This is a genomic window from Flavobacterium collinsii, from assembly GCF_902804485.1.
Taxonomy (GTDB): Bacteria; Bacteroidota; Bacteroidia; order Flavobacteriales; family Flavobacteriaceae; genus Flavobacterium; species Flavobacterium collinsii.
In genome coordinates this window covers 1-57,671 of sequence record NZ_CADCST010000096.1, presented here as the reverse complement: position 1 = coordinate 57,671, position 57,671 = coordinate 1, and the positions used below count along the sequence as shown (strand labels likewise).

49 protein-coding genes are annotated in these 57,671 nt (G+C 35.3%); 26 read left to right on the top strand and 23 right to left on the bottom strand.

Going from position 1 to position 57,671, the window contains the following annotated elements:
* The first annotated feature begins 75 nt into the window (after positions 1–75).
* The 6 genes from FLA105534_RS14570 to FLA105534_RS14545 all read left to right on the top strand — a co-directional run bounded on the left by FLA105534_RS14570 (position 76) and on the right by FLA105534_RS14545 (position 5,045).
* On the top strand, positions 76–528 hold the full coding sequence (locus tag FLA105534_RS14570; RefSeq protein WP_173966853.1) for a 2-dehydro-3-deoxyphosphooctonate aldolase: 453 nt from the start codon (positions 76–78) through the stop codon (positions 526–528).
* 29 nt (positions 529–557) lie between these two features.
* The gene (locus tag FLA105534_RS14565; protein WP_173966852.1) at positions 558–878 is read left to right on the top strand and encodes a hypothetical protein; all 321 of its coding nucleotides are present in this window, start codon (positions 558–560) and stop codon (positions 876–878) included.
* Positions 879–1,099: 221 nt separating this feature from the next.
* Complete coding sequence (gene kdsA / locus FLA105534_RS14560; protein WP_173966851.1) at positions 1,100–1,918, top strand: 3-deoxy-8-phosphooctulonate synthase; 819 nt, start codon at positions 1,100–1,102, stop codon at positions 1,916–1,918.
* 18 nt (positions 1,919–1,936) lie between these two features.
* Positions 1,937–2,839 carry a hypothetical protein gene (locus tag FLA105534_RS14555; RefSeq protein WP_173966850.1) on the top strand — a complete coding sequence of 301 codons (903 nt, stop codon included), beginning with the start codon at positions 1,937–1,939 and terminating at the stop codon, positions 2,837–2,839.
* A 230-nt stretch (positions 2,840–3,069) separates the two neighbouring features.
* A complete protein-coding gene (locus FLA105534_RS14550; protein ID WP_173966849.1) occupies positions 3,070–3,753 on the top strand; it encodes a YiiX family permuted papain-like enzyme in 684 nt (227 codons plus the stop codon).
* 197 nt (positions 3,754–3,950) lie between these two features.
* Positions 3,951–5,045 carry a PAS domain-containing sensor histidine kinase gene (locus tag FLA105534_RS14545; protein WP_173966848.1) on the top strand — a complete coding sequence of 365 codons (1,095 nt, stop codon included), beginning with the start codon at positions 3,951–3,953 and terminating at the stop codon, positions 5,043–5,045.
* A gap of 194 nt (positions 5,046–5,239) precedes the next feature.
* Here FLA105534_RS14545 and FLA105534_RS14540 read toward each other — a convergent pair whose 3' ends face one another.
* From FLA105534_RS14540 to dnaK, 13 genes are all read right to left on the bottom strand, one after another.
* Positions 5,240–6,628: a M20/M25/M40 family metallo-hydrolase gene (locus tag FLA105534_RS14540; protein ID WP_173966847.1), complete on the bottom strand. Its 1,389-nt coding sequence runs from the start codon at positions 6,626–6,628 to the stop codon at positions 5,240–5,242.
* A gap of 231 nt (positions 6,629–6,859) precedes the next feature.
* Entirely contained in the window at positions 6,860–8,782 is a 1,923-nt protein-coding gene (locus tag FLA105534_RS14535; RefSeq protein WP_173966846.1) for a family 43 glycosylhydrolase, read from the bottom strand.
* Positions 8,783–8,966: 184 nt separating this feature from the next.
* Complete coding sequence (locus FLA105534_RS14530) at positions 8,967–9,752, bottom strand: glycerophosphodiester phosphodiesterase family protein (RefSeq protein ID WP_173966845.1); 786 nt, start codon at positions 9,750–9,752, stop codon at positions 8,967–8,969.
* Between the two features lie 97 nt (positions 9,753–9,849).
* The gene (gene bglX, locus FLA105534_RS14525; protein ID WP_173966844.1) at positions 9,850–12,150 is read right to left on the bottom strand and encodes a beta-glucosidase BglX; all 2,301 of its coding nucleotides are present in this window, start codon (positions 12,148–12,150) and stop codon (positions 9,850–9,852) included.
* Between the two features lie 88 nt (positions 12,151–12,238).
* Positions 12,239–12,952 (bottom strand): carboxylesterase family protein, encoded by a 714-nt coding sequence (locus FLA105534_RS14520; RefSeq protein WP_173966843.1) that lies wholly within the window; start codon positions 12,950–12,952, stop codon positions 12,239–12,241.
* Positions 12,953–12,963: 11 nt separating this feature from the next.
* The gene (locus FLA105534_RS14515; RefSeq protein WP_173966842.1) at positions 12,964–14,331 is read right to left on the bottom strand and encodes a glucoamylase family protein; all 1,368 of its coding nucleotides are present in this window, start codon (positions 14,329–14,331) and stop codon (positions 12,964–12,966) included.
* A 73-nt stretch (positions 14,332–14,404) separates the two neighbouring features.
* A complete protein-coding gene (locus FLA105534_RS14510) occupies positions 14,405–15,889 on the bottom strand; it encodes a RagB/SusD family nutrient uptake outer membrane protein (RefSeq protein ID WP_173966841.1) in 1,485 nt (494 codons plus the stop codon).
* Positions 15,890–15,893: 4 nt separating this feature from the next.
* The gene (locus FLA105534_RS14505; RefSeq protein ID WP_173966840.1) at positions 15,894–18,923 is read right to left on the bottom strand and encodes a SusC/RagA family TonB-linked outer membrane protein; all 3,030 of its coding nucleotides are present in this window, start codon (positions 18,921–18,923) and stop codon (positions 15,894–15,896) included.
* Between the two features lie 244 nt (positions 18,924–19,167).
* Entirely contained in the window at positions 19,168–21,912 is a 2,745-nt protein-coding gene (locus tag FLA105534_RS14500) for a ligand-binding sensor domain-containing protein (protein ID WP_173966839.1), read from the bottom strand.
* 101 nt (positions 21,913–22,013) lie between these two features.
* Complete coding sequence (locus tag FLA105534_RS14495) at positions 22,014–23,198, bottom strand: acetate/propionate family kinase (protein WP_173966838.1); 1,185 nt, start codon at positions 23,196–23,198, stop codon at positions 22,014–22,016.
* 174 nt (positions 23,199–23,372) lie between these two features.
* Entirely contained in the window at positions 23,373–25,466 is a 2,094-nt protein-coding gene (gene pta, locus FLA105534_RS14490; RefSeq protein ID WP_173966837.1) for a phosphate acetyltransferase, read from the bottom strand.
* Between the two features lie 62 nt (positions 25,467–25,528).
* Entirely contained in the window at positions 25,529–26,602 is a 1,074-nt protein-coding gene (gene corA, locus FLA105534_RS14485; RefSeq protein ID WP_173966836.1) for a magnesium/cobalt transporter CorA, read from the bottom strand.
* Between the two features lie 233 nt (positions 26,603–26,835).
* Complete coding sequence (gene dnaK / locus FLA105534_RS14480; protein ID WP_173966835.1) at positions 26,836–28,719, bottom strand: molecular chaperone DnaK; 1,884 nt, start codon at positions 28,717–28,719, stop codon at positions 26,836–26,838.
* Between the two features lie 419 nt (positions 28,720–29,138).
* Between dnaK and FLA105534_RS14475 the strand changes: the two genes are divergently transcribed.
* The 5 genes from FLA105534_RS14475 to FLA105534_RS14455 all read left to right on the top strand — a co-directional run bounded on the left by FLA105534_RS14475 (position 29,139) and on the right by FLA105534_RS14455 (position 33,614).
* Positions 29,139–29,702, top strand: coding sequence for a hypothetical protein (locus FLA105534_RS14475; RefSeq protein ID WP_173966834.1), 564 nt, complete (start codon positions 29,139–29,141; stop codon positions 29,700–29,702).
* A gap of 32 nt (positions 29,703–29,734) precedes the next feature.
* Positions 29,735–30,997 carry a Na+/H+ antiporter gene (locus FLA105534_RS14470; protein ID WP_173966833.1) on the top strand — a complete coding sequence of 421 codons (1,263 nt, stop codon included), beginning with the start codon at positions 29,735–29,737 and terminating at the stop codon, positions 30,995–30,997.
* Between the two features lie 78 nt (positions 30,998–31,075).
* Complete coding sequence (locus FLA105534_RS14465) at positions 31,076–32,101, top strand: saccharopine dehydrogenase family protein (RefSeq protein ID WP_173966832.1); 1,026 nt, start codon at positions 31,076–31,078, stop codon at positions 32,099–32,101.
* Between the two features lie 148 nt (positions 32,102–32,249).
* Positions 32,250–32,687, top strand: coding sequence for an acyl-CoA thioesterase (locus FLA105534_RS14460; protein ID WP_173966831.1), 438 nt, complete (start codon positions 32,250–32,252; stop codon positions 32,685–32,687).
* 90 nt (positions 32,688–32,777) lie between these two features.
* On the top strand, positions 32,778–33,614 hold the full coding sequence (locus FLA105534_RS14455) for a mechanosensitive ion channel family protein (protein WP_173966830.1): 837 nt from the start codon (positions 32,778–32,780) through the stop codon (positions 33,612–33,614).
* Between the two features lie 41 nt (positions 33,615–33,655).
* Here FLA105534_RS14455 and FLA105534_RS14450 read toward each other — a convergent pair whose 3' ends face one another.
* Positions 33,656–34,348 carry a hypothetical protein gene (locus tag FLA105534_RS14450; RefSeq protein WP_173966829.1) on the bottom strand — a complete coding sequence of 231 codons (693 nt, stop codon included), beginning with the start codon at positions 34,346–34,348 and terminating at the stop codon, positions 33,656–33,658.
* Positions 34,349–34,697: 349 nt separating this feature from the next.
* On the opposite strand from FLA105534_RS14450, the gene FLA105534_RS14445 reads away from it, so the two are divergent.
* The 5 genes from FLA105534_RS14445 (at position 34,698) to FLA105534_RS14425 (ending at position 38,807) form a co-directional block, all read left to right on the top strand.
* Positions 34,698–35,087, top strand: a complete 390-nt coding sequence (locus FLA105534_RS14445) for a DUF1398 domain-containing protein (RefSeq protein WP_173966828.1) — start codon at positions 34,698–34,700, stop codon at positions 35,085–35,087.
* Positions 35,088–35,156: 69 nt separating this feature from the next.
* On the top strand, positions 35,157–35,960 hold the full coding sequence (locus FLA105534_RS14440; protein WP_173966827.1) for a hypothetical protein: 804 nt from the start codon (positions 35,157–35,159) through the stop codon (positions 35,958–35,960).
* 48 nt (positions 35,961–36,008) lie between these two features.
* Positions 36,009–36,866 (top strand): sulfurtransferase, encoded by an 858-nt coding sequence (locus tag FLA105534_RS14435; protein ID WP_173966826.1) that lies wholly within the window; start codon positions 36,009–36,011, stop codon positions 36,864–36,866.
* A 76-nt stretch (positions 36,867–36,942) separates the two neighbouring features.
* Complete coding sequence (locus FLA105534_RS14430) at positions 36,943–38,184, top strand: ATP-binding cassette domain-containing protein (protein ID WP_173966825.1); 1,242 nt, start codon at positions 36,943–36,945, stop codon at positions 38,182–38,184.
* A gap of 8 nt (positions 38,185–38,192) precedes the next feature.
* Positions 38,193–38,807, top strand: a complete 615-nt coding sequence (locus FLA105534_RS14425; RefSeq protein WP_173966824.1) for a hypothetical protein — start codon at positions 38,193–38,195, stop codon at positions 38,805–38,807.
* 68 nt (positions 38,808–38,875) lie between these two features.
* Here FLA105534_RS14425 and FLA105534_RS14420 read toward each other — a convergent pair whose 3' ends face one another.
* Both FLA105534_RS14420 and FLA105534_RS14415 read right to left on the bottom strand, forming a co-directional pair.
* Complete coding sequence (locus FLA105534_RS14420; RefSeq protein ID WP_173966823.1) at positions 38,876–39,919, bottom strand: RluA family pseudouridine synthase; 1,044 nt, start codon at positions 39,917–39,919, stop codon at positions 38,876–38,878.
* The gene (locus FLA105534_RS14415; RefSeq protein ID WP_173966822.1) at positions 39,909–40,532 is read right to left on the bottom strand and encodes a PASTA domain-containing protein; all 624 of its coding nucleotides are present in this window, start codon (positions 40,530–40,532) and stop codon (positions 39,909–39,911) included. The genes FLA105534_RS14420 and FLA105534_RS14415 overlap by 11 nt, the downstream gene beginning before the upstream one ends.
* Positions 40,533–40,970: 438 nt before the next feature.
* Between FLA105534_RS14415 and FLA105534_RS14410 the strand changes: the two genes are divergently transcribed.
* From FLA105534_RS14410 to FLA105534_RS14395, 4 genes are all read left to right on the top strand, one after another.
* A complete protein-coding gene (locus FLA105534_RS14410; protein WP_173966821.1) occupies positions 40,971–41,939 on the top strand; it encodes a D-alanine--D-alanine ligase in 969 nt (322 codons plus the stop codon).
* A 107-nt stretch (positions 41,940–42,046) separates the two neighbouring features.
* Positions 42,047–42,505 (top strand): pantetheine-phosphate adenylyltransferase, encoded by a 459-nt coding sequence (coaD, locus tag FLA105534_RS14405; RefSeq protein ID WP_173966820.1) that lies wholly within the window; start codon positions 42,047–42,049, stop codon positions 42,503–42,505.
* A gap of 13 nt (positions 42,506–42,518) precedes the next feature.
* On the top strand, positions 42,519–43,025 hold the full coding sequence (locus FLA105534_RS14400; RefSeq protein ID WP_173966819.1) for a hypothetical protein: 507 nt from the start codon (positions 42,519–42,521) through the stop codon (positions 43,023–43,025).
* 100 nt (positions 43,026–43,125) lie between these two features.
* On the top strand, positions 43,126–43,704 hold the full coding sequence (locus tag FLA105534_RS14395; RefSeq protein ID WP_173966818.1) for a PhnA domain-containing protein: 579 nt from the start codon (positions 43,126–43,128) through the stop codon (positions 43,702–43,704).
* A gap of 144 nt (positions 43,705–43,848) precedes the next feature.
* Here FLA105534_RS14395 and FLA105534_RS14390 read toward each other — a convergent pair whose 3' ends face one another.
* The 4 genes from FLA105534_RS14390 to FLA105534_RS14375 form a co-directional block, all read right to left on the bottom strand.
* Positions 43,849–44,295 (bottom strand): hypothetical protein, encoded by a 447-nt coding sequence (locus FLA105534_RS14390; RefSeq protein ID WP_173966817.1) that lies wholly within the window; start codon positions 44,293–44,295, stop codon positions 43,849–43,851.
* A 343-nt stretch (positions 44,296–44,638) separates the two neighbouring features.
* Positions 44,639–45,988, bottom strand: coding sequence for a DEAD/DEAH box helicase (locus FLA105534_RS14385; RefSeq protein ID WP_173966816.1), 1,350 nt, complete (start codon positions 45,986–45,988; stop codon positions 44,639–44,641).
* A 219-nt stretch (positions 45,989–46,207) separates the two neighbouring features.
* Positions 46,208–47,092, bottom strand: a complete 885-nt coding sequence (locus FLA105534_RS14380) for a dihydrodipicolinate synthase family protein (RefSeq protein ID WP_173966815.1) — start codon at positions 47,090–47,092, stop codon at positions 46,208–46,210.
* Positions 47,093–47,108: 16 nt separating this feature from the next.
* Positions 47,109–47,567: a cupin domain-containing protein gene (locus tag FLA105534_RS14375; protein WP_246253247.1), complete on the bottom strand. Its 459-nt coding sequence runs from the start codon at positions 47,565–47,567 to the stop codon at positions 47,109–47,111.
* 99 nt (positions 47,568–47,666) lie between these two features.
* Here FLA105534_RS14375 and pdxR point away from each other — a divergent pair, with 99 nt between their 5' ends.
* The 3 genes from pdxR (at position 47,667) to FLA105534_RS14360 (ending at position 52,323) form a co-directional block, all read left to right on the top strand.
* Positions 47,667–49,079, top strand: coding sequence for a MocR-like pyridoxine biosynthesis transcription factor PdxR (pdxR, locus tag FLA105534_RS14370; protein ID WP_173966813.1), 1,413 nt, complete (start codon positions 47,667–47,669; stop codon positions 49,077–49,079).
* Positions 49,080–49,325: 246 nt separating this feature from the next.
* The gene (locus FLA105534_RS14365; protein ID WP_173966812.1) at positions 49,326–51,053 is read left to right on the top strand and encodes a M14 family metallopeptidase; all 1,728 of its coding nucleotides are present in this window, start codon (positions 49,326–49,328) and stop codon (positions 51,051–51,053) included.
* Between the two features lie 70 nt (positions 51,054–51,123).
* Positions 51,124–52,323, top strand: a complete 1,200-nt coding sequence (locus FLA105534_RS14360; protein ID WP_173966811.1) for a DUF4062 domain-containing protein — start codon at positions 51,124–51,126, stop codon at positions 52,321–52,323.
* Positions 52,324–52,558: 235 nt separating this feature from the next.
* Here the strand turns inward: FLA105534_RS14360 and FLA105534_RS14355 are convergent, their stop codons facing one another.
* Positions 52,559–52,963 carry a helix-turn-helix domain-containing protein gene (locus tag FLA105534_RS14355; RefSeq protein ID WP_173966810.1) on the bottom strand — a complete coding sequence of 135 codons (405 nt, stop codon included), beginning with the start codon at positions 52,961–52,963 and terminating at the stop codon, positions 52,559–52,561.
* 1,414 nt (positions 52,964–54,377) lie between these two features.
* Between FLA105534_RS14355 and FLA105534_RS14350 the strand changes: the two genes are divergently transcribed.
* Complete coding sequence (locus FLA105534_RS14350; protein WP_173966809.1) at positions 54,378–54,872, top strand: hypothetical protein; 495 nt, start codon at positions 54,378–54,380, stop codon at positions 54,870–54,872.
* 101 nt (positions 54,873–54,973) lie between these two features.
* On the opposite strand, the gene FLA105534_RS14345 is transcribed toward FLA105534_RS14350, so the two are convergent.
* Entirely contained in the window at positions 54,974–55,204 is a 231-nt protein-coding gene (locus FLA105534_RS14345; RefSeq protein WP_173966808.1) for a DUF4287 domain-containing protein, read from the bottom strand.
* A gap of 410 nt (positions 55,205–55,614) precedes the next feature.
* On the bottom strand, positions 55,615–56,220 hold the full coding sequence (locus FLA105534_RS14340; RefSeq protein ID WP_173966807.1) for an NUDIX hydrolase: 606 nt from the start codon (positions 56,218–56,220) through the stop codon (positions 55,615–55,617).
* Between the two features lie 7 nt (positions 56,221–56,227).
* Here FLA105534_RS14340 and pyrE point away from each other — a divergent pair, with 7 nt between their 5' ends.
* Both pyrE and FLA105534_RS14330 read left to right on the top strand, forming a co-directional pair.
* The gene (gene pyrE, locus FLA105534_RS14335; protein WP_173966806.1) at positions 56,228–56,878 is read left to right on the top strand and encodes an orotate phosphoribosyltransferase; all 651 of its coding nucleotides are present in this window, start codon (positions 56,228–56,230) and stop codon (positions 56,876–56,878) included.
* Positions 56,879–57,034: 156 nt separating this feature from the next.
* Positions 57,035–57,427, top strand: a complete 393-nt coding sequence (locus FLA105534_RS14330; protein ID WP_173966805.1) for an SRPBCC family protein — start codon at positions 57,035–57,037, stop codon at positions 57,425–57,427.
* Positions 57,428–57,671: the final 244 nt, after the last annotated feature.

The window sequence follows — 57,671 nt, the reverse complement described above, 5'->3', positions numbered from 1 at the left end:
TTTTTGTAAATCTTTTAATCGGTATTAACTGTAGTAAAAAACGCTTTATCTTTGTAGGACCAACCTCAATAAACCATGAAAAAAATAGCCCTTTTTATCCTTTTACTCCTTATCACAGCTTCCTGTATAAGCACAAAATCGACTTTAAAAAATGTAGATGACAATGCTCCGGATCTTGTTTTAAAGAAAGACAATACTTTTGTTATAACACTTTTCAGCAGCGATAAAAAATACGGTTATGATCCTGATTATCCTATAAATATTTTTTTTCAGAACACCCGCAATGAGGCCTTAAACGAAACTCGTTTTCTGAATGCTCTGGCAGGACCAAATGGTGAAAAAATCACCTATACCCGTTTAGAAACCTGTTGTCCTTTTCCAACCAAAAGAAGTGACATGGGGGCTGGATTCTTAAATGTCTATGAATTGAAATGGGATGGGCAAAAGAAACCTATAAAACTTTATTTAAATGTTTATGAAAAAGGTATTTTAATGGTTCCGATGGGATTGCGTTTGAAGAGTAATTAAAATAATAAAATTACACGCAGAATCACAAAATGTTAGAAAATATACCTCTCATTTTAATTATCCTTCCCTTACTTTTTCAAATTATAGCTGGCAGAAAAGCAATTGGTGAAACTATATCTTTAAAATTCGGTACTGTGTGTTTAATTAGCCTCATTGCACAAATAATAGTACCGGTTCTCTCGTTTTATATTGCCACATACAATGCTAATAAATATACCGAACAAAATCCAAACTCACTTAAATGCGGAATGGAGTTTGTTGGTCTTTTTATGCTTGCCTTTCTTTTTTCTTTTATTCTAATAGTGACTATAATTATACAGTACCGCATCAAACGATCTTACGAAAAATAATTTGCATACAAGCATGACAAATGTCATGTATTAGTCTTTGGCATTATCTTAATATTGCTCTGCATTAAAAAGGTATGATTCCAAATGAGCTCACTATTTAAATCAGTAATTCTGCTGAAGACTAAGTGCTGAAAGCAGGATTGGCTTCTTAAAAAAAACTTAAATCTTCATCTGCTATTCATAAATCATAACTACCTTTGCACTGTCAAAAAAAACATACTATGAACATACAACATATTCCACAAATTAAGCATACAGAAAGCGGTAACTTCTTTTTATTGGCAGGGCCTTGCGCTATCGAAGGAGAAGAAATGGCGCTTAGAATTGCAGAAAAATTAGTTGGCATTACCGACAATCTTCAAATTCCTTTTGTATTTAAAGGATCTTTTAAAAAAGCCAACCGTTCCAGAATTGATAGTTTTTCGGGAATTGGTGACGAAAAAGCATTAAAAATATTACGAAAAGTTTCTGAAACTTTCCACGTTCCAACTGTAACAGACATTCATACCAATGAAGATGCTGCTATGGCGGCACAATACGTTGACGTTTTACAAATTCCTGCATTCCTGGTTCGTCAGACTGACCTGGTTGTAGCTGCGGCAAATACCGGAAAAACGGTAAACCTGAAAAAAGGGCAATTTATGAGTCCGGAAAGCATGAAACATGCGGTACAAAAAGTACTAGACTGTAACAATGAAAACGTTATGGTTACAGATCGCGGTACTATGTTTGGTTACCAGGACATGATTGTTGACTACAGAGGAATCCCTACTATGCAGCAATACGCTACTACAGTTTTGGATGTGACACACTCGTTACAACAACCTAACCAAACTGCGGGAGTTACAGGAGGAAGGCCTGATATGATCGAAACTGTTGCCAAGGCAGGTATTGCTGTTGGTGTTGACGGTATTTTTATCGAAACTCATTTTGATCCTGCTAATGCAAAAAGTGATGGCGCTAATATGCTTCATTTAGACTATTTCGAAGGTTTAATGACCAAATTGGTAGCCATTAGAAAAACAGTTAATTCATTCTAATTACTTAATACCATTTCATTGAAAACAAATATTATAATTTTCTTTTTGTTGTGTTTCTCTGCGAGCACTTTTGCACAGGAAGAAATCGCAGTACAAAGATATACCGCCCACAATAAAGGAAAATTTTTCGTTTCCTGGGGAGGAAACAGAGACAGTTACACTAAATCTGATGTGAATTTCAGAGGGAAAGATTACAACTTTACAGTTGATAACATGAAAGCTCATGATAAACCAAAAGGATGGCATATTGATTATGTAAATCCGGTTAACATGACCATTCCTCAAACTAACTTTAGAATGGGATATTTCTTTAGCGACCATTACAGTGTTTCTGTTGGTTGGGATCACATGAAATATGTAATGAGCCAAAATCAAACCGCTAATGTTAATGGTTATATTAATTTACCTCTTGATCAGGCCGGATCTATTTACAACGGAGATTATAACAACAGACCGGTAGATATGTCTCAGGGTGGTGCTCAGGAAGGTGGTTTCGGAAAAGGTGAAGTTGGAAGTGGAACTGCTTTTTTAATGTACGAACATACAGACGGTTTGAACTATATTAATACTGAAGTTTCCAGACATGATGATATTTCTAAATTGTTTGGTATCACTAACACTGATAAAATTCAGGTAAATTTGACTGAAGGTTTAGGTGTAGGACTTTTATATCCTAAAACCAATACAACCCTTTTAGGAAAAGAACGTCATGATGATTTTCATATTTCAGGTTATGGCCTTTCTGCAAAAGCGGGAATTAACCTTACTTTCTTTAAGTATTTTTACATACAGGGTGAGCTAAAAGGTGGTTACATTAACATGCAGGATATTAGAACTACACAAAGCAGTGAAGACAAAGCATCACAGAACTTTTTATTTTTACAGCGAATTATTGCTGTTGGAGGAATTTTTAGAATCTAATATTTCTTAAAATTATATTTAAAAATAGTTATCATTTTGGTAGCTATTTTTTTTTGACCTTTATTTGTCGTGACAACTTGTGGAGGGAGTTTACGGTAATTGGTTTCAAATTTCAAGTTTCAGGTTTCAAGTTTCAAGTTCCAGGTTTCAAGTTTCAAGTTCCAGGTTTCACATCTTACAGATCACATCTTACAGATCACATCTAACATATAACATTTCACATTAACAAAATGAAAAAATCAAAATATCTCTTTCTAGGAATTACGTTCTTACTTAGCTTTGGGTGTGCTTTGTTTGTCGCGCTGCAGGTTTTTCCCAACAATCCTTTTTCACACGTTAAAACAAAAGAAAAAACGACATTACAGGATAAAATTAAGGATGGCGACCTTATATTCCAAACCTCTCAGTCTCCTCAATGTGAAGCGGTACGAATTGCAACAAACTCTAAATTCTCTCATTGTGGCATTATTTACGATATCGACGGAAAATGGTTTGTTTTTGAAGCCGTTCAGCCTGTAAAACTTACTCCTTTTGACGAATGGATTCAGCATGGAAAAGACGCTAAGTACCTTGTAAAACGATTGAAAAATGCAGATCAGGTTTTGACTCCTGTGGCCCTTCAAAAAATGAAAGAGTACAGCCAGCAATTTGACGGAAAAGAATACGATGCCTATTTCGAGTGGACTGATGCGCGAATTTATTGCTCTGAACTGATCTGGAAAATTTATAAAAATGGGACAAGTCTTGAATTGTCAAAATTGAAACAGTTAAAAGATTTTAATCTAACCGATCCAAGAGTACAAAAAATACTAAAGGAAAGATACGGAAATAATGTTCCTCTCGACGAAAAAGTAGTTGCTCCCTCCGATTTGGTCGATTCTGACCTCTTAAAAACGGTAATTGATACCTATTAAAATCCTTTTTTTGTTCACTTTGAAAAAGAAAACAGAACCATTTCGTTTCCAAAAACTTACACTTTTACAGACCTAATAACTTTTCAACGAATTAAAATGTTTTTAAACGAATATTCATTAAAATCGTTAAAAACAAATCATAAATGTAAATTTTTAGTGTTATTTTAGTAAAACAAAATTCTAATTAGGTTTAAACTATGATTAATAGAGCACCTAAATTTTCCAGAAACAATCTGCACTTTTTTTCGCAGTTCGAAGATTTTTTTGACTCTTCACCAGATTTATTGTGTATTGCCGGTTTTGACGGTTATTTTAAAAGAATAAATCCAGCTGTGTCTAAGCTACTGGGGTATACTGAAGAAGAATTATTATCACACCCTATAAACGATTTTGTTTTTGAAGCCGATAAAATGAGTACCGCAAATGCACGTAAAGACCTTACTCAGGATATTGGTTTGTATAATTTTGAAAATCGTTATGTAACCAAAAATGGTAATATTGTATGGCTCTTATGGAGTTCCTTTCCAATTGCCAAAGACAGATTAGTGTATGCCGTTGCTAAAAATATCACCTTTAACAAAGAGCTCGAACAGGAAAGAAATCTTCATTTGGCTGAACTCACCAAACTATGTAAAGAGCTCAAACAACTTACTTACACAACAGCTCACGATTTAAGATCTCCTGTAAATAATCTGTTGGCTGTTTTTGATCTTCTAGACACCTCTGCCATAACAGATTCTGAAACCCTCGAATTAATCTCTATTATTGAAACTTCTACACAAAGCTTAAAGAAAACCCTAATTGATCATGTCGCGCTTCTGGATAAAAAAAATGAGGAAGACGAGCAGTTAGAAATTTTGAATTTTGAAGTTGTTTTAAAAGAAGTTTTATCCTCAATCAATTCGCTCATTCAAAATTCAAAAACAAAGCTTATAATTGATTTTTCGGAGGCAGAGACGGTTCTCTTCAATAAAACGTCCCTAAAAAGTATATTTCTGAATCTGATTACTAATTCAATTAAATACTCCAAACCCGGTTTTTTACCGGTTATCCATTTTAATTCTTGCTGCGTTAACGGAACTACTCAATTGATTATTTCTGATAACGGAATTGGCTTTGATATGGAAAAAGTAAAAGACAAAATTTTTGGATTGCACCAAAAATTCAGTTCAAATAAGGACAGTAATGGAATTGGTCTCTATTTGGTTTACAATCACATAACAAATCTAGGTGGTCATATTTGTCTGGAAAGTAAACCCAATGAGGGAGCTAAATTTACGATTACGTTCTGAGAAATTCTTTTAAAATTCCAAACTTTAAACTCCAAATTCCAAATATTAGCAACCCGACTGGAACTTGGTTTTTGAAGTTTGGAATTTTTTTTCAAATCCCAAAGAAAAAAAATCCAATAAAAAACATCCCAAATTCCAATAGAGCTAATCTAATTGGAATTTGGAATTTAAAGTTTGGAATTTATTCTACAAGTCTAGTTCACCGCTGGAAGAACAATTCCGCCCTGATCCATTAAATACATCAAAGTTGTCATTGTTGCAGCCCCAAGCTCTAATTCTCTTTTGTTAATTGCATCAAATTTATCATTTGCAGCATGGTGATAATCAAAATAACGTTGTGAGTCCGGTTTTAAACCTGCTTTCACAATTGCTTTAGATGTTAAATGATTGATGTCTGACCCTGCGTGTCCAATCGTGAAACTATGTACCAAATACGGCTCAAAAAGATCTTTAAAACCTGCTATTTTCTTGAAATTTGCATCATCAGCTTCAATCGAAAATCCTCTTGGGCTAAATCCTCCTGAATCACTTTCTAAAGCAAAAATATGGTTCTCGTTCTTTTGTTTCGAAACTTCTTCATACTTAGCTCCTCCTTTTCCACCATTTTCCTCATTCATGAACAGCACTACGCGAATTGTGTTTTTAGGTTTGTAGTTTAGGTTTTTTAAAATTCGAACCACTTCCATACTTTGTACTACTCCTGCTCCGTCGTCATGCGAACCATCCGCTAAATCCCAGGAATCCAAATGCCCGCCAACAACCATAATATTGCCCGGGTTTTCTGTTCCGGTCATTTCTCCAATTACGTTATAGGATAAAACGTCCGGTAATGTCTCACAAGATTGTTTGAAATAAAACTTTAGAGATGGGTTTGCTTTCAAAGATTTGCTCAACAACTCCGCTCCGTTGGTACTAATTGCAGCGGTCGGAATATACTGGTCTTTAGGTAAATCACCATAACTTTGAGCTCCTGTATGAGGAAAATCGTCCAAACGTAAATTCATAGAGCGTACGATTGTTCCAACTGCTCCTAACTTTGCTGCTTCTTTTGCACCGGCATATCTTTGATCTACACAGGCTCCATAAGATTTAAAAGTTTCGATATTTTCAGGATCCATTGGTCTGTTGTAAAACACAATCTTACCTTTTACTTTATCGCCTAATTCCGCCAATTCTTTAATTCCTTTTACCTCGATTATCTCAGCTGTAAGCCCCGTTTTAGCGGTAGCAACTGATCCTCCTAAAGCACAAATTGGCACAACAGTTTTCGTTTTATTGTCTAAAATATAGGCCGTTTCTTTTTCACCACGAACCCAATGCGGAACCATTACTTCCTGCAGGTAAACTTTATCAAGACCAAGAGTCTCTAGTTGTCTTTTGGTATACTGCACTGCTTTTTCGGCACTTGCAGACCCTGACAAACGGCTTCCGATATCATTGGACAAATATTCTAACCAAGTGTAACACTTAGACTCGGTCAGCGCTTTTTTATAAAATAATTTAATGTTTTTTTCCTCATTTGACTGCGCAAAAGACGTCAATCCGTTTAAAACTAAAGCAGTTAAAATAATCGTTTTTTTCATAGGTGGTATAGCATTTTTGGTTGTTAGACAAAGGAACAAAATTCTTTAGAACTGCCCCGTATTTTTATGTAACGATTTCGAAAAAAAAACACACAGAAACATAGACTCCCGATATAAAAAAAACTACAAAAGAAATAGGTGTATTTCAGTGAAGTGGAACGTCTTTTTTACAGAGATGGAACCTATGTCTATGTGTTAAAATAAATTACACTCAAGAGGTTAAAATGAGAATTATTTTACTTCTACTACTTCATTTTTTACACCAATTCCGTTTTCATTAAAAGCTTCAATTGTAAAATAATAAGTCGTTCCTTTATCCAGCCCCCTAAAATCATACGAACTTTCGTCATAGACCATAATGCTGTTATACAATTTGTCCGGTGCAATTCCATAATAAATATTGTAACCGGTAGCGTTCTCGTGCTTTTTCCAGGAGATCATAGCGTTTCTGGAATCAGCCGGATTTCGGTCTACCTTAAAATCAATAACCGATTGTGGCTTTTCTGCCAATCCGTTTCCAAAAACCCTGAAATCAGAAATAGCAAATAATCCGGAAGCATTATGAACGTTAACCATTTTAATGTAACGGGCCTTAATTGCTTTGGTCAGTTCTACATAATCATGCGGAACATCTTTTGCGTTTTTAGATTTATCAACTACCAATTTCCAGTTTATAGCATCATCAGACATAAAAATTTTATACTGATAATAAATGTCCATCGCTTTGTTGAATTGTGTTGCTTTATGATCTGCATAATTGATTTGTAGAGCGTTAATTTGCATTTGTTTGCCTAAGTCCAGCTGTAACCACTCTCCCGGATTCGCTGTTTTTGCAGACCAGTAAGTTTGAATATTTTCATCAGTTAAATTCACGGATCCATAACAAAACTTCTCGTATACTTTTTTTCCGCCATTGTCCATTCTGTGGGTTTCAACTTCCATACATTCTTCTGAAGAAGAAACGGTCACCGGCTTTTTATACGAAAGCAACATCCAGCCTGAGGAAGCTCCTTTTTCCTGATTGCGTTTTTTGGTTGGAAGAACGATCGGAAAATCTCCATAAGAGGTGATCGAATACATGACATCATCTTTATCAAATCCAGCAGGAAACATGTCTATACGACGCTCAAAACGATCTTTAATGGAGATTTTACAGGTTCCTGTATTCCAATAATTACCGTAATTGTCTGCAAAAGTATTTCCGTGTCCTGCTCCAATCACAAAGCCTCCCGGTTTATACGACATTGGGTTGTGCTTTTGATAAGTAAAAGGTCCCAGAGGACTGTTTCCAACATGAACGCCATTGGCATAACCTTTAAATTCAGTAGCAGGAGCTCCATACTGCATGTAATATTTACCATTGTGTTTGGTCATCCAGGCTCCTTCTATAAAATTCCCCCAAGGTGCCGGTTCCATATCGTTATTAGGTCCAAAACGCTCCCAACCATGATTGGCAGGATCTAAACCCACTACTTCTTTTATCTCGCCATAGGCACGCTGAATGTCTTCTACTTCGGTGGCTTTATAGAGTTTTTCATAAGCTGCCTGATCACCTTTTGGAAGCCAGGTGTTGTAATCTACCTCTACGCCCACTAGAGGTAATTTTCCACTTGAACCGTAGTACATGTAAACTTTTTTATCATCATCCTGAAAAATAGCAGGATCCCAGGTTGGCAGCATGGCTTTGTCTACATGTCGCAACCACTGACCCGATTTTGGATCGGCAGTTTTCCAAATGGGATGATCTCTTTTCCAGGTCGATCCAACATAAAATAAGGTATCGTTAACTACCCATGCAGCTGGAGCACATTGGTCATCATCGGCAGGACGGCGCTGAAAACTACCGTACACAAACTTCCAATCTGACATGTCTTTACTCCAAAAATACCCCGCCTGATTGGTGGCAAACAAATAGTACTCTCCTTTGAATGTGATAATTACAGGATCGGCACTCGAACGTCGGGATTCCGGAATACCATTGTGATTTTCGGTGGTATAGTTGTATCCAATATTAATCGGATTGCAGTAGGTTGAGGCTTTTTTATTAGGGTCAAACCATTCCGTCTTGCCCGGGATTTTAGTATTTTGTGCCAATGTTCCGTTGCTTAAACCAACAAACATCAGCAGAACTGCTACTAAATATTTTTTTTTCATATGATGATTTTTATATAAAAGATTTTCTCTGTTACAGAAAATACAGTTTCAAAAGCTAGCGTGTGGATACAAGTATAAAAAGTAACACGAATTACACTAATTGTCACTAATTCGTTTATAAAATTAATTTCACAAACAAGGCTAACCTATTAAAATTTGTGTCCAGACAGTAGGTTTCATTAGTCTATTTTTTCTTTTCGATTCGTTGCTTTAACAATTCAGGTTCATTGGTAGTGATGTAATCAAAATTATTTCCAATAATCCAATCCATTACCTCAGCGTCATTAACTGTCCAGACGTTTAACGTGATCTTACTCTCTTTGGCTTCTTTGATCCATTCAGGATGTTTTTGAAAAACAGAATAATGGTAATCAATCCCCGAAATGTTATCTAATTGTACTTCTTTAGGTGTTTTATTTCCTTCCAGATATTGCAGCGTGGTAACCGGATCTACTTGTCGGATTTGTTTGAGAATTTCATAATCAAAACTGATGTAGGAGGTTGTTTTCTGTGCCTTAAGTTTTTTGATTATTTCTACCGTCATCAACGCCGTCTTTTTTCCCCTTTCTTTACTTATTTCGGAAGGTTTTATTTCACAAACCAAAAGTGTGCGTTTATTATTTCTCCTTCCTTCGACAATATACTCGTACAAGGTTGGAAGTTTCTCCCCATTTGAAAGTTTAAACTTTATCAAATCAGTATAATTTGTTTCCTCAATCAGCAATTTATTATAATGTGCATCGTGATTGATTACAAGCGAATCGTCAGCAGTTCTCCAGACGTCAAATTCCGAACCAGCAAGTTTTAAGTCGATTGCATGTCGCAGAGCTGCTATAGAATTTTCAGGAAGATTGTTTTTTTTCCATGCCCCGCGATGTGCCACTATTGCATTTTCCTTTACACAACAGGACTGAAATATAATTATTACTGTCAAAAAAAATGATATACGAAGTGCTCTAGTAGTACTCATTGATTTTAAATTTATTAAATGTCTAAACAATTCCTTTTTTACAAAAAAGCCCTTCGCAAACCAAACACGAAGGGCTAATCACTAATCAATAAACCAACTAATTAGTTAACTCAAAACTAACTTTCTTATCGGCATCTGAATTTCCACCTACGAAAACATCAAACTGCCCAGGTTCTGCTACAAATTGTAAGTCAGAATTATAAAATTTTAAATCTTCAACTGTGATCTCGAAAGTCACAGTTTGCTTCTCCCCTTTTTTAAGGCTTATTTTCTGGAAATTTTTTAGCTCTCTAACCGGTCTTGTTACAGATCCAACCAGATCTCTGATGTACAACTGTACTGTTTCTTTTCCATCATAGTTTCCGGTGTTGGCAACATCTACTGTCACTTTTAATTTTCCGTTTGAATTCATTTTATCAGATGAAATTTTCAGGTTTGAATAATCAAAAGTGGTATAACTTAAACCAAAACCAAACGGGAATAACGGTTCGTTTCTTTCGTCAATATAGTTTGATCTGAATTTTTCGAATTTACCTTCTTTGTTAACAAGAGGTCTTCCTGTATTTTTATGTGCATAATAAATTGGCAACTGACCAACACTTCTTGGGAAAGTTGACGTTAATTTTCCTGAAGGGTTTACATCTCCAAACAAAACGTCGGCAATAGCATAACCTGCTTCGGTACCAGCAAACCATACATTTAAAATAGCAGGAACAGTTTCATTTTCGTCTTTTATGATTAACGGACGACCGTCAAATAATACTAAAACAACCGGTTTACCTGTTTTTAATAAGGCATTTAATAAATCTTTTTGCGCTTGCGGAATCTCTAAGTTTGTACGGCTGCTTGATTCTCCGCTCATTTCAGCAGATTCTCCTAGCGCTGCAACAATTACATCTGACTGATTCGCTACTTTTAAAGCTTCTGCCAGCAATTCTTCTTTTGAACGGCTGTCACGGTGTAAGGTTTTACCAAACATTGTTGCTTTGGTTTCAAACTCTTCATCATAATCTAAGTTGCTTCCTTTAGCATATAATACTTTTGTTGAAGCTCCCGCTACTTCTTTGATTCCAGCCAAAAGTGAGATTGCATTTTCCATTTTTGTAGCCACACTCCAGGTTCCCGGCATGTTTTCTTTTGCATCTGCCAAGGGTCCGATTAAAGCAATTGTACCTGATTTTTTAAGCGGTAACAATTGATTTTTGTTTTTCAACAAAACCAATGATTGTGCTGCTGTCGAACGCGCTTCTTTTCTGCTGCTTGCTGTAAAGATTTCAGTTTTTGCTCTGTTAGCATCACAATATTTATAAGGATCACTAAATAAACCTAAATCGTATTTTGCTTCTAAAATAAGTTTCACGGCATTATCGATGGTCTCGATGGTTACTTTTTTCTCGTCTAATGATTTTTTTAAAGTCCCTAAGAAACCTTCACCTACCATATCCATTTCGACACCAGCATTTAACGACAGAGCCGAAACTGCTTGTAAATCTCCCATTCCGTGTTCGATCATTTCAGGGATTCCTGTAAAATCAGTTACTACGAAACCTTTAAAGCCCCATTGTTTTCTTAAAACATCTGTCATTAGCCATTTATTTCCTGTTGCAGGAATTCCATCAATCTCATTGAAAGAAGCCATCACAGAACCTACTCCTGCATCAACAGCAGCTTTGTAGGGAGGAAAATAGTCATTGAACATTCGGATATGACTCATGTCAACTGTATTGTAGTCACGACCTGCTTCCGGTGCTCCATATAAAGCAAAGTGTTTTACACAGGCCATAATCGAATTATTTTTTGATAGATCGTGTTGCTGATAGCCATTTACCATTGCTTTTGCGATCTGGCTTCCTAAATACGGATCTTCTCCCGAACCTTCAGAAACTCTTCCCCAACGCGGGTCACGAGAAACGTCAACCATTGGAGAGAATGTCCAGTTGATTCCGTCGGCACTAGCTTCCTGAGCCGCAATCTGAGCACTTCTTTCGATCAGGTTCATGTCCCAGGTACAAGATAATCCTAATGGAATTGGGAAGGTAGTTTCGTAACCATGAATCACGTCCATTCCGAAAATCAATGGAATTTTCAAACGGCTTTTTTCAACCGCAATTCTTTGTACTTCTCTAATTTTTTGAACCGATTTAATATTGAATAAACCTCCAACTTTACCTTCAGCAATTTTTTTCGCCACATCAGAACTGTTTGCCTGTCCTGTTGTTATATCCCCAGAAGTTGGTAAATTAAGCTGTCCTAATTTTTCGTCCAGTGTCATCTTTGACAATAACTCGGCTACAAACTCTGATTTTGGTTTAATTTTTACTGTATTTTTAGCATTCTTTTTCTGGGCATATCCGAGAACAGCACATCCTAAAAATAGTAAGACTAATTTGTTTTTCATGTGTATTAAATATTTGTTTCTGAAACATGAAACCGCCTTTATCCCTTTCATTTATTGTTTGGAATCAAAGCGTTTTCATTTAATCTTTTTATTTGTTTGTATTCGTTTTGAACTGTTTAAACATCCAGTTGTAAATTTCCGGACTGTCATAAACTCTTGACCAGCTATCATGACCCGCATCATCAAAAATGGTTAGCTGAACGTCTTTGGCATTGCATTTTTTCAATTCTTTGTAAACAGCCACCGCATGATCGACTTTTACAACATCATCTAGCAATCCGTGGTAAATTCGGGTTGGAACAGCGGCAATTTTACAGGCACTTTCTAACTCAATTAGATCCACAAAACCTGAAATTGGCACTAATGCTGCAAACTTATCCGGATATGAAAGTGCTAAATTCCATGCTGCCCATCCTCCTGAACTCAGTCCTGTAACATAAATGCGATCAGGGTCTATTTTGTTTTCTTTCTGAATTTTTAAAATCAATTCATAAATTGACTCAATACTCCACTTTTCATCTTCTTTGCATTGGGGAGCCAATATATAAGCATCTAGAGAATGTGTTTTCAGATATTTTAACGGCCCGTGAATTTTTACCTTTCCAATATCTGTCCCTTTTTCTCCATCACCAGAGATAAAAACGATCAGAGGTTTTTTCTCTTTTGTATTGACCGGTTTATGTAAGACATAACCCAATTCATAATTCGTTACTACTACCGTTTTTATCTTTCCAACTGTTTCACTTTGTGAAAAACCAACTATAGAAAACAACAGTATTAATAATGCCAATTTATATTTCATTGGAACTTCTTTTAGAATCCGTATTTTCCAGATTTAAAACCAAGCTTTATTAAACCTTGTTTTACTTCGGGAGCATTCATGAATAATTTCCACAACAAACCTGTACGGTAGTTTTCGATCATTACTACTTCAGGTCCCTGATCGATGGCTAAATAGCGCTTTGCTACCCATGTATTCTGCAAGCTTACTGCATCATAAAACCCTGCATTCCCAAAGGTTTCTTTTTTATGATTTTCGTATAAGTTCCTAATTACAGCCATTGATTCTTTTGGCGTGTACACGACCGAACTAATTGCAGCTGTTGGTGAGATTACTCCTTTATCATTGCTTGGCATATGTGCATCGTAACCTATAGATCCATCAGGATTTCTGGAATAAGATGCAGTTAATCCCCAATAATCTGGTCCATATCCTTTAAACTTTCCTGGGTTTTCGATGCAATACTGGTAATCAATTTTTACCTGATTGACATTCAGGTCCCAGTAGTTCGCGTATTTGTCTGTTAATTGGTTTGGATCAAGTCCTACATACGAGTAATGCGCCCAAAACAATGGCCCACCAAATTCTTCAGCACCGTTGTGTTTTAGAATTAAAGGAATGTTATATTTTGTTTTTGAAGAAACAATTCTGCCATTTCGCGCCCAGCCTTCGTGATACGCTTTTGCCTCTATTGCATGTGTTGGTGAAGAGGCTGCCATCACGTAGGTAATCAAACATTCGTTATAGCCTTCAAGTGGAAAATTCATTTGCCAATCGTAAGTTGGCGACCAGTGCCAGTACAACACATTTTTATTGTTGGTATACCATTGCCAGTCTACTCCTTTCCAAAGCGCGTCATATTTTTGAGCTACTGCTTTCTCTTTCTCAGATCCGTCTTTTAGATATTCGCGAACGGTAATCATTCCTGCAACCAAAAATGATGTTTCGACTAAATCTCCACCATTATCCTTGGTTCCAAAAGGTTTTACTTTTCCTGTATTTCCGTCTATCCAGTGTGACCATGCTCCGTGAAAACGATCTGCTTTGCCTAAAAAATCAGCAATTTTGTTCAGTCTTTCAACTCCTTTTTCTTTGGTTACATATCCTTGTGACATTCCGGATACTATAGCCATCAATCCAAAACCGGAACCTCCTGTAGTTACAATATGTGCATCGTTTTCAGGATAATTTCCATCCGGATGGTAACGCTCTCTTGCTAATCCTGAGTTAGGCTCAGCATAATCCCAAAAATATTTAAATGTTTCTTTTTGAACTGTCGCTAAAAGCTGATCATCTGTTAATTTTACTACAGATGATGACACTTCTTCTGTTTGTTTCTTTTCTTGTGCATTACAGCCCAAAAAAGTAAAAGCCAATAGTAAAACTGAAATTCTAATCATTATTTTTTTTTTTTGAGATTGTAGTAAGTAATCACTTCCTCCCAGAAACTGGAAGGAAGTGATAATAAGAATATTAATTATAGCCAGGATTTTGAGAAGACATTCCTTCAGCTACCAAAAGGAATGATGACGGAATTGGAAACAATTCGTTTTTACCTACTGTAAATACTTTTCCATTAGGGAAAGCTGCGCTCTTATCAGCTGCAAAAGCATCTTTGGCCTGACCAGTTCTAACTAAGTCAAAGAATCTATCAAATTCAAAAGCTAATTCAACTCTTCTTTCTTTCCAAATGGCAGTTCTAACCGCCGCCTGTGAAGTTGCCGGAGTATCACCTAAACCTGCTCTGTGTCTGATTATGTTTAACAACGGAATTGCTTCTGAAGTCTGACCTAATTCATTCAGAGCCTCGGCTTTCATTAATAATACTTCAGCATATCTTAGATATTTAATATTAGCATCTGTCTCCCATGCACTTGTATAGGCAGAAGAATAGGCTTTAAAATTATACCTTGGATTCGGATCGTCTTCACTTATCACAGGAATCACTCTTCCATCATATAAAGTTGTACCTCTAAAAATAATTGTTGCGTTTTTTCTAACATCTCCGACTTCATAAGCATTTACTAAACTTTGAGAAGGCTGATTGAAACCCCATCCCCATGCATCACGAACACCTTGAGTATTAGAATATCCCTGAATTCCACGGGCAGGTACAGAACCAACACCATTAATTTCAAAAATAGATTCTCCGTCATTTTCTCCTTCTAATCTGAACATTTTAGCATAATCAGGAGAGATAGCATAACCTGTAACCAAATTACAATTGTCTATTACTTTCTGCCATTTCTTTTGATACAAGTTTACTTTTGCTAATAAAGCGTATGCCGCTCCTTTTGAAGCTTTTGCTTTTTCATCTGCTGCATATTGCGATTTATTTGGTAACACTGCCGCAGCTTCAGTCAAATCTTTTTCAATAAAAGCATAAACATCAGCAGTACTTTTACGAGTTAACTGCATTGCTTTATCTTCTGCAGATAATGGAATACTAGCTATACGATCTACAATTGGTACGCCCCCATAACATTTCACTAAAGTAAAGTACATGAAAGCTCTTAAAAATTTTGCTTCCCCCATTAATCTCTCTCTTAATGCAGGATCAGCTTTATCCAATTTAGCAAGAATTGCTAATGCTTGGTTGCATCTGTTGATTCCATCATAATTAGCATTAAACGTACTTTCAGCAGATGGATTTGATGCATTGTAAGTTAAGGCATCTAAGACATCTTTATCTGTACCTGTATCACTTGGAGTTGAGCCTTTATCTGCATCATCAGATGTAATACTTGCTAATCCAACCCATCCGAATGAACTCATGTCCCAATCTAAAAATTTACTGTAGATTGAAACAACAAACGATTTTGCACCACTGTCATTGTTAAATAACTCAGTATCATCTGTAGAAATAGTCTCAGTTTGTTTAACATCCAGGTAATCATCAGCACATCCTGTAAAAGTAAATGCCGATAACACGAAGATTGATATATATATCTTTTTCATAATATTAAAATTTTAAATTAGCACCAATTACAAATGATCTTAATGTTGGGTAAGCATCCAACTCAACTCCCTGAAGTTTGTAAGGGTCTCCATCTGCATTTAACTCAGGAGAGAAACCTGAAAATTTCTGTGTAATAAACGGGTTGATTGCATTAAGATAAATTCTGCAAGAACTAATAAATTGATCACCTCTAAGAGGTAGTTTGTATCCTACAGTGATGTTATTGATTCTAAAGAAATCTGCAGATTCCATATAATAAGTTGAAGCAACAGGAACAGTATTAAATGGTCTTGGATTTGACGATGTTGTATTTGTTGGTGTCCAATAATCATTTGTCATAGAAGCTTCGATGTTTTCACCTCCAAAACGCTGTGCTTTTTTACCATTGTATACTTTTGCTCCACCAGTTCCATATCCATCAACAGAGAAATCAATGTTTTTGTACACCAATCCTAAAGAAATACCGTAATTCGCTTTTGGTAAAATTGAACCTACATATTTTTTATCAGCTGTTGCAGATAATGCATCCTGAGTCACTTTAGCGCCTGCAGCATTATAATAAAGCATGTTTCCGTTTGCCGGATCTACACCTGCATACTCATAAAGATAAAAACTACCTAATGGTTGGCCAACTGAGTTGTTGTATAACAATTTAGTATCTTGACCATTACCTAAATTACCTCCAACAACCTGAGATAATGAAACATCTTTTAAGCTTGTAAGCTCATTTTTGTTGTGTGAGAAGTTACCTCCAACCCAATAACTTAAATCCTCAGTGATTTTATCATCCCAACGTAAAGAAATTTCATAACCTTTATTTGAAACTTCACCTACGTGAGATGGAGAAGCCGTCGTAATTCCAGAAGTTGGATAAGGTTTCACATATAAAATTACGTTATCTGTATTCTTGTTGTAAACATCAAATGATCCTTTTAATCTGCTGTCTAAAAATTCGAAATCTACACCAGCTGAAGACTCTTCTGTAATTTCCCATGTTAAAGTAGGGTCAATTTGGGAAGTAATACTTGTTCCTTCATATAAAATTGAACCACCTAAATAACTGTTTAATCCGGAATTATAACTTTGACTGTTTAATGGTACATTTTGGTTACCCAATTTACCCCAGCTACCTCTAAATTTGATTAAATTAACTCCTTTAACATCTGATAAGAAACTTTCTTTAGTCATAATCCATCCAAGACCTACAGATGGGAAAGTTCCCCAACGGTAATCTTTTGCAAAGTTTGAAGATCCGTCACGTCTAATAGTTCCGGTTACTAAGTACCTGTCCATTAATTTATATTGGAAACGTCCAAAATAAGAAGCTAATTTACTTTCGTTGAATACAATATCCTGCAAATTTGTAACAGTACCGGAGTAGTCTACACCTTTTGCGTCTTTTGCATTATAAAGAGACCAATAGTTAGAATCAGGACTTACATTTTTTCTAGTAATAACTAATTTTTCTCTTGGACCTTTCACTGAAGTTTCAATACCAGCTGTTAACTCCACGTCATGAATTTTAGCGAATACTTTATTATAAGTCAAATAGTTAGATAAGTTCCAGTTAAAATATTGCTCTCTACCTCTAGTCAATAAATTGATAGGATCGGTACTTGAATAATCTCCATCTTTACGAGTTGGATTAGCTGCTAACCAAGCGTTTTTACTATCCTCGAAATTATAATTTTTCCAGGTATAGTATTCACCATTAAATTGCGAAGTAAACTTTAAACCTTCTAAGATTTCATAATCCAATTTCAAACCACCCTGAAGTGTAATACTTCTTTGTTGTTCATTGTAAAAATCTAATTGTGAAACAGGATTACCAACATTGTTAAATGAAGTACCTTTTGGGCTTGCAACTCCACTTGCATCTGCAAAAGGCGCACCATACTGACCATTTGCAAAACGAACAGGAACAATTGGTGATTGCTTGTATGCATTGGTAAATGCGCTTAATGGTTTCGGTGTAGAATTAGCCGATGTAAAGCTAAAATTCTGATTTAAGGTAACTTTTTTAGAAAGTTTAAATTCGTTATTATTTCTAAAACTTGTACGGCTATAATCTAAGCCGTTAAGAATGGCTTTTTCCTGATAATTACCTGCACTAAAAAAATATTTTACATTTTCTGAAGCTCCGGAAATAGAAATATTGTTTTGAGTATAAGTACCTGTTCTCGTAATTTCATCAAACCAATTTGTATTAACAGGTTGGTTTGTAGAAAATCTGTTTGTTCCTAAAGAAGCATTAGAATAGCTTGCATATTGATTAGCATCTGCCATTTTTACTTTCTTAAGTGGTGTTCTAACACCTCCAAAACTTTCTACTTCTACAGAGATTTTATCTCCCTTACCTTTCTTAGTAGTAATAATGATAACCCCGTTTGCAGCTCTGGTACCATAGATAGCAAGAGATGAAGCGTCTTTAAGAATTTCATACGATGTAATATCATTTGTATTGATATTATTGATGTTCTCTGTTGGCATACCATCAACAATATATAAAGGATTTCTTCCTCCTAGCGCAGTACCTAAACCTCTAATAACCACAGAAGGAGTACTTCCAGGAGCATCTGAAGAAGTTACCTGAACCCCAGCTGCTTTACCCTGAATAGCCTGAGAAGCATTTAATACCTTTGTTCTTGTAACATCTTCTGCCTTTAATGAAGTAATAGCCGAAGTATTGTCAATTTTCTTTCTGGTACCATAACCAATTACAACTACTTCTTTTAAAGAAGTATCACCTGCTTCTTTTAAGGTGATAGTCATTGGTGTGGATGTCGCTGTTATAGAAACAGAATCGAAACCAAGCATAGAGATTTTTAAGGTCTCTCCAACTTTAGCATTAATGATAAAATTACCATCGAAGTCCGCGTCAGCAGAGGCTCTGGATTCAGAAGCACTAATAATTGCCCCAGGAACTCCCATTCCACTACTGTCTACTACTTTTCCTTTAATTGCTTGTGCCTGCCCCATCATATATGTAGGGAGCAACAAGAGCGCTAAAAAGCTAAAAATAAAATTTTTCATACAGTTCGTAATCGTTTAAGTTAGTAGTGCCAAATTAAACAATTACAACGTTGTAGTACATCAAATACCACTACAACACAGCTACATCATTATGTTAAAAAAAGGACACAAGTAAATGGTTATCAATAAATTAAATGTTAATTTTATTTTATTAACATAACGTTATGATGTAGTAATGATGTATTAGAATTATATAATAAAAGAAGTAGAAAAATATAAGATATTTAAAAAACTAATCCCAATCTTACAGACTTAATAAAAATTTTGAGAGGTTTTCATCCTGTGTGAGCCCCAACTTCTTTCTTAGACGATATCTATGCAGTTCCACACCCCTAAAAGAAATGTTCATCATAGGTGCAATTTCCTTTGAAGAAAGATTCATTTTAAGATAAATACACAGTTTTATATCTTTTGGAGTCAAGTTTGGATACTTCTTAGAAAGGTTAATAATAAACTCATTGTGAATCTGGTTCAGATTTGTTTCAAAAATTTCCCATTCGTGTTTATTTACCTCATTGATCTTAATTGCCTTTTTGATCTCACTCTTAAGTTTATTAAAGTCTTTTTCTGAGTTCAGAATGTTCTGAATGTTATCGATCATTTCACTTTGCTTGGCAATCGACAATGATTTTCCTGCAACTTCAGAAGATTTTGTTTGCAGTTCCAATTCCAGAATGTGTTTTTCGTATTCCTGTAGATTCAGTTCATTCTCTGCTTTTAATTCCATTTCCAGAATTTCACGCTGATGTTTTAACTCTTCGGCCTGTAATTTCAGTTTTTGCATGTAACGCAGTTTATTCCATTTGTAATAAAAAAACAAAATACCTGCTGCTACCAGCAGGTACAGCAAAATCATCCAGAATGAAAAATACCATGGCTCTGCCACTTTGAAATCAAAATCTGCTACTTTTTCGTAGCTTGCCCCATCGTGCTTGTAAACCACAATAGCATGATTACCACTGCTTAAATTGTTCAGTACAATTAAACCGTCAGAAATTGGTAAAAAATCACTGCCTTTATTGATTTTGTAGAATAAGTTAGGCTTACTCGCACCGTAAATTCCTGAAATTACATTTATTTTTATCTCGGTGTTGTATTTGATTTTAGAATCGTTTGCTACAAGATTTCCATCATTAAAAGCTTCTATCTTGACATTAGAATTTTGCTTGTTTTCATAAGTAAGCTGAAGCGAAATAAATCCATCATCAAGATTAAGCAAATAATGATTTTGAGTTTTAAATATCCTCAAATTATCATTGATCAGTGTGCCTTTATAATATTTCTCCTGAATGATGTTCCAGATAAATTTATTTCCTTTTGCATAAATGTGATACAAAATACCATCCTGAAGCACAACAAAGTGATCTTCATCAATCGAAACGACATCGCTTATCTTCTTAAAATTAGAATTGAACAGTTCGTTTTCTTCCAAACTGGCGCTAATTGAATTGTAGGTGTACCACACACTATTGATGAGAAAAAGAATTTCATTTCTAAACTCAAAGATCTTTACGCCAAAATCATTCTTAATTTTACTCTGCTGCGTAATATTCTCGACTTTTTTGGTCTTATAATCATCATCATACAATACGCGATACAATCCACGATAATTGTCGGCTGCCCAGATTTCATTCTTTTGATTTTGAGCAACATATTTTATAGGCTTTGAAAGGTCGTTGATAACTTTATTCTGGGTAGGTTTCAAAATATCATCATAAACTACAACACCACTGTACGTAGACTGAAAATAAGTATTATTGATGCTGCTTTTCGTTAAATTCCATCCGCCACTTCTGGCATTAATTCGGGTTAATGATCCATTTTCATAACAAAAAGTTCCGTCATTATGACCAATGATGTATTTTGTACCAATTTTAGTAATATTCCAGGCTTGACCTTGTGTATTGGGCAACATCTTAAACTTACCGGAAACAAATTCAAAGACACCATGATTCGAAGCAATCAAATATCCCTTATCGATAGCTGCAACAGAATAAACTGAACCCAAAAGTCCCGAATTATCGTAAAAGAATGAAATTGGAGAGTTAATTTCAACATGTGTGATACCATTATCCAAACCAAGCCATAAATCGTTCTCTTTGTCAAAACCAATGCTCAAAACCGAGTTGTTCATTAAGACATTGTTCCTGTTGATATTTTTATAGGTATCGCTCTGAAAGTCATAAATAAATACACCTCTGTTTCCGGTTCCTACCACCAGTTTATTTCCTTTAATGAACTTAGCTACATTAATTGTTGCCGATTTTAAAACTTCATTTAATGGATTATTCCAGGGTCTTAAACCTCCTTTTTCTACGATAAAAATTCCTTTTTTCTGCGTAAAAATAAATGTTTCATTTTTGTACTTTTCGATGGCGTGAACTACCGTCTTTTTTAAAACGTTCCAGCCTTTCGGATTAGCAATCCTCGAACCATCCATACGGAAAAGCCCTTTCTCAACCGAGGCCACATACACATTATTATCGACTACAAAACAATAGGATATTAAAAAAGGAAATTTGATTTTCTGAATGTGTTTTCCATTATAAATAAAAACATCATTAAAAGACTGGAAATAAACAGAACCTTTAAACTTAAAGATTTTCCAAATCTCTTCATTATCTTTTTCATCAAACAATCGCAGTTTCCTGGTGATCGATACATAATGCATCTTTCCGTCTTTTCGGTACCAATACCCAAATTCTTTATAAGAACCTGAATAGATCTTATCTCCTTCGATCATGATCGAGCGGATGATTGTTTTATTGGGCAGGGTATACTTTTCCCAGATTACACCATCGTAACGCAATAAATAATGGTTATTGGCAAAATACATTGCAGCATCATTTCCCTGAACAACATTCCAGATTTGATTGTCGCCCTGATAATCTGATTTGTTGTAATTTTCTACGAAAGGAAGTAATTCTTGTGCCTGGATTTGAAAAGCAATGAAAAAGAAAAATATAGCTTTAAGAAGTATCGATTTCAAAATAGTATGATTTATAGTCAAAGATACAGACAAATATTTAATCTGAAAGCATAAAAAAAGCTTCCCAAATGAGAAGCTTCCTTATATTACATAGGTCAGTTTTAACTCTGAAGTAACTGATAAACCTGATTAGCAATTTCATATTCTTCATCAGTTGGTACCACCAAAACTTTTGCTCTTGAATTTGGGGTATTGATCTCTCTAATTTCTTTAGAGCGAATCTGATTCTTTTCATCATCCAGTTCAATTCCGAAATAATCCATATCGGTACAAACCAGTTTACGTATATAAGAGGAGTTCTCACCGATTCCAGCGGTAAATACAATCGCATCCAACCCGTTTAAAGCTGCTGCATACGAACCAATCGTTTTTTTGATTCGGTAGGCATTCATTTGCAATGCGAGTATACAATCCTTATTTCCTTTTTCGGCTTCTGCTTCAATATCGCGCAAATCACTGTAACCCGTAAGCCCAAGCATACCGCTTTGTTTCAGTAAAATCGAATTTACCTCATCGGCCGTATACCCAAGATTTTTAACCATATAAAAAATAACCGACTGATCAATATCTCCGGCACGGGTTCCCATTATAAGACCGTTTGAAGGAGAGAATCCCATCGTATGATCGATGCTCTTTCCGTCTTTAATGGCGGTCATACTGCACCCATTTCCAAGGTGAATGGTGATTATTTTCGCTTTTTTTTCTAATTGACCAATCGCTTTTTCAGAAACATATTTGTGACTGGTTCCGTGAAAACCATAAACGCGTACTTTATGTTCTGTTAAAAGGTAATTTGGGATGGCATATTTATAAGCCAACTCAGGCATTGTTTGATGAAAAGCGGTATCAAAAACCGCAATTTGCTCTGCTGAACTAAAAATCTCCTCAGCAACATTAATTCCTTCTAAATTAGCAGGATTATGCAGTGGCGCCAATTCAAAAAGTTCTTTGATTTTTAATTTCACCTTTTCGTCAATCTTTACAGTATCACTAAAAGCACTTCCTCCATGTACCACGCGATGACCTACTGCTCCAATTTCGGAAGTCGATTTAATCACTCCTTTTTCGGCATCTAAAAGCATATTGGCTACTTTTTGCAAGCCTACTTTATGATTGGCGATCGGAAACGTTTCTTCGATTGTATTGGTTCCTGTTTTAAAGATCACATTTGAAGTTTCTAATCCAATTCTGTCAATCATACCGGTACAAATTACTTCGTTGGTAGGCATGACCATTAATTGATATTTGATTGATGAACTTCCTGAGTTTATTATTAGTATTTTCATTTTTTTTTTAAGTTGCTAAGAGGCTAAGGCTCTATTTTTTTGTTTCAAGTTTAAAGTTTCAAGTTTAAGATTATATAACTTAACGATTGAAACTATTATTTTTTTTACGCTGATAAAACGTTTTTTTTGAGTACCTCATACTGTAAGACGTATAATTAATAATTAACAAATTAATTAAAGTCCTTGTGCCTGAATGGCCGTAATTACAACCGTATTGATGATGTCATCAACGGTACAACCACGGCTTAAATCGTTTACCGGTTTGTTCAAGCCTTGCAACATTGGACCGATAGCCAGAGCCCCGGTTTCACGCTGCACTGCCTTATAGGTATTATTTCCTGTATTTAAATCAGGAAAAATTAGAACACTCGCCTGCCCCGCTACTTCTGAATCCGGCATTTTGCTTTTTCCAACAGCGCGATCTACTGCGGCATCATACTGAATTGGTCCTTCAATTTTTAGATCGGGACGTTTTTGCTTTACAATTTCGGTTGCAGCTCTTACTTTATCAACCTCATCTCCTTTTCCGGATGCTCCTGATGAATAAGAAAGCATTGCGATTTTAGGCTCAATTCCGAAAGCTGAACTTGATTCTGCCGACGAAATCGCAATTTCCGCTAATTGTTCCGCTGTTGGATTTGGATTGATGGCACAGTCTCCAAAAACCGAAACTCTGTCTTCTAAACACATAAAAAACACAGATGAAACTACCGATGAATTAGGTTTGGTTTTAATGAATTGCAAAGCCGGCAAAATGGTGTGTTGCGTAGTATGTGCAGCACCCGAAACCATTCCATCAGCATGTCCTTTATATACCATCATAGTCCCGAAATACGAAACGTCTTCCATTAAATCTCTTGCCATAGTAATACTTACATTCTTGGCTTTTCGGAGTTCATAATAGGTGTTCGCATAGTCCTCGTAAAGTTCCGACTCTATTGGATTAATGACAGTAATTTTTGAAAAATCCAGTGTAATTCCCAGTTCATTAACTTTACTTTCAATCTGTTTTTTATCTCCGATGATGGTAATATCAACCACATCCATAGCGAGTAACCTTGAGGCTGCAATGATGATTCTCTCATCATTTCCTTCGGGCAAAACGATGTGTTTTCGATACTGTCTGGCTCTTTTTACCATGTTGTACTGAAACATCTTAGGTGTCATTCCTTCTGCTTCAAAAGTGATCAATCTTTCAGACAGATCGTCCATGGCAACATACTTTTCGAACGTACTGATCGAGGTTTCTATTTTATTAGTATTATTTGCGTAAATCTCTGATCTGATAGACCCAATCTTGTTGGTGATACCGTAAGTTCCTCCATCAACGGCAATAATTGGTACGATGGCCGAAAGTCCTTCAATAAGTTTGAGAATACTTTCTTCCGGAACAATATTTCCTGTTAGGATAATTCCAGATATTGTTGGATAATTGGCCGATTCATTGGCTTGCAAGGCTCCTAAAATAATATCTGAACGGTCTCCTGGCGTAATCACCAATGCATTATCATGTAAATGAACCAGATAGTTGTGCAATTGCATTGCTCCAACGCTAAAATGTCCAATTTCATTGTTTAAGTAAGCACCTCCAAACAATACTTTGGCATCAAGCTGATTGACTATTTCCTGCATCGTTGGATTGTTCAAACTTGAAATCAGCGGGATGGTGTTGATGAGTACATTTGCCGGTAAACTTTTTTGCAATCCCTGCGTCACCAATTCGATGTTTTCGGGCTGTACTTTATTAGCAATGACAGATAATACCTCAACTTCTTTTACTTTAAAGGAATCATAAACCAAATACAGACTGTCTACTAATTCTTCCAGAGTTTTACCTACTCCCGATCCGATAATAATGGTAGGAATCCCAAGGTTTTTGGCGATTAAAACATTCAAATCCAGTTCGATTGAAGTTCCTTCTCCGGTAAAACTTGTTCCTTCTACCAAAACAAAATCAAAACGCTCTTCAAGTTTTTTATATTTTTCAATAATGAGATCCAGAACCTCTCCTATTTTTCCTTTATTTTTCTTCTTGATTAATTTGCTTTTGGTGATCGCAAAGGCATCTTCAAATTTAATATCAAGATTAAAATGAGACAGCACTGTCTCGATGTGATTGTCTAACTCCCCATCAACAAAATCCTCAACTATGGGCCTAAAATAACCCACTTTAGCCGTTTTACCAATCAAGATACTCATCAAACCAAGTGTTACAATTGATTTTCCACTATTCTGATCGCTTGTGGCTATATATATTGCTTTACTCATAATTTATGTTTTAAACTAAACAAATGTCGTATATAATCGTATTTTAAACAGAGAAATAAACGTTAAAACCAGCGTCTTTTTTTGAAATAAATAATCAAACCTATCACCAATGCAAACATGGCTCCCATCACAATAAAATAACCGTTTCTCTCTTTCAATTCGGGCATATATTCAAAATTCATTCCATATACCCCAACTATAAAGGTAAGTGGAATAAATATGGCCGAAATAATGGTCAGGGTTTTCATAATCTCGTTCATTTTTCGGCTCTGTTCCGAAAAATAAAAATTGGAAGCACTTTCTAAAGAACTCATATCAGACTCAATCTGCTCCAGAAGTTCTAAACTTTTTTGATGCAGTCGAATAAAAAAATTAAATGTTTCTTTTCGTATTAGACCATTATTTTCATCATCATCTTTAATGGTTTTCAAATAATAAAGTGAATCCCGAAGGGGAACAATAGAGCGTTTTAAAAAATTAAAGTTATCACGATGATTTTCAATTCTTTCCAAAATAATTGGATCTGCTCCTTTTTTGGTTAAATCGATAAGCTCTTCAATATTATCTTCTTCATCTTCGATTGTAATGTAAAAGTTTTCCATTACAGCATCAAGCAATAAATAAAGCAGATAATCTACCTTCTTGGATCTTACGATTCCGGCATGAGTACGCAACCGTTCGCGTATATGTGTAAAGAAGTCACTTCTTTTTTCCTGAAAAGAAATCAAAATTCCGTCTTTTAAAATAAAACTGAGCTGTTCTACCTTAAGACCGTCTGAATACTCTGAAGGCAACAACGATTTTATATTGAAAAACAAAACATCTTTTTGTTCCTCTAGTTTCGTTCTTTTGGTGGTATTTAAAATATCAGCCAGCAAAAAATCGTCTACTTTAAAATGATCTCCTATTGTTTTTATAAGACTGATGTCATTTAATCCGTGAATATTCAGCCAATTATTTTTAGTATAATCAAAGCAGGAATTTATGGCCAAAACCGTAAACTTCTCATATTCGACAATATCAGCATCATTATAAACAAAAAGCTGCATTTCTGTTTCATGATCTTTATGTGTGCCTGTATACTCCAGACTGGTATGCTGCAACTTTCTGCCTTTCTTGTATTTTATCTTTCTCATTCAAAAATGATTTACATAGTAATATTACAAAAAAGTTTCCGAACAAGAAATGACAATTGTCATTTTGTAGCTGTCATCGCTGTAGAGACGCACTGTGACGCTTTTCTCTTATAAAGTTTTTTTTAAAACTATCTCATAAAAAAACAGATAATCACGAAACACATTACCTCAACATAAACCAAAAAAAAACCGAGTCATTTCTGACCCGGTTTTCATTATTGTTTAAAGAAGAATTATTTTACTTCTTCGAATTCAACGTCTTCAACATTGTCTCCTTGCGATTGCTCTTGTTGTGGAGCTGCTTGTTGACCTTGTTCACCTTGAGCATACATAGCTTCTGTAGCTGTTTTCCAAGCTGCATTGATGTTGTCAAGAGCTGTTTGAATAGCTGGAATGTCTTGAGATTGGTGAGCCATTCTCAATTCAGTTAAAGCGTACTCTACAGCAACTTTGTGGTCGTCAGCTAATTTGCTTCCTAACTCTTTCAATTGACTTTCTGTTTGGAAAATCATGCTGTCAGCTTCGTTTAATTTCTCAGCTCTTTCTTTAGCTATTTTGTCAGCGTCAGCGTTAGCTTCAGCATCTTTTTTCATTTTTTCGATTTCTTCAGCTGTTAATCCAGAAGAAGCTTCGATACGGATATCGTGAGATTTTCCAGTTCCTTTATCAGTTGCAGAAACTTTGATGATACCATTTGCATCAATATCAAAAGTAACCTCGATTTGAGGAACTCCTCTTGGTGCTGGTGGAATACCATCTAAGTGGAAACGACCGATAGTTTTGTTATCAGCAGCCATAGCTCTTTCTCCTTGTAATACGTGAATTTCAACAGATGGTTGAGAATCAGCAGCAGTAGAGAATACTTGGGATTTTTTAGTTGGAATAGTTGTGTTAGACTCGATTAATTTAGTCAATACACCACCCATAGTTTCGATACCTAAAGATAAAGGTGTAACGTCAAGTAACAATACATCTTTTACATCTCCAGATAAAACTCCACCTTGAATAGCTGCTCCAATAGCAACAACCTCATCAGGATTAACTCCTTTAGATGCTTTTTTACCAAAGAATTTCTCCACTTCGTCAGCGATTCTTGGCATACGAGTAGAACCTCCAACAAGGATTACTTCGTCGATATCAGATGTAGATAAACCTGCATCTTTTAACGCTTTAGCAACTGGCTCCATAGAACGTTTAACTAATGAATCAGTTAATTGCTCAAATTTAGCTCTAGATAATTTTTTAACTAAGTGTTTTGGTCCTGAAGCCGTAGCTGTAACGTATGGCAAGTTGATTTCAGTTTCTGAAGAAGAAGACAATTCAATTTTTGCTTTCTCTGCAGCTTCTTTCAAACGTTGCAATGACATTGGATCCAAACGTAAATCAATACCTTCTTCAGCTAAAAATTCATTAGCCAACCAGTCAATGATTTCGTGGTCAAAATCATCACCACCTAAGTGAGTATCACCATTTGTAGACAATACTTCAAATACACCGTCTCCTAATTCAAGAACAGAGATATCAAAAGTACCTCCACCTAAATCGTAAACAGCAATTTTTTGATCAGTTCCTTTTTTATCTAATCCGTAAGCAAGTGCAGCAGCAGTTGGCTCATTGATGATACGCATAACTTTAAGACCTGCAATTTCACCAGCTTCTTTAGTAGCTTGACGTTGTGCATCGTTAAAGTAAGCAGGAACAGTAATAACTGCTTCAGTTACAGTTTGACCTAAATAGTCTTCAGCAGTTTTTTTCATTTTTTGAAGAGTCATTGCAGACAATTCCTGAGCAGTATATAAACGACCATCAATATCCACACGTGGAGTATTGTTGTCACCTTTTACTACTTTGTAAGAAACTCTTTTTGCTTCGCTTGTAGTCTCAGCAAAAGTGTGTCCCATAAAACGTTTAATAGAAGCAATCGTTTTTGTAGGATTCGTTACTGCTTGTCTTTTTGCAGGATCACCTACTTTAATTTCTCCACCTTCAACAAAAGCGATAATAGAAGGAGTAGTTCTTTTTCCTTCTGCATTAGGGATAACAACTGCTTCGTTACCTTCCATTACAGAAACACAAGAGTTCGTCGTACCTAAGTCAATTCCGATTATTTTACCCATTTTTTATATATTTAATTTTTGATATACTAATTTAATAACTCAGGTGGCATAAGTCAATCTTTATGCCAATATAAAAAACCAAATAAAATTGTCAGTTTTACTGTCGACACATTTAAAACTATCTGACAACATGACATTTTTAAAACCTGACATACGTGGCATATCAGTGCTTTACATGTCATTATTAGGAGCTATTTCCTGCTATCCATTACAATCTTTTATGGCGAACCCCGCCACAAAAGGATTTCCATTTCTATCAGGGCTAGTGCAATCGATTTCATAAAAAGGTTTTTATATAAAAGTTCTTCTAATAACTTCCCCTGAAAATTTATACATTAGCATTTAGCTAAAAAAACTTACTATAATTTAACCTAAAATAAAAACACCAAATCTTAAATAGGCATTTCACAATTAAACAAATGATAGAAAAACTAAGACAAAATATTAATGATTATCAAATGAGAAAAATCACAAGGGAAGAATTAATTAAAAAACTTCCTTTTTCTAAAGAATCTCAATATCATGAGGGGCGAAAAATAGCAGAAAATATAATAGCTTCCAAAAATAGTAATGATGTTAATTTTTGTATTTGGTTACTTTGGATTTTGGAAGAAAATGATGAACACATCGACTTATTTCACAAATTACTATTAGAGCCTTGGCATACAGAATATAATGATATTATTCACGATCTGCAAAGAAGAGAACATCCATCCAGCGTTCCTGTGATTAAGATTGCAATACAACAAAAGTATGATTCCCTGGAAGCTTATAGCACTGGAACAGGACAATTTATCAATCAGTGCGGGCATGCTTTAAAAAGTATTGGAACTAAAGAAGCTATTGATACCATAAAAGATTTAGCCGAAAATTCAGAAGATCCTATTATTAAAGTAGAAATGATTTATCGCCTTAGTAAAATTTTTCCAACAAATGGCCTTCCAGAAAATGAAGATCTCCCAAGATGGTATGACTTCGACTAATAAAAATCAACTATAATATCATTTAGTAAAAAATGGAAAACTATACCATCGTCCTCTTTATTCTCACCATTGTAATAGGACTTTCTGCATTTGCCGATAAAGCAAAACTCCCCTATCCTATATTGTTGGTTATCGTTGGAGTTGCTATTGGTTTCATTCCGTCCATGAGTGAGATCGAAATTAATCCTGAGATTATATTTCTGATTTTTCTCCCCCCTTTATTGTATGATGCTTCATTTAACATTTCTCCGAAGCATTTCAGAACAAATCTAAGCACTATAAGCACTTTAGCAATACCATTGGTTTTTCTCACTACCTTTTGGATCGCCGTAGTCTCACATTATATGATTCCCGGCATGACCTGGCCACTGTCTTTTGTACTAGGAGCAATACTTTCGGCTACTGATGCTGTTGCCGCAGTAAACATAACGAAAGGCCTTGGAATACCCGAAAAAACTATCACCATACTCGAGGGAGAAAGCCTTATCAATGATGCCTCTGCACTGGTTGCTTATCGATTTGCAGTGGCGACCGCTATGGGCTCTGCATTTATCATCTGGAAAGCAACTCTTCAATTTGTAATCTTATTAGGAGGAGGTTTTTTAGTGGGTTTTGTTATGGGCAAAATTCTAGCTTTCATTTTGACCAAAGTCCGTAAAAACACAAATGTCACCGTAAGTTTTATGCTCTTGATGCCTTTTGTTACTTATTTAGTTGCGGAACATTTGCATGTTTCTGGAGTTATAGCAGTGGTATTTTTAGGTCTGGCTATTGCCCGTTTTAGCAAGAAAATATTCCCGGAGAGTCTCAGAAACAATTCTAAAAGTCTCTGGGATGTCATTATTTTTATCTTAAACGGATTAATTTTCATCCTAATCGGACTTAATTTTCGATACATCCTAAAAGATATCGACGACAATATGATTTTACCTTACATAGGTTATGCCGCTATCATAACTATAGTTGCATTATTAACCCGAATGGTAAGGGTCTTTTTTCAAAAAATTAATCTGCAGAAAGCCTTTCAGAAAAATGACCGAAAAAGACGAAAAATTAGCGAACATGCCTTGTTAGATTCCAAAAACAGTTTTATAATCAGCTGGTCCGGAATGCGCGGTATTGTTTCTCTGGCCATAGCCTTAGGATTACCCAAATTTCTGGAAGATGGAACTCCTTTTCCAGAGCGAAATACAATACTATTCATTTCTGTTGCTGTGGTACTTTTAACCATAGTCGGGCAAGGACTTACACTTCCGTGGATCGTTAAAAAATTAGGTGTTCAGGAAGAAAAATAAACCGCATCAGAAATTTTAATTATATTCGTTTAAACTAATTATCAGCTTCTTAAAAGAATATAATTAAAATTTCAACTTATGAAAAATACCATTGCCATCTATGGCGCTTACGGGCATACTGGAAAATTTATTGTTGCTGAACTTTACAAACTAGGCTACCCACTTATCCTTTCCGGAAGAGACTACGAAAAACTGACTCTTTTACATCAGTATTACCCGGAAACCATTCTAAAAGCAGCAGATATCCACGATTCAGAATCATTAGACACCGCATTTTCCAAAGCAAAAATAGTCATCAACTGTGCCGGCCCGTTCTTAGACACTGCCGATCCCATTATTCAATCGGCTTTGCGATTGGGCATTCATTATATTGATTTAACAGCCGAACAAAAATCGGTCTTGGACATATTCGAACAATTTTCCGATTCGGCAAAACTGGCCGAAATTCTGGTTATTCCTGCCGCTGCTTTTTATGGAGGTCTAGGAGATTTATTAAGTACCGCAATTACTCAGGATTGGGATCATATTGATGAAATAAACCTCTACATCGGTCTGGATTCCTGGCATCCAACAAAAGGAACTAGACTAACAGGAGACCGAAATCATTACACCAGACTGACCTTAAAAAACGATCAACTACAAGACCTTCAGCCCGCCACACCTTTTAAATGGAACTTTAAGAATCCTATTGGAATTAAAGAAGTTGTCGCATTACCCCTTTCAGAAATCATCACCATTTCGCGTCATTTAAAAGTCAGTACGATTAATACCTATCTAAGTCAAAATTCACTGGACGATCTTCGAAATACTGCCACACCAGAACCAAAACCGACCGATCACAAAAACAGGTCGTCACAACATTTTTGTCTGGAAGTTACAGCAACAAAAGAAAACATCAAAAGAACAATTATCGCTCAGGGTCAGGACATTTATGCCGTTACAGCGCCGCTTGTTGTAGAAACAGTTAACAGAATACTGTCCGGAAAAGCAAAAAAAACAGGAGTCACCACCATTGGAGAAGTATTTGATACCGCAGATTTTCTTAAATCTTTAAAAGAAGATGACATTACAATCTCTACGATTGAAGAATCGAAATTAAATTAAAACACTTCGGTTTTTAATAGCAATAGTTCTTCTTTACCACAAATCGTTTGGTTTTTTATTCGTAATTTCGATTTTCTAAAAAAGATTGATTTTCTAAAGAAATTAACGTTCTTCTATCAATCTCATTCAATTAAAATACAATTACAAAATGGCTTCATTTATTAAAGAAATCTCTTTTCGCTGGTCAGATCTTGACCCTAATTTTCACGTTCGTCACAGTGCTTATTACGATTTTGGCGCACAGCATCGTATTGAAATCCTTGAAGAGCTGGGTTTAACTTTAAGAGTAATGCAAACACAGGGGTTTGGACCTGTTTTGTTTAGAGAAGAATGTATTTTCAGAAAAGAGTTAAAACTTTCTGATAAGATCTTCATTCATACCAAAACTTCAAAAATGAAAGCTGATGCCTCACGCTGGTCAATCATTCATGAATTTAGAAGAGAAGACGATACCCTTTGTGCCGTTATTACAGTGGATGGAGCCTGGATGGATACGAAACTTCGTAAATTAGCCTCTCCAACTCCCGAAATCGCTATTGAAGCTTTGAGTATTTTCCCAAAAAGTGATGACTTTATTGGACTTTAAAACGAAATCCTATTGGTTATAAATTACAAAAATCCAAAAAGTAAATTTTAACAAAAATCGTTTTTTGGATTTTTTTCAAACTTAAGAGCTATGACTGATTACTTAAAAGACTTTAGAATAGGTGTTTTTATTGCCATTATAGCAATTACCACTATAATCCTTAGTGCCATTACCGACAAAGTACTTCGTTATGTACTGTATCGAAAACAGGCCGATAAAGATTATGATGCTACAGGATTTAAGTTTTTAAAACACCTGATTATTACTGTAATTTATATCTTAGGATTTGCCTTTGCTTTAATACAAATCCCCGAATTTAAAATAATCGGTCATTCTGTTCTGGCCGGAGCCGGAGTAATCTCTATTGTTGCGGGTTTGGCTTCTCAACAAGCTTTAAGCAATATAGTGAGCGGAATCTTTCTGGTCATTTTCAAACCTTTTCGCATCAACGATAAAATCACTATCAACAATTTTGTGGGCACAGTCGAAGATATCAATCTGAGACAAGTCGTCTTAAAAGATGCTGAAAACAACCGAATTATCATTCCAAATTCAGTTATTAGCGCTCAGATTATTGTCAACACCAACATGCACGACACCAAATGTTGTAAGATCATCGAAGTCGGTATTGGTTATCAATCTGATATCGAAAAAGCCTTAGAAATCATGCAGGAAGAAATTGCTAAACATCCACTTTTTATAGATACCCGAACTGCCGAAAACAAAAAACAAAAAGTACCTTTGGTTGTCGCCCGAGTAGTAGCACTGGCAGATTCAAGCGTAACTCTAAAGGCATGGGCCTGGGCAAAAAATTCTACAGACGGTTTTGTCCTCTATTGTGATCTACTGCAAAGCATAAAAAAACGTTTTGACGAAGTCGGAATTGACATTCCTTACCCACAGCAGGTAGTAACACTGAAAAGGTAATTTATTCTCCTGATCATTTTATATCGCAATTCCGAGTTTATTTATTGAAATTTGAGTCCAAAATTTACTTTATCAAAAGTAGTACTACAGGAAATCGCAAAACGTCCCACATTTACAGTTCCGAAAATCCCTTCTTCTCCATGACCGGAATAAAATCCTCCTGCCGAGAAACGAGCATTCTGATACTTTAAGGCAATATCATTAACCCTGCTGTTTAACTGTCCAAAAACAATGAGGTTGGGAATAATCTCATAGCTTCCAAAAATTTTAGGGGCCAGTTTATTATAATAATCAAACCCCTCATCAGTACCATTATTCATACTGGAAGAATGCAAATTTGCCAGGCTTCCTCCAACGAAAGTATTCTCGCTAAAATGCCAGGATACACTAAATCCTGTAAAGGTTCCGTCATATCCGCTTCGGGATTCTACATAACCCGCAGAGATTGTTGCCCGAAACTTATCACACATCTTACCAATATAACCCGTGTAGGTCCGGTCTAAGTCCGTTTTATTAACACCCGCTCCAAAAATAATATCATCTTCACACAGGGTAAGCGCATACTGAAAATAAGCAGAATACTGATCTTTATTGGCTGAAACCACACTTCGCCCCTTGTCCAGATCAATATTTGGTGAGATAACGGTCGAATTTATGACCGCAAAATCAAATGTGTTCATTTCCTGTGCAAATACAGGAGAAGTAATCAGAAACAAAAGTAGTATTCTTTTCATGATGTCAAATTTAGGAGCAACATTCTTTTACTAAATTACTGACAAAATGATACACTAAAAAAGAAATCCTTTAAAGTGATAAAATACTCGTTAAAATACAATATTTCAAAAACATATGAAAATTCTGTCTCCTGTTCTTCTATTATTTATTACATTTTCAATTCAATTTTAAATTCTTAAATTGTATTTTTGAATCAATAACCCAAAATAACCAAACCAGTTGTTAACCACTTTTTTTTATAAGTCTTCAAAAAAGAAAACAAAGATCATTTAGTACACAACTCGGGAAATACCTGAAAATTTATTATAATTATTCTTTTTAATTTAACATCATTTAAAACTAAAATATATGTTTACAATAGAACAAATCAAAGAAGCACACGCCAAAGTACAGAGCGGTGCGGACTTTCCAAATTACATTCAGGATCTAATCATTCTGGGGGTAAAAGGTTACGACACTTTTGTACATGACGGACACGTTGAATACTTTGGTGTAAACAATTACAATGTAACGTCTGATGAAAAATATGACGAAATAAAAGTAGAATCCTTTCCTAACAAAGAACGTTTTATTGAGTTTTTAGTAATGCATCAGGACGGTCAAACCGATTATCTTACTTTTTGCAATCACGCTGCCCAATGTGGGATAGCAAAATGGAGAGTTGATATTATAGAAATGACCTGTACTTATTTTGATAAAGATGATAACGAGATTCTGATCGAAAAAATCCCAGGCTAATTTTTAATCAAACCAATTCATAAGGGTAAATAACAACCGTTTATTTACCCAATTCTAACCTATTTAACTGTGAAAAAAATATTCACTTCATTCATTTTTATCCTTTTATTTGCCTGTAACTCAAAACAGAAACAACAGGATAGTACGATAACCAAAACAAAAGAAGAAATACCAACCGAAAAAATTATAGCTAAAAACAGTAAGCCAAATGCTGTTAATTATCAAATTTCTATCTATGATAATCCTAAAGCTGTAGATCAGATAATGAATCATAAAGAAAGTTTAAAACAACTTTCAGAAAAAAACATTTTTTTAGACATTCATACGAAACTGCTTCAAAAACTACCCGAAGAACAACAGTCTTTTTTTCAGAAAAATCCAGATTACGAATTACTTTCACTGGCAGAAGGAAGTCTGTTTGAGGAAAAAAGCAATGACTTTGCTTTTATCGTTTATGACAAAAAAAAAGTCAAAATATCGATTGTAGTCTATAACGCAACTACTTCTAAATACGCTCTGATATTTCAAGATATAAAAGTTGTAAATGGAATAAAAGACGGAGATTGCAATAGCTCATCTTTTGGAACTTTTGATTATCAGTTTGCCCTTGATTTTTTTATTTACAATCAAGACTATCTTGAAAAAAGTACTGCGTCTTATTTAGAATACCCAAATCTTAAAATTACTGATATATCAAAAGACAAAGATTTTGTATTAAATAAGGGATGTTTTTCAAAAAAAGTTTTAAAAACAAATTTAGCCCATACGCTTTGCATTGCGACAAGTTCTGTTTATAGCAATTGGGATTGCTTACGATATGATAAAACAAACAATACTTTTTTAATTTTTTATACGCAGGCCTTTGCTGACTAAATATCCTGCTTTTGTAATGAGAATTCTAAAAAACAAACTTTTTTTAAGATGACAGCTAAATTTTCCCCGATAATAAACCCTGAAGAGCTATTACAGCTCTCTAATTCGCCTGAGATCATTCTTATTGATGCCAGAGCAGGAATAAATGCAGCAGAAAACTACCGCAACGAACATCTGAAAGGAGCACGGTATATTGATTTGAATAAAGATCTAGCAACAGTCGAAACTGATCCGGCCAATGGCGGAAGACATCCTTTATCATCCTTAGAAAAATTCTCAACAGTACTTTCTAAAACCGGAATTTCTCCTCAAAGCCATATCATAATTTACGATGATAAAAACGGATCAAATGCCGCCGCCCGTTTTTGGTGGATGCTACGTGCAATCGGTCACGAAAAAGTTCAGGTTTTAAACGGAGGTTTGCCCGCAGCTATAGAAAGCGGCTACCCAATAAACTCTGCAACGGAAACCTTTGAAGCCACTGCTAAATATCCTGTTTCTAAGTGGAAACTCCCTACTGCTGATATCGAAGAAGTCGAAAAGGCTCGAAATAACGATAAAAATACGGTAATCGACGTAAGAGATAAAAATCGGTTTGACGGCTTAACAGAACCGCTGGATTTGATTGCAGGACATATTCCGGGCGCCATTAATGTTCCGTTTAGCGAAAACTTAGACACTGACGGTTTTTTTCAATCTCCTCAATTTTTGCAGGAGAAATATTCCCTAATCATTGGAGACAAAAAGCCTGAGAATATAATTGTACATTGTGGCTCAGGAGTCACCGCCTGTCACACTTTATTAGCTATGGATTATGCCGGAATAGCCATTCCTAAACTATATGTCGGTTCTTGGAGCGAATGGTCGCGTAACGATCGTGAAATGGCTACTAAAAAAACAGAATAAGCTTTTCTACCACAGAATTAGAATGATTAATCCTTTGAATCAGCAGTAGAAAAAATCATCACTAAATATATTTAAAATGCAGCATTGGGACATCCTTTTATCAAATCAGGTCAATAAAAAAGCGTTTATAGATACTTTGCTTTTAGGTGAAGCTAAAGGAGAATTAGACATTTTTAACAATCAAAAAGGCATTTTATTCTCAGACATTGCCATTGAAAAATTCATCGAAAAAGAATACCAGTATGATACAGTGGAGGCTGCTCCCGAATCACACAGGCAACTACGAACATTTTCATCCGGCGAGCGCAAAAAAGAATTTCTGAAATACTGCATCAATCAAAATCCTGATTTTATTATTTTCGATAATCCTTTCGATCATTTAGATCACGCTTCACGAGCTGCTTTGGCAAAATCTCTGGAAAAATTAACCGATACTATTGCTATAATTCAATTGGTCAATCGTGTCGTTGATGTTCTTGATTTTGTTCCGAATAAAGCACTAATTAAAGACAACTCGTTTGAATTACACCCGATTTCAAAGAATGAAAACCATTTTAAAACTTTAAATACCGCAGCAATTCCTAAAGCGATTGAGCCCCATTCCTTTCACGAAAGTGTATTAATCAAAATGGATAAGGTCTCGGTAAGTTATGAGGAACGTAAAATTGTTGACAACATCTCATGGACCATCAAACAAGGTGAATTCTGGCAGCTGGTTGGTCCAAATGGTTCAGGAAAAAGTACCCTCCTATCTTTAATCACCGGTGATAATCCAAAAGGCTTTGGTCAGGATTTGTATTTGTTTGGAAGGAAAAAAGGAAGCGGAGAAAGTGTCTGGGATATCAAAAAACAAATCGGAATTTTCACCACCTCTATGACCGACCTGTTTCAAAAAGGACATACTTTAGAAGAAATGATTCTTTCCGGCTTTTTTGATTCTATAGGACTCTATATTGAACCTACGACTTTACAAAAACAAACCGTAACGCAATGGCTTGAAGTAATTGAAATGACTCATTTACGAAAAAAACGTTTTATAGACCTTTCCATTGGTCAGCAAAGAGTTGCGTTAATTGTTCGTGCCGTTTTAAAACATCCGCCAATATTGATTCTGGACGAACCTGTAGAAGGCCTTGACGATGAAAATGTCGATCTGGTCATTCAATTAATCAACACCATCAAACAAGACACAAATGTTAGTATTCTGTACGTATCACATCGTATAGAAAATGGCCTCGCTCCTACCTCCGTATTTGAACTTTTACCAACTCCAACAGGATCTATTGGTAAAATCAAATACCACTCACAGTTAAACTAAAAAATAAAATGAAAATTAAATATATCGCATTTCTGGCATTCTTATTCTTATTAGTTTCCTGCTCGGGTACGCTTTCAACTGTAAAGAGGGAATACCAAATAGCAAAAACAGTCACCCTTAAATCCGAATGGAATTTTAATCCCAACGAATGGAGACTCCAAAACGACACCTTAACCGGAAGCGGAGGGCCAATGCATTGGGGAGTAATCGAGTCAAAAAAGAAGCTTCCGAAAAATTACGAAATCAACTTTAAAGTAAATATCGTCAAAGAATCTTTATTTGAAATAATGCTTCATATTGATCAGGAAAATTACATTCGAACCTACTTGTATACGATAGATCAGAATATCGTGATTGGAAGAGGCGCTTACAGTAAAAACAGTGATGAATATTCTAAACGTGGCGGACCAACCCTATTTAAAAAACCAATGCAATTGGAAAACAACAAATGGTACGCAGTAAAAATCAGAGTTTCAAACAATCAATTATACTTTGCCGTCAACAATCAAACTTTCTTAGAATGTTCCATTGAAAAAAGCAACCTAAGTCAAGAAGGCCAACTCGGCTTCCTAACCAACGGAGGAGCCAAAATAACCGATTTAACGATTAAAACAATTCCATAAAAAAAGCTCCTGATGGAGCTTTTTTTTATATAACAATTATCTAATTTTCAAATTGACACATTATCCAATTAATTTTCTTCTTCCTCTACATTATGCGACTTCACATAATTGCGCCATTTCTCGATACAATCCTGAAAATCCTGAGGCAGTTCTGTATCAAAACGCATCATTTCACCAGTTACAGGATGTACAAAACCAAGTGTTTTTGCATGCAGCGCCTGACGTGGTAATGCTTTGAAACAATTTTCGATAAACTGTTTGTATTTCGTAAACGTGGTTCCTTTTAGAATCAAATGACCTCCGTAACGTTCGTCATTAAACAACGGATGTCCGATGTGTTTCATATGAGCACGAATTTGGTGCGTTCTTCCGGTTTCCAGTTTACAGGAAATTAAAGTCACATAACCAAAACGTTCCAATACTTTATAATGTGTAATGGCCGGTTTACCAATTTCAGGATCTGCAAAGACAGCCATCTGCATACGGTCTTTCAGATGTCTGGCAAGGTTTCCTTCAATCGTTCCCGCTTCTTCGGCAACATTTCCCCAGACAAGAGCTATGTACTCACGTTCTGATGTTTTAGCTTCAAATTGTTTCGCCAAATGCGTCATTGCCGCTTCCGTTTTTGCCACCACTAAAAGTCCGGACGTATCCTTATCAATTCGGTGTACCAAACCTGGTCGTTCACTGCTGTTCATTGGCAAATTATCAAAATGATGTGCCAGTGCATTTACAAGAGTTCCTGTATAATTTCCATGACCCGGATGCACTACCATTCCCGGCTCTTTGTTAATTAACAACAAAGCATCATCTTCATACACGATATTCAACGGAATGTCTTCCGGAAGAATATGGTTTTCAAATGGAGGATGCGATAACATCACCGTCACAACATCAAACGGTTTGACTTTATAATTTGACTTTACCGGAATATCATTTACAAAAATGTTTCCTTCAGTAGCGGCGTTCTGAATTTTATTTCGGGTCGCATTCTGAATCAAATTCATTAAATATTTATCAATACGCAAAAGCGCCTGACCTTTAGGCACATCAAATCTAAAATGCTCGAATAATTCGTCTTCCAGATCTAAATTTTCAATATTATTGTTCATCTTTTGGGGTTTCAGTAGTTGGCGCAGCTACACTGTCTACAGCTTGCCCTTCATCTTCATAAGTTGCTTTTCCGTCTCCTAGAACCAAGTCAATTCTGGAAGCTTTCAACACACGATCTCCTACTTTTAAGTTTCTTCCTTTGTAACGCATCTCCAAAACCATGTCTTTTCCAAGGTTTGGAATATAAGTAATCGTACCTGCTTCAAGTCCTAGAGCTTTTAGGGTAGGAACTGCTTCACGATATGTTTTTTCAATTAAATCAGGAATTCTAACTGACGAAAATCCAGATGAATTAATTTTAATATATATTTTTCTTCCCACTTTTACTTTCGTTCCCGGCAGTGGATCCTGCTCAACAACACTGTATTTTGGGAACTCACTTCGGTAATCAACGCTATCCAAAAGCACATAATCCAGGTCCAGTTCGTCCAGTTTTGACTCTACTTGCTCCTCAGTCAGTTTAGCTAAATTCGGAACAGTAACCTCATTACCATGATCAGTTGTAAAAGTCAACCAATGCATAAACAAATAGCCTAAAACGGCAATTATAGCAGCCGCAATTAATACTTGCACAAAAAATACCCGGCTCGTTAAATACTTACGTAAACTCATAAATTTATTTTTATTAGTCGCAAAGATAAAGCTATTTCGTTTCAAAAAAAATGATAATTTTGTTTTAGACAAGAAAGTCATGCGATTGCTATTCGTATTAAAAACAAAGCTCCTTGGAATTTTAATTTTCAGTAGCCAATTCCTGCTGTCCGCTGTATCTTTTGCGCCCGCTCTCGCGAACACAAAAGGATGCCGCTCCCATCAGGGCTAGGGATTTAGGTTTCATAAAAACCTTTCCGATGTTACTTATCATCTCAAAAAATGAAGGGCATTTGCTACTTGCTTTTCAAACTGAGCGAAGTCGAAGTTCAGTAAAAAGGGCTTCGACTTCGCTCAGTCTAACAAACAAACGAGCAAAGTAATTCGTGAAAATTAGTGCAATTCGTGGCAAAAAAACGATTAAACGATTAAACAAATAAACAGTTAAACATATAAAAAATGAAAAACATAGCCATTATCATGGGCGGATATTCAAGCGAATACAAGATTTCTCTAATTAGCGGAAACGTTGTACATCAATATCTTGACAAAACAAAATACAACGGATTCCGTATCCATATTTTCAAAGAAAAATGGGTTTATGTAGATGAAAATAACGCCGAATTTACCATTGATAAAAACGATTTTTCAGTAACCGTAAACGATCAAAAAATTACGTTTGACTGTGTTTTCAATGCCATTCACGGAACCCCGGGAGAAGACGGCTTAATGCAGGCTTATTTCGAGTTATTAGGCATTCCGCAATCTTCTTGTGATTATTATCAGGCAGCATTAACCTTTAACAAACGCGATTTATTATCGGTTTTAAAACCATACGGAATCAAAACGGCCATTTCATACTATCTTAATAAAGGAGATGTAATCCATACGTCCGAAATCGTTAAAAAAGTAGGCTTACCCTGTTTCGTAAAACCAAACAAAGCCGGTTCAAGCTTCGGAATCTCAAAAGTAAAAACAGAAGCCGAGCTTCCAATTGCAATTGAAGTAGCTTACAAAGAAGACAACGAAATCATCATAGAAAGTTTCCTTGACGGAACCGAAGTTTCTGTTGGAGTAATCAATTACCAAGGAGAAATAAAAGTTTTACCAATCACCGAAATTGTATCTGATAACGATTTCTTTGATTACGAAGCCAAATACGAAGGAAAATCACAGGAAATTACACCTGCGAGAATTTCTGACGAATTAACACAAAAAGTAAGCGAAACAGCAAAACGCGCTTACGAAGTCTTAAAAATGAAAGGTTTCTCCAGAAGCGAATTCATTATCGTAGACAACGAGCCTTATATGTTGGAGATGAACACCATTCCGGGGTTAACCACCGAAAGTCTGATTCCGCAGCAAGCACATGCAGCGGGAATATCTCTTGAAGATTTATTCACCAATGCAATTGAGTTGGCTTTGTAAAAGACGCTAAGATACTGAGGTGCTAAGATTCTAAGATTTTAGCACCTTAATTTTCTCAAAAAAAACTTAGTACCTTAGCGACTCAGAACCTTAGAACCTCAAAAAAAATGCGAAAAGCTATATTCCCCGGATCATTTGATCCCATAACACTTGGACATGAAGACATTATCAAAAGAGGAATTCCTTTATTTGATGAAATTGTAATCGCTATTGGTGTCAATGCCGAAAAAAAGTATATGTTTTCACTCGAAGAAAGAAAACGTTTCATCGAAGAAACCTTCAAAGACGAGCCCAACGTTTCGGTTATTACCTATGAAGGACTAACCATCGATTTGGCAAAAAAACAAAAGGCTAATTTCATCCTAAGAGGCTTACGTAATCCCGCAGATTTTGAATTCGAAAAAGCCATTGCCCACACCAACAGAAAATTATCTAAAATCGAAACCGTTTTTCTATTAACAGCTGCAAGTACTTCATTTATTTCTTCAAGTATTGTTCGTGACGTACTGCGTCATGGTGGAGAATATGAAATGTTGGTTCCGGATGCGGTTAGAGTGAAGAAGTAATATCAAATATTATATGAAATACCAAAAAATAGTAGTCTGTTTATTAATATTCAGTTTATTTAGTTGTGCGACTAAAAGCAATTTTTCAAAAAACAATCTTAATCAGGAATATTTCAAAGGCAAAACAATTGTATTCTCAATTAATGAAAATAGTGTAAAAAGCATTAAAAAATCTGGTCCCAGCATGGGTGTTGAAAGACGACCAAACATAAATGAAACATTCAATGAATCAGTAGCACAATTAGCTCAAGAAACTAAAATCAATTTAAAAGTAAAATATTTTAAAAATCAAACAATCAATGATTCTGAAATTAATGTTGATGCTGAAATAACCGATATTTCATGGATTTTTAATTTGTCATCAGCAACAATGGTGTCTACAATTAATTATAAAATTGGAGACAAAATTTATAAAAAGGTAGGCCTCTATAAGAATATGTCCGGTGGATCTGAGAAAAGAAATTTAATTAGATCTTTAAAAACCGCACATTATTCTCTTTTAGAAGAACTACAAAAATAAAATTATATTCTTTTTTATAAATAGAATAACACCAAACACATAAACTTGTTACTTATCTAAATTATAAGTAATTTCGCATTTTTAAATAAAATACCAAATAATGAGCATCGAAAGAGAATTAAACAAACGCAGCGGATCTAAATGCGAACTTTGTGGAGCGGAGGAAAACCTAAAAGTATATCAAGTATTACCAACTCAAAAAGGTGGTCTTGAAGAAAGTATCATGGCATGCAGTACTTGTATTGACCAAATTGAAAATCCGGATAATGTTGATTTAAACCACTGGAGATGTCTAAATGACAGTATGTGGAATGAAAACGTTGCCGTACAAGTTGTAGCCTGGAGAATGTTAAGCCGTATACGCGCCGCAGGCTGGCCACAAGAATTACTTGATATGATGTATTTGGACGAAGATACACTGGCATGGGCACAAGCAACTGGCGAAGGCGAAGATGACGAAAACAAAATCATTCACCGCGATAGCAATGGTGTTATTTTAGAGCATGGAGATTCTGTCGTTTTAATCAAAGATCTTAAAGTAAAAGGATCAAGCATGGTTGCCAAACAGGGAACTGCCGTACGTAACATCCGCTTAGACCATGAAAATGCCGAATACATTGAAGGAAAAGTTGACGGTCAGCAAATCGTGATTATCACCCAATACGTGAAGAAAATTTAGTCGCAGTTTACAGTCGCAGTATGCAGTTTCAGTTTTAAAATAAAGTAAAGACTGAAAACTGAGACCGAGACTGAAAACTAAAACAATACAAAAAAAGGCTATTCAGAACCCTGAATAGCCTTTTTTAGTGATTTACAATTAAACCTATTTTTGGAATAATTTATTAATCTGATCTTTTACAAATGGTTCAGAAACACTACTTGTTGCAGAAGCAGCTTCTTTTGAAGAAACCATAAACTGAACCGTAGCTTTTTCCGGAACAACACTTCCTGTGTAGTGCAACCAGATATAGTTATTCGGTAATTCTAATTTAATATCATACAAAGGACTTGCTGTAAAACCATTGATGATAATGTTGTAAAGACTTGCGTAGTCGTTATTAACATTCTTGAATGTAAATTTTCTCAAGCTTGACGACTCGTCATCGTTTTGAATACTTGTATAGTATACAGTGTACTCATCTCCAATTTTCTGAATGTAGTTGTTATTTACTTTTCCTAATTTTTCAACCGGTACAGTTTCAATAACTTTAATTTGTGCAAAAGACACAACACTAAACAACAAAATAGCAATCGTAATAATTCTTTTCATAATTAATTTGGGGTTTATTATTTACGGGCACAAGAAACGCAGAAATTATGATAAATTAAAGCCTAAACCTTTAATTTTTTAACAATCATTTTAGCTTCCTGTCCTAACGTAACCAAAGAACAATTAAACCACGAATTAACACATTAACATTCAGTAAATTAAAACAACAAAACATTAAATCAATCGAAAAAAACAGCCGAATTTAAGAATAAAAAAACCTAAAAACAGGCTGTAATACGTGATATTTTACTACAAATAGCGCTTCAAAACTTTGTCAGAATTCATGTCTCTGAAAAAGTTATCTGAGAAAAACATCAAATAGAGAAAACCGAAAACAAAAAGACTACCTCTCCTCCTCTTTCTTCACTACTTTGCGGGCAACTTCGATTTTGAATTTCTTGCCCTTCATCTTTTCGTCTTTAATGTTTTTAAGCAGATCTTTTACCTTGTTGTACTTTACAGCGGCAAACGATATAAAATCCTTTACTTCGATCAAGCCCAAATCTCCTTTTTCAAGTTTTCCTTTTTGAGAAAAGAAACCAACGATATCAATCTTGTTCAGTTTTGTTTTCTTTCCGCCGCTAATATAAATCGTTTGATATTCCGGTGGTTTTGGTAAAGTTGTAGTATTTTCAACCTTTAAAACCTCCATTCCATAATCAATATAGTCCAGTTTTTTTTCACTTTCGTGAACAATAATATACGCTGTTCCCGAAGCCTGCATACGTGCGGTACGACCGTTACGATGCGTAAATTCATCCTCTTTTAAAGGCAAATGATAATGAATTACGTGCTTCATTTCCGGAATATCCAATCCACGGGCAGCCAGATCAGTTGTAATCAGATAACTCATACTACCATTTCTAAACTGAATCAATGCGCGTTCACGCTCTTCCTGATCCATTCCGCCATGATAATAGGTCGCGTAAATTCCTTTTTCGTTTAACGTATCGCTAATACGCTCTGCAGCATCACGATGGTTACAAAAAATAATAGCCGACTGCGATTTCAGCGAACAAATCAAATTGAATAAACTTTCCAATTTATCCTTTGCAGGCGAAACCACCATTTTCATCGAAAGATTCGTTTTTTCTTCCTCTTCCGGAATAAAGTCCAAAACAGTTGGATTCACCACTCTTGTGTATCTCGGAATCTCAATATCAGAAGTCGCTGAAACTAAAACACGTTTGTTCAATTTCGTTAACTTCCCAATGATATAAGACATTTGCTCATGAAAACCCAGTTGCAAGGACTTATCAAATTCGTCCAGAATCAAAGTCTGAATTTTATCTGTGCGAAAAGTATCCCTGTCAATGTGATCGGCAATTCTTCCCGGAGTTCCAATAAGAACTGCTGGCGGGTTGCTTAAATTCTTGATTTCAGTATCAATAGAGTGACCTCCGTAGCAAATATTTACTTTGTATTGGGTTCCCATTTTTTTCCAAACCTGCTCAATCTGCAAACCTAATTCACGCGAAGGCACTAAAATCAAACATTGAACCGAAAGAATTTCAGGCTGTAATAATTCTAAAACCGGCAGTAAAAAGGCCAATGTTTTCCCTGATCCTGTTGGAGAAAGAAGTAAAACATTATTATCGTTCAAAATAGCATCTTGTGCTACCTCTTGCATTTCATTTAGGCTCTCAATTCCTAAATTCAAAAGTATGTTATTGGAATGGTGTTTTTTATTCATTTTGCAAAAGTAATCAAAATAGTTTTTTGTTTCAGGTTTTGTTTGTTTCAGGTTTCAGATCTCAACTATTTGATAATTTAACCGCAAAGTATACTAAGTTTTGTAAAGCATGGTTTTATAAAAGCGCAATGAACGCAAAGCTTTGCGTTCATTGCGCTTGTCAACCCTTTCTAAATTAAAAAAAATCTTAGTGTACTTTGCGGTAAAAACCTCAATACATTACTCTTCTATTTCTTTCAAAATCAATTTAAATTCTTCAATTTCAGTTGCGGTTAATGGTTTTAGCGGGCTTCTTAGAAAACCGCCCTCTATTCCCTGAATTTCCAAACCTGCCTTAATTGCTCGTGGCAAACCTTTATTAACGATAAATTTCAAAAGATTCAATTGTTTGTAAAATACTTTTTGCGCAGCCTCTAAATCATTGTTCTCAATCGCATGATACAAATCCAGATTCAAGTTCGGAATTAAATTGGGCGCGGCCGTACACCAGCCAGTAGCTCCTGCAGAAAATGCAGCCAGTGCCAGAGGATTTGAACCATTAAAGAATGCTACATCATCGCCTAATTCCCGCTTTAAGTAATGCATTCTCTGAACATCTCCGGTACTTTCTTTAATCATCGTGACATTGGCAATCTCAAGAAGTCTTTTTAGCAAAGCAGGTGACATATCTACTCCTCCGGTTGCAGGATTATTGTAAGCCATTATCGGAATTGAAATTTGCTTGGCAACAACATCAAAATGCTGTACAATTTCATCATCTGTAAGTTTCCAATAACTCATCGGGATGATCATTACCGCAGCTGCCCCCGCTTTCTCAGCAAATTTAGCATGATAAATAGTTTTCTCTGTTGTTAGGTTGGATACACCGACCAAAACTGGAACTCTGCCGTTAACCTGCTCGATTGTTGCGACAGTAATTGCTTCTTTCTCTTCGTCCGACAAATAAGGCATTACTCCAGTACTTCCCAGTGGAGCAACCGCATGACAACCGGAAACAATTAAACGTTCCAGTAATTTTTTATACAAGCTGATGTCTACTTTTTCGTTTTTATCGAATGGTGTTATCGGATAAGCAATAATACCTTTAAATAGGTCGTTTTTCATTTTGTTTCTGTTTTAATTAAAGATCTCTTCCTTCTTCTTCTCTTAATGCAACACCCAAATTTTGAAGCTGAGGTGCATTCTCACAAGCGATGTACTTCGCAGCTGCTTCACTGCTTAAATTCTGATGTCTGTGCCAAGCCCAACTCGGAATATAGACAGCATCACCTGCCTTCCATTCTACTTTTGTATCTTCAATTTCAGTATATCCATGCCCTTCAATTACATAAATAACCGTTTCATAAGTATGACGGTGTCTGTTTGTCAATTGGTCCGGCAATAAACCTCCAATCGTCATACTTACATTTTTACTGGGAAGATCCACAAAGAAAACCGGGTGTTTTCGCTCCGTAGAAAATTGATCGTGAACTCCGGCCTGTTCTACATTTTTGTGGATTAATTTTTCAGGCATCACAAAAGTGGGTCTGGCAAAGGTTTGGTGAAAGTCTTTTGATGAAAATTGCTTTTTAGTTTCCATAAGTCTAATAATTATTATTTTTTGCATTATTGCTCCACAAAATTATTCTAACTTTGGACTACTCAACTGATACAGTTTTATCATAAATAAATAGTCCAGATGTTAAGACCTTGGCAATTAGAAATTCAACTAAACACAAATGCAGCAAAAGCAATTTATCTTCAAATCGCCGATGCTATAATTGAAGCAATCAAAACCGGAATGCTCAATAGCGGAAATGCACTGCCCGGAAGCCGTCAGCTCGCGGGATTACTAAAAGTCAACCGAAACACTGTAATTGAAGCTTTAGATGTTTTAATTGCCGAAGGCTGGCTGATTACATTAGAAAGAAAAGGAACTTTTGTAGCTGATATTCTGCCAATAGCTCCTGAAAGCACCAATCAGAACCAAAAACCAAGTTATACGCAAGAAGAAACACTGCCAGTCATAATTTTTGATGATGGAATCCCCGACAGCCGAATTGCTCCAATGAATGAACTCGCCAGAGCCTACCGACAGATTTTTAACCGAAAATCGCGTTGGCAGATCATGGGATACAGTACCGAGTACGGAAATCTGGAATTTCGAAAAGCAATCGTACAGATGCTCAATTTTAAAAGAGGAATGAATGTCACTCCGGATCAAATTTGCATCACACGTGGAAGTCAGATGGCAATGTACCTAACCTCCAACTGTTTATTATCAAAAGACGATTACGTAATGGTCGAAAACCCGGGGTATCAGGCCGCCTGGGAAACATTTCAAAGCAGTGGAGCTAAATTACTACCAATAAATGTCGACAAAGACGGCTTGCTGATTGATGAGGTCGAAGCTTATCTAAAAAAAATCAACAACATAAAAGCAATATACGTAACACCACATCATCAATTTCCAACTACAGTTACCTTGAGTCTCAAACGAAGATTAAAACTCATCGAATTGTCCAATCAATACGGTTTTACGATTATCGAAGACGATTACGATCATGAATTTCATTTCGGACAAAGACCTATTCTTCCCATTTCAAGTTACAGCAATGCCAAAAACACAGTTTATATTGGAACACTGAGCAAAATTGTTGCACCAGCCTTACGAATCGGATATCTGGTAAGTGATCGTGAAACCATCTTAAAAGTGGGTAAACACCGAAAAATAATTGACGTACAAGGGGATAACATTATGGAAGAAGCCGTTTTACAGCTCATAAACGAAGGCGAGATTAAAAGACACCTTAAACGAACAACCCTTATTTACAAAGCAAAACGCGACTATTTTGAAACAATCTGTAACAAATACCTCAAAGACAAAACCACTTTCACCAAACCCGATGGAGGCCTGGCATTTTGGATAATTCCTAACTCGCCAGTTAATATTTCTCAAATTGCGGACAAGCTACTGTCAAAAGGAATAAAGATAATGACTCCCGAAAAATATAGTTTTGACCAACCCATATCCGGATTCAGACTTGGCTATGCCTCTTTAACCGAAAAACAAATCGAAGACGGCATAATCGAACTTGCGAAATATTTGTAATTATTAAATTTAACCGCAAAGTGCGCAAAGATTTACGCAAAGTGCGCAAAGTTATATACACAAAGCTTTGCGAACTTTGCGTTTATCAACACAATCCGATACAAAAAACTTTGCGCACTTTGCGGTAAAAATCAACGCAAAGCACAATCACACATCAAACCTGAAACTTGAAACTTGAAACTTGAAACAAACAAAACTTGAAACTAAATTTAATTATATTTGATTCTTGCTATAAAAAACCAAACCATGAAACTTTTTACCCTTATCCTTTCACTTTTCTCCTTAACCCTTTTCGCTCAAAACAATAAAAAATACGACACCTACTTTGAAAAAGGAAACGGAAATCAGTCCGCTTCGTATCAGGAAACCATTGCTTATTATAAAATGCTGGCACAAGATTTCCCGACCATTCAGGTGAAAGAAATGGGATTGACAGATTCGGGTGAACCCTTACACATGATCACTTACAATCCCGAAAAGGAATTTAATTTTGAGAAAATTCAAAAGAACAAAGCGGTACTTTTTATCAATAACGGAATACACGCCGGAGAACCTGACGGAATCGATGCCACCATGCAATTCTACAGAGATCTGGCAACAGGAAAGATAAAAGTCCCGAAAAATACCGTCTTGGTTACCATTCCAGTTTACAATATCGGAGGTGCATTGAATCGGAATTCAACCACAAGAGCCAATCAGGATGGACCGGAAATTTATGGCTTTAGAGGTAACGCCCGCAACTACGACCTGAATCGGGACTTAATGAAATCAGATACCCGAAACACAAAGAGCTTTGTTGAAATTTTTCAGAAAATAAATCCAGACGTTTTTATTGACAATCACGTGAGTAACGGTTCTGATTATCAATACAAACTAACCTATATCATGACACAGCACAACAAATTAGGAACGATTCTGGGTGACTTTATGAATACCGAAATGATGCCGGCGCTAGTCAAAGACCTACAGCAAAAGAAAATCGAAACAACCCCTTACGTAGATTCATTTAAAGACACTCCCGACAAAGGTTTTGGGCAGTTTGTTGACAGTCCGAGATATACTACGGGTTATACTTCGTTGTTCAACACCATCGGATTTGTAGTCGAAACACACATGCTGAAAAAATATGCCGAACGTGTAAAAATGACTTACGAATACACCAAATCAACTTTAGATTATACCGACGCCAATTACCAAAAAATCAAGGAACTCCGAGTAAAAAATCTGGAACAATATCAAGCTAAGAAAAACTACACTCTAAAATGGGAACTGGACAGCACAAAAGCTACCACCTTTTCGTTCTTGGGTTATGAAGCAGCTTACAAAAAAAGCGAGGCTACAACCGGAAACCGCTTGTACTATGATCGAAGCAAACCGTATAAAAAAGACGTTCCTTATATCAAAGAATTCAAATCAGTAAAAGAAGTTGTTATACCTTCTGCTTATATCATTCCACGTGGTTACTGGAACATTATTGACCTTTTGAAAAACAATAACATTTCGTTTACCCAACTTAAAAACGATACCATTATTGAAGTAGAAAGCTATAAAATTGCCGATTTTAAAACCGTTCCGTCTGCCTACGAAGGACATTATTTACACCGAAATACAACGGTAACTTCTAAAATCGTTAAAATGGCTTTCGCTAAAGGAGATTACATCGTGCCAACTAACCAAAAAGGTGTAAAATACATCCTTGAAGCTTTTGAACCTGAAGGCATTGATTCTTTTTTTAACTGGAACTTCTTCGACACCATTTTACAGCAAAAAGAACATTATTCCGGATATATTTTTGAAGATACTGCCGCTAAACTCCTAAAAGGAAACACAACTTTAAAAGCCGAACTGGAAAATAAAAAACAAACTGATCCGGAATTTGCTAAAAATCCGGAAGCGCAATTAGACTGGATTTATAAACATTCAGCTTATTATGAAAAGGCACATTTACAGTATCCTGTTTATCGGGTTTTATAGTTGTATTAACCTCAAATTATCTAAAAAAGATTAAATCATTTTTTCTACTAACTATTAAACTAAAATATTCATGGAATCATCAAGTGAGTACTTATTTCCAATTTTCATCAGTTCAACTGATTATAATCTAAAAGATTTAAGAGCAGAACTTGCTCGATATCTATCTGAACTTGGTTATAGACCGATTTTAAGTTCTTCAGAAGGTTTTCCAGATAATTCTCCAAACTTGGAACCTTGGGAATCATGTATACCAGTCCTAGACAAATCCTTTGTTATGATTTTAGTTATTGATGGAAAATATGGTTCACCTCTTCCTTGGCCAAATAGCGGAAAATTATTTAAAGATAAAAAGATATCTCCTACACATGGAGAATATCATTACGCTCATAAAAACTTTAAAAGAATGCTTGTTTTTATAAGAAGTGAAGTAATGACATATTACCAATCTTATAGACAAATTTTGAAATCTATGAAAGGGAAAAATATAGATGAAATTGAACAAACCTTAAAAAAAGTTCTCCCTGAATATATTGACTTCAAAACCTTACAATTTGTACATGAAGTAAAAACTACAAAACCAATTCCATGGATTAAAGAATTTGACGATATCACATCTATAAAAAAGGAAGTTCAAAAAAAGATGTTAAATGAACTAGCGGAAATATTTTTAGTGAAAAATATGCACTTAGAAACAGTTGTACAATCTTTTAATAAAGTTCTACAGTCCTTATCTTCTGAAGAACAGACAAAAGCTCTAGAAAAAATTGACATAGCGAAAGGATTGTCCGAAAAGGTTTTACAAATTGAAGAATATCAAAAAGAGCTTGACAAAACAAAACAATTATTACATGATAATCAACAATTATCTAAAACCGAAAAAACTACTTACAGTAACGAAATTAAAAAGCTTCAAGCTAAAATTTTGAAACTTGAAGAAACTAGTCGTGTTTCACCGTTAAATCAATTTTATATAGAGAACGGTAAAATACAATTAAATGATTTAAGCTCAATTAATTCCCAATCATTAGTTAATCCAGCATTTTCTTATTCGCAATCCTATTATACTAAAGACGGTCATTTTATCTTAGAAAACAAAAAACAATGTGACGGTTGCGGTAAACAAAATAATTATCCTTTGCATTTGGCCTTGATAACGGGTGAATTACATAAATGTAATAATTGTGCACGCAATCTATGTACTGAATGCTTTCCTCTTTCAAAAATCATCATTAATAGCAATTGTACTGAATGTGATGCAAAAAAAAATTAAACCGATAACGTAGATTTGCAATCTATCATAGCAATGTAAGTAACTTTGAGAAATAAAATTCCGCTATCACAAGCGTCCCGCTGATGAACATAATTCAAAACAAGTTCAATAACAACTGATCAAAAAAATAGTAACGAACAGGGCGCACGCGCTAACAAAAACATAAAACCAAAAGCACTAAAAAAAGCCTAATAAACATAAATTTATTAGGCTTTTAAATTATGAAAAGATAAAACTATTTATCCTTCAATATCTTTTCTAAAAACTCAACTTTTTCTTTTTCAGCCTGAACCAAACGTTCATATAGTTTTTTATTCTCTTCTATAGATTCCATTAATTTATCCAATGGATTGAAAGTACAATGATTATTAAAAGTCCCTGCACTATTATCTGTAAAACTATTAAAATAATTGATCGCAGCTTCTTCTGAAAAATTCTTAATGGCTTCAACGGTAACTCCTAAAGCTTTTGCTACCTGGCTCAGTCTTTCATCATCAATTTCTTCACTATTTTCTAAAGTTGACACCGTTTGCTGACTAGTCCCCAAGGCTTGCGCCAGAGCTTCCTGCTTCATGTCTCTCAGTTCACGGATTCGGCTAATTTTTCGTCCTATGTGGTTTGGTTTTGATAATGTGCTCATAATTCAAAGATAATATTAACGATCATTACAATCAATAATGTAAAAAACATATTTTGCTATGTATGATACAGTTTAGATGATTTTTGTTATTGATTTGGATATCAAACAAAAGTACGATTTTTGAGACATGAAATAGTTAAAAATGAAAAATTATATAGATTCTAAAAAAGCAGACTTTCTTAGTAAAAAAGCTATAACATGTTATAAATTTTTCCTTTGCACGTAGTCTATCGCCCTTTCAGGGCTTAACTAAAAAAATCATTATTCACTCTTAGTACTTCGCACTAAGCTATTGCTAAAGCTCTTTCAGAGCAAAAAAATCAAAAATAACCTGAAAACTTAAAATCATACGCTTCACACCAAAACCGTTACATAGAGTTCTTCTAGATCAAAGATTATCAATAACGGGCTGAAAGCCCAGAAAGTAGCAGCTTAATTCCAGAAACAAAAAAATGGAACTTTCTCAAAATACTTATATTTCGCTCCACTGGAGCTTTTGATACCTGGAAACCACATTAGCTAGAAACATTTTGCTCCCCTGAAGCAGTTCCTCAAAAAAAACGGGCTGAAAGCCCAAAAAGCAGCAGCTGAATTCCAGAAACAAAAAAAATGGAACTTTCTCAAAATACTTATATTTCGCTCCGCTGGAGCTTTTGATACCTGGAAACTACATTAGCTAGAAACATTTTGCTCCCCTAGAGCAGTTCCTCAAAAAAAACGGGCTGAAAGCCCAAAAAGCAACAGCTGAATTCCAGAAACTAAAAAATGGAACTTTCTCAAAATACTTATATTTCGCTCCACTGGAGCTTTTGATACCTGGAAACCACATTAGCTAGAAACATTTTGCTCCCCTGGAGCAATTCCTCAAAAAAAACGGGCTGAAAGCCCAGAAAGTAGCAACTGAATTCCAGAAACAAAAAAATGGAACTTTCTCAAAATACTTATATTTCGCTCCGCTGGAGCTTTTGATACTTGGAAACTACATTAGCTAGAAACATTTTGCTCCCCTGGAGCAATTCCTCAAAAAAAACGGGCTGAAAGCCCAAAAGCAACAGCGCAGTGCAACGCACTGCAAACGGAATAAAAAATAGATTCCGCCCTGAAAGGGCAAAAGCAAACAAACACAAAATATTTTCTTAAAGAGAACAACTCACCTTTTACGAAAACACCACACAAAAATTCGAAAATATTTTCTCGTTGAGACGCGACTTTCCCTCCTATAGAACTTAATACTATTTACAATTCATTTATCCCCTTTTACCCTACATTATTGCTAAGATTCTCCTAAAACAAGAGGTTTAAAACATTAATGGTTGGTCCTGATTAATCAAAAAACATTCAGATTATCAAACAGTTCATTTATATTTGTTAAAGCTATAACCAAACCATTAAACCAATTTAAACCAAAACCATAATGAATACCACTTTTTATCTTGAAAAGTTTCAAGAAGCAGCGGATCGACTCGATCAAAAAATTCTAAGCGAAAAATCAATTGAAGTTGCTGTTGGAATCTACTTAGATTCCGTTTTTATAAAACTGTATAAAAAATCCTGGTCCACTAATCCTGACGAAGCCTTAACTTCCGAATCAAGAATTTTCTTTTCCGTTTGGATTAGTGATTCAGATATTGAAAAACAAAGATTGATGTACAACATCCATGCTTTAAAACTCAGAAAATTCAAAGTTTACACTATAGAGAGCCGAAAATTTGCCGAAGTGTTTAGAAAATCTTTTAAAACGTATGAAAACGGATGGCCCAATGTCACCACAAATCATGGTCCCTTAACCCTAATGGAAGGCTGGTTAAAACTTGATTTAGAAAATATTCAGGAAGAGATCGTGCAACTATCAAATAACTTCTTAGAAATTGAACACTTGATTGATGCTGCTTTTGATCAGTTTAAGTAAAAAAACTTAAAGTGCTGCTCGTGAATAAGTTTAGAATCCTTACAATTCAAACATTTTCACGAGCAAAACTTTCTTATTTTGACTAAAATATAAAACCCTTTTTACTGGCTATTCTCGTCTTTTATTCCTTTTAGCAATGCATAAATAGCCATTGCATGTCCCTGTCCTAATTCATAATCTGCCTTAAGCCAGTTTACAATGTCTCCGGCTTTTACTTCAGGTTTGAGTTTTCCTTCCTGTGTAAATGCCTTTTCTTCTGCTAAAGCTCTAAATTCGGTCGGACCATTACCAGTCTTTTCTTTAATTGTTTTTAAGTACGCTTGAAATGACATAAAACATATAGTTAGTTGATTAATCTTACAATAAACGAAAATACAAATTAAATTCTAATTTCATGTAAAGATTTTTCATGGGCCACTTCTTACGATTCTAAAACATTTTAACTTAGCTAAACATCAATAAATCTGCTCTTTAAACAAATCACAGAGCTAAAAAAAAAGCCAGTGAACATAGTGCCACTAGCTTTTTTGGAATATAAAAAAAATTAGATTTTTTGACCGTTGGTTTAATTCATTTTAACACATAGTTACATAGGTTCTGCATCTACAAAAAAGGCGTTTCACTTCATTTAAATACACCCATTTTTCTATGCGAAAGAAATATATTTCTTTTTTCATTTCCTATTTTGCTACTAAAATCTATGTTTCTACGTGTTAATACCCAATCGGTTAGATTTTTAATCTTATTGTTTCAATTGATTCTCTTCTTCAAATAACAATTTGATATTTTCATAAGAGTTTTTCAAGGCTTCTTTAATCTGTTCCGGATTTAACCAGGCCACTTTTTCAATTCCCTCCTCCAACTGACCTTGCGGAGTGCCTTCAAAATCTGTATGCATTTCAAACCAATGTGTGATTTTGAGTTTGTATTTCCCGTTACGCTTGAAAACGTGATACGTTTTTTGAAGCTTGTTTGTAATACGAAGTTGGTTCACGCCGGTTTCTTCTTCAACCTCACGGATCGCTGTAGCCTCAATTTCCTCACCTTTCTCAATTCCTCCTTTTGGCAAATCCCATTTTCCATTTCTGAAAATGAATAAAACTTCGCCTTTTTTATTGTACACTAGACCTCCCCCTGCCTTGTTTACAGGAATTTTAGCCTTTAAAGTCTTCATAATCTCCTTTTCATCAGGATGATATAAATAGGCCTTTTGAATTTTATTTTGAAAGATTTTCACTATAAGCTGTTCGATATCAATGCTCTCTAACAAGAATAATTGAAAATTAGTCTCTCTTGAGATTTCATTTGTCAAAAAAAGTGGTTTGTCGTTCACAAAAACTTTATACATTTGTACTATGATTTTTAATAAAGATACTGCCGAAAAAACAGCCGAATTGCTTTTGCAAATAAATGCAATTAAATTGAATCCCGAAAATCCTTTTACATGGGCTTCAGGTTGGAAATCGCCTATTTATTGTGATAATAGGTTAATTCTTTCATTTCCAAGCATCCGAAATTACGTTCGTGATGAATTTGCGAAAAATATAGAAAAACAATTTGGGAAACCAGATGTCATTGCCGGTGTTGCCACAGGTGCCATTGGTGTTGGAATTCTTGTTGCCGAAAGCCTAGGACTTCCATTCGTATATGTGCGTCCTGAAGCTAAAAAACACGGAAGACAAAATCAGGTAGAAGGTTTTTTACAAAAAGGTCAAAATGTTGTAGTTGTTGAAGATTTAATCAGCACCGGAAACAGCAGTTTGATGGCAGTAGAAGCTTTACGTAACGAAGGAGCGAATATTAAAGGAATGGCTGCCATTTTTACTTATGGTTTTAATGTTGCCGAAGAAAACTTTAAAAACGCCAATATCGATTTGTATACCTTAAGCAATTACGAAAACCTATTGGATTTAGCAGTTCAAAAACAATACATTAGCGAAGAACAACAGTCTACTTTACAAGAATGGAACGTGAGTCCATCAACCTGGGGACAGGAAGAGGAGTAATTTTAGATTGCAGATTTTAAATTTTCTAAAAATAGCTTTGCTCTTTTTTGAATTAAATTTTAAATCCAGCTTTGCGAACTTTGCGTTTATAAAGAAAAAGAAATACAAAAAAACTTGCGCCCTTTGCGGTTAAAATAAAAAACAAAAAAATAATATATGAACTTAGAAAGTCCAAAAGTTACAGTTCAGAAATCAGCTCAGGATTTATTTGATTTATTGACTGATGTAAAGAATTTTGAAAAATTAATGCCCGATAATATCGCTAAGTTCGAAGTAATCGGTGAAGATGCTTTTATTTTTGGATTAAAAGGTATGCCGGAAATAAAACTTAAAATGAAAGAAAAAACAGCACCAAGCAAAATTGTTTTGGGAGCTGCTAGTGACAAACTTCCGTTTACCCTAACTTCAAATATTGACAGCGTTTCTGACTCAGAAAGTGCAGTTCAATTATTCTTTGAAGGCGAATTTAATGCAATGATGGCCATGATGATCAAAGGACCAATCAGTAAATTCATCGAAACACTGGCAAATAATATGACCAAACTTTAATAATTGTGAATTATTAATTATTAATTATTAATTGTGAATTATAAACAGAAGTCCGATTTAACGATCGGGCTTTTTTTGATCTGCCACAAAGGCGATAAGGCGCCAAGTTTTGTTAAGGCAATGCAAACTTAATATTTGTCATCCTTGTAAAGGTTAGATATTTCGGTAACAAAATTTAACTTTAATAAATTTTGTTGCGATGAGAAATAATAGTCAAGATTCCACTTTAGAACGAAACTATTTA

Coding starts and splice junctions, on each gene's coding strand:
- FLA105534_RS14340 (WP_173966807.1), bottom strand. CDS start 56,220: ATGTATAAAGTTTTTGTGAACGACAAACCACTTTTTTTGACAAATGAA.
- FLA105534_RS14540 (WP_173966847.1), bottom strand. CDS start 6,628: ATGAAAAAAACGATTATTTTAACTGCTTTAGTTTTAAACGGATTGACG.
- FLA105534_RS14545 (WP_173966848.1), top strand. CDS start 3,951: ATGATTAATAGAGCACCTAAATTTTCCAGAAACAATCTGCACTTTTTT.
- pyrE (WP_173966806.1), top strand. CDS start 56,228: ATGATTTTTAATAAAGATACTGCCGAAAAAACAGCCGAATTGCTTTTG.
- FLA105534_RS14425 (WP_173966824.1), top strand. CDS start 38,193: ATGAAAATTAAATATATCGCATTTCTGGCATTCTTATTCTTATTAGTT.
- corA (WP_173966836.1), bottom strand. CDS start 26,602: ATGAGAAAGATAAAATACAAGAAAGGCAGAAAGTTGCAGCATACCAGT.
- FLA105534_RS14435 (WP_173966826.1), top strand. CDS start 36,009: ATGACAGCTAAATTTTCCCCGATAATAAACCCTGAAGAGCTATTACAG.
- FLA105534_RS14415 (WP_173966822.1), bottom strand. CDS start 40,532: ATGAGTTTACGTAAGTATTTAACGAGCCGGGTATTTTTTGTGCAAGTA.
- FLA105534_RS14450 (WP_173966829.1), bottom strand. CDS start 34,348: ATGAAAAGAATACTACTTTTGTTTCTGATTACTTCTCCTGTATTTGCA.
- FLA105534_RS14460 (WP_173966831.1), top strand. CDS start 32,250: ATGGCTTCATTTATTAAAGAAATCTCTTTTCGCTGGTCAGATCTTGAC.
- FLA105534_RS14420 (WP_173966823.1), bottom strand. CDS start 39,919: ATGAACAATAATATTGAAAATTTAGATCTGGAAGACGAATTATTCGAG.
- FLA105534_RS14445 (WP_173966828.1), top strand. CDS start 34,698: ATGTTTACAATAGAACAAATCAAAGAAGCACACGCCAAAGTACAGAGC.
- FLA105534_RS14395 (WP_173966818.1), top strand. CDS start 43,126: ATGAGCATCGAAAGAGAATTAAACAAACGCAGCGGATCTAAATGCGAA.
- FLA105534_RS14390 (WP_173966817.1), bottom strand. CDS start 44,295: ATGAAAAGAATTATTACGATTGCTATTTTGTTGTTTAGTGTTGTGTCT.
- FLA105534_RS14455 (WP_173966830.1), top strand. CDS start 32,778: ATGACTGATTACTTAAAAGACTTTAGAATAGGTGTTTTTATTGCCATT.
- dnaK (WP_173966835.1), bottom strand. CDS start 28,719: ATGGGTAAAATAATCGGAATTGACTTAGGTACGACGAACTCTTGTGTT.
- FLA105534_RS14530 (WP_173966845.1), bottom strand. CDS start 9,752: ATGAGTACTACTAGAGCACTTCGTATATCATTTTTTTTGACAGTAATA.
- FLA105534_RS14410 (WP_173966821.1), top strand. CDS start 40,971: ATGAAAAACATAGCCATTATCATGGGCGGATATTCAAGCGAATACAAG.
- FLA105534_RS14495 (WP_173966838.1), bottom strand. CDS start 23,198: ATGAAAATACTAATAATAAACTCAGGAAGTTCATCAATCAAATATCAA.
- FLA105534_RS14400 (WP_173966819.1), top strand. CDS start 42,519: ATGAAATACCAAAAAATAGTAGTCTGTTTATTAATATTCAGTTTATTT.
- bglX (WP_173966844.1), bottom strand. CDS start 12,150: ATGAAAAACAAATTAGTCTTACTATTTTTAGGATGTGCTGTTCTCGGA.
- FLA105534_RS14570 (WP_173966853.1), top strand. CDS start 76: ATGAAAAAAATAGCCCTTTTTATCCTTTTACTCCTTATCACAGCTTCC.
- pdxR (WP_173966813.1), top strand. CDS start 47,667: ATGTTAAGACCTTGGCAATTAGAAATTCAACTAAACACAAATGCAGCA.
- FLA105534_RS14365 (WP_173966812.1), top strand. CDS start 49,326: ATGAAACTTTTTACCCTTATCCTTTCACTTTTCTCCTTAACCCTTTTC.
- FLA105534_RS14375 (WP_246253247.1), bottom strand. CDS start 47,567: ATGGAAACTAAAAAGCAATTTTCATCAAAAGACTTTCACCAAACCTTT.
- FLA105534_RS14550 (WP_173966849.1), top strand. CDS start 3,070: ATGAAAAAATCAAAATATCTCTTTCTAGGAATTACGTTCTTACTTAGC.
- coaD (WP_173966820.1), top strand. CDS start 42,047: ATGCGAAAAGCTATATTCCCCGGATCATTTGATCCCATAACACTTGGA.
- FLA105534_RS14515 (WP_173966842.1), bottom strand. CDS start 14,331: ATGATTAGAATTTCAGTTTTACTATTGGCTTTTACTTTTTTGGGCTGT.
- FLA105534_RS14360 (WP_173966811.1), top strand. CDS start 51,124: ATGGAATCATCAAGTGAGTACTTATTTCCAATTTTCATCAGTTCAACT.
- FLA105534_RS14345 (WP_173966808.1), bottom strand. CDS start 55,204: ATGTCATTTCAAGCGTACTTAAAAACAATTAAAGAAAAGACTGGTAAT.
- FLA105534_RS14470 (WP_173966833.1), top strand. CDS start 29,735: ATGGAAAACTATACCATCGTCCTCTTTATTCTCACCATTGTAATAGGA.
- FLA105534_RS14380 (WP_173966815.1), bottom strand. CDS start 47,092: ATGAAAAACGACCTATTTAAAGGTATTATTGCTTATCCGATAACACCA.
- FLA105534_RS14385 (WP_173966816.1), bottom strand. CDS start 45,988: ATGAATAAAAAACACCATTCCAATAACATACTTTTGAATTTAGGAATT.
- FLA105534_RS14535 (WP_173966846.1), bottom strand. CDS start 8,782: ATGAAAAAAAAATATTTAGTAGCAGTTCTGCTGATGTTTGTTGGTTTA.
- kdsA (WP_173966851.1), top strand. CDS start 1,100: ATGAACATACAACATATTCCACAAATTAAGCATACAGAAAGCGGTAAC.
- FLA105534_RS14350 (WP_173966809.1), top strand. CDS start 54,378: ATGAATACCACTTTTTATCTTGAAAAGTTTCAAGAAGCAGCGGATCGA.
- FLA105534_RS14475 (WP_173966834.1), top strand. CDS start 29,139: ATGATAGAAAAACTAAGACAAAATATTAATGATTATCAAATGAGAAAA.
- FLA105534_RS14510 (WP_173966841.1), bottom strand. CDS start 15,889: ATGAAAAAGATATATATATCAATCTTCGTGTTATCGGCATTTACTTTT.
- FLA105534_RS14355 (WP_173966810.1), bottom strand. CDS start 52,963: ATGAGCACATTATCAAAACCAAACCACATAGGACGAAAAATTAGCCGA.
- FLA105534_RS14520 (WP_173966843.1), bottom strand. CDS start 12,952: ATGAAATATAAATTGGCATTATTAATACTGTTGTTTTCTATAGTTGGT.
- FLA105534_RS14565 (WP_173966852.1), top strand. CDS start 558: ATGTTAGAAAATATACCTCTCATTTTAATTATCCTTCCCTTACTTTTT.
- pta (WP_173966837.1), bottom strand. CDS start 25,466: ATGAGTAAAGCAATATATATAGCCACAAGCGATCAGAATAGTGGAAAA.
- FLA105534_RS14505 (WP_173966840.1), bottom strand. CDS start 18,923: ATGAAAAATTTTATTTTTAGCTTTTTAGCGCTCTTGTTGCTCCCTACA.
- FLA105534_RS14465 (WP_173966832.1), top strand. CDS start 31,076: ATGAAAAATACCATTGCCATCTATGGCGCTTACGGGCATACTGGAAAA.
- FLA105534_RS14430 (WP_173966825.1), top strand. CDS start 36,943: ATGCAGCATTGGGACATCCTTTTATCAAATCAGGTCAATAAAAAAGCG.
- FLA105534_RS14330 (WP_173966805.1), top strand. CDS start 57,035: ATGAACTTAGAAAGTCCAAAAGTTACAGTTCAGAAATCAGCTCAGGAT.